Annotated in this window: 44 protein-coding genes and 1 pseudogene (2 of these 45 only partly in view); 30 read left to right on the top strand and 15 right to left on the bottom strand. The window is 32.5% G+C overall.

What is annotated here, in order from left to right:
• From tilS to AMD28_RS06600, 10 genes and pseudogenes are all read left to right on the top strand, one after another.
• Window positions 1–372: the end of a tRNA lysidine(34) synthetase TilS gene (tilS, locus tag AMD28_RS06645; RefSeq protein WP_055443374.1), read on the top strand. It extends 960 nt beyond the left edge of the window; 372 of the gene's 1,332 nt are visible here — the last part of the coding sequence; the start codon falls outside the window, past its left edge; the stop codon is at window positions 370–372.
• A pseudogene (locus tag AMD28_RS06640) lies at window positions 372–2,338 on the top strand (protein-disulfide reductase DsbD family protein). Before tilS ends, AMD28_RS06640 begins: the two are co-directional and overlap by 1 nt.
• A gap of 148 nt (window positions 2,339–2,486) precedes the next feature.
• Entirely contained in the window at window positions 2,487–5,999 is a 3,513-nt protein-coding gene (locus AMD28_RS06635) for a T9SS type A sorting domain-containing protein (RefSeq protein ID WP_055443373.1), read from the top strand.
• Window positions 6,000–6,153: 154 nt separating this feature from the next.
• Entirely contained in the window at window positions 6,154–7,776 is a 1,623-nt protein-coding gene (gene ade, locus AMD28_RS06630; protein ID WP_055443372.1) for an adenine deaminase, read from the top strand.
• A 65-nt stretch (window positions 7,777–7,841) separates the two neighbouring features.
• Complete coding sequence (locus tag AMD28_RS06625) at window positions 7,842–11,453, top strand: T9SS type A sorting domain-containing protein (protein WP_055443371.1); 3,612 nt, start codon at window positions 7,842–7,844, stop codon at window positions 11,451–11,453.
• 71 nt (window positions 11,454–11,524) lie between these two features.
• Window positions 11,525–12,481, top strand: a complete 957-nt coding sequence (locus AMD28_RS06620) for a YheT family hydrolase (protein ID WP_055443370.1) — start codon at window positions 11,525–11,527, stop codon at window positions 12,479–12,481.
• Between the two features lie 101 nt (window positions 12,482–12,582).
• The gene (locus tag AMD28_RS06615) at window positions 12,583–14,121 is read left to right on the top strand and encodes a YifB family Mg chelatase-like AAA ATPase (protein ID WP_055443369.1); all 1,539 of its coding nucleotides are present in this window, start codon (window positions 12,583–12,585) and stop codon (window positions 14,119–14,121) included.
• 43 nt (window positions 14,122–14,164) lie between these two features.
• Entirely contained in the window at window positions 14,165–14,656 is a 492-nt protein-coding gene (locus AMD28_RS06610) for a hypothetical protein (RefSeq protein ID WP_055443368.1), read from the top strand.
• Window position 14,657: 1 nt separating this feature from the next.
• Entirely contained in the window at window positions 14,658–15,362 is a 705-nt protein-coding gene (locus tag AMD28_RS06605; protein WP_055443367.1) for a hypothetical protein, read from the top strand.
• Window positions 15,355–16,176, top strand: coding sequence for a sensor histidine kinase (locus AMD28_RS06600; RefSeq protein ID WP_083478253.1), 822 nt, complete (start codon window positions 15,355–15,357; stop codon window positions 16,174–16,176). The genes AMD28_RS06605 and AMD28_RS06600 overlap by 8 nt, the downstream gene beginning before the upstream one ends.
• A gap of 3 nt (window positions 16,177–16,179) precedes the next feature.
• On the opposite strand, the gene AMD28_RS06595 is transcribed toward AMD28_RS06600, so the two are convergent.
• Complete coding sequence (locus tag AMD28_RS06595; RefSeq protein ID WP_055443366.1) at window positions 16,180–16,887, bottom strand: RluA family pseudouridine synthase; 708 nt, start codon at window positions 16,885–16,887, stop codon at window positions 16,180–16,182.
• Window positions 16,888–16,921: 34 nt separating this feature from the next.
• On the bottom strand, window positions 16,922–17,740 hold the full coding sequence (gene panB, locus AMD28_RS06590; protein WP_055443365.1) for a 3-methyl-2-oxobutanoate hydroxymethyltransferase: 819 nt from the start codon (window positions 17,738–17,740) through the stop codon (window positions 16,922–16,924).
• 120 nt (window positions 17,741–17,860) lie between these two features.
• Here panB and AMD28_RS06585 point away from each other — a divergent pair, with 120 nt between their 5' ends.
• Window positions 17,861–18,322: a nuclear transport factor 2 family protein gene (locus AMD28_RS06585; protein ID WP_055443364.1), complete on the top strand. Its 462-nt coding sequence runs from the start codon at window positions 17,861–17,863 to the stop codon at window positions 18,320–18,322.
• Between the two features lies 1 nt (window position 18,323).
• Here AMD28_RS06585 and AMD28_RS06580 read toward each other — a convergent pair whose 3' ends face one another.
• Complete coding sequence (locus AMD28_RS06580) at window positions 18,324–19,745, bottom strand: L-serine ammonia-lyase (RefSeq protein WP_055443363.1); 1,422 nt, start codon at window positions 19,743–19,745, stop codon at window positions 18,324–18,326.
• A gap of 136 nt (window positions 19,746–19,881) precedes the next feature.
• Entirely contained in the window at window positions 19,882–20,358 is a 477-nt protein-coding gene (locus AMD28_RS06575) for a hypothetical protein (RefSeq protein WP_055443362.1), read from the bottom strand.
• 173 nt (window positions 20,359–20,531) lie between these two features.
• Between AMD28_RS06575 and dnaK the strand changes: the two genes are divergently transcribed.
• Both dnaK and AMD28_RS06565 read left to right on the top strand, forming a co-directional pair.
• On the top strand, window positions 20,532–22,436 hold the full coding sequence (gene dnaK, locus AMD28_RS06570; protein ID WP_055443361.1) for a molecular chaperone DnaK: 1,905 nt from the start codon (window positions 20,532–20,534) through the stop codon (window positions 22,434–22,436).
• 277 nt (window positions 22,437–22,713) lie between these two features.
• Window positions 22,714–25,101 (top strand): BspA family leucine-rich repeat surface protein, encoded by a 2,388-nt coding sequence (locus tag AMD28_RS06565; protein ID WP_161804624.1) that lies wholly within the window; start codon window positions 22,714–22,716, stop codon window positions 25,099–25,101.
• A gap of 440 nt (window positions 25,102–25,541) precedes the next feature.
• Here AMD28_RS06565 and AMD28_RS06560 read toward each other — a convergent pair whose 3' ends face one another.
• Entirely contained in the window at window positions 25,542–28,433 is a 2,892-nt protein-coding gene (locus tag AMD28_RS06560) for a fibronectin type III domain-containing protein (RefSeq protein WP_055443359.1), read from the bottom strand.
• Between the two features lie 113 nt (window positions 28,434–28,546).
• Here AMD28_RS06560 and AMD28_RS06555 point away from each other — a divergent pair, with 113 nt between their 5' ends.
• From AMD28_RS06555 to AMD28_RS06515, 9 genes are all read left to right on the top strand, one after another.
• On the top strand, window positions 28,547–29,281 hold the full coding sequence (locus tag AMD28_RS06555; RefSeq protein WP_055443358.1) for a class I SAM-dependent methyltransferase: 735 nt from the start codon (window positions 28,547–28,549) through the stop codon (window positions 29,279–29,281).
• Between the two features lie 172 nt (window positions 29,282–29,453).
• A complete protein-coding gene (locus tag AMD28_RS06550; RefSeq protein ID WP_055443357.1) occupies window positions 29,454–31,211 on the top strand; it encodes a serine hydrolase in 1,758 nt (585 codons plus the stop codon).
• Window positions 31,212–31,475: 264 nt separating this feature from the next.
• Window positions 31,476–31,931 (top strand): GNAT family N-acetyltransferase, encoded by a 456-nt coding sequence (locus AMD28_RS06545; RefSeq protein WP_055443356.1) that lies wholly within the window; start codon window positions 31,476–31,478, stop codon window positions 31,929–31,931.
• Window positions 31,932–31,955: 24 nt separating this feature from the next.
• Complete coding sequence (locus tag AMD28_RS06540) at window positions 31,956–33,119, top strand: metallophosphoesterase (RefSeq protein WP_055443355.1); 1,164 nt, start codon at window positions 31,956–31,958, stop codon at window positions 33,117–33,119.
• A gap of 127 nt (window positions 33,120–33,246) precedes the next feature.
• On the top strand, window positions 33,247–34,170 hold the full coding sequence (locus AMD28_RS06535) for a hypothetical protein (RefSeq protein ID WP_055443354.1): 924 nt from the start codon (window positions 33,247–33,249) through the stop codon (window positions 34,168–34,170).
• A 52-nt stretch (window positions 34,171–34,222) separates the two neighbouring features.
• On the top strand, window positions 34,223–35,107 hold the full coding sequence (locus AMD28_RS06530; RefSeq protein WP_055443353.1) for a helix-turn-helix domain-containing protein: 885 nt from the start codon (window positions 34,223–34,225) through the stop codon (window positions 35,105–35,107).
• A gap of 84 nt (window positions 35,108–35,191) precedes the next feature.
• Window positions 35,192–36,364, top strand: coding sequence for an MFS transporter (locus AMD28_RS06525; protein WP_055443352.1), 1,173 nt, complete (start codon window positions 35,192–35,194; stop codon window positions 36,362–36,364).
• Between the two features lie 19 nt (window positions 36,365–36,383).
• Window positions 36,384–37,043: a peroxiredoxin-like family protein gene (locus AMD28_RS06520; protein ID WP_055443351.1), complete on the top strand. Its 660-nt coding sequence runs from the start codon at window positions 36,384–36,386 to the stop codon at window positions 37,041–37,043.
• A 184-nt stretch (window positions 37,044–37,227) separates the two neighbouring features.
• On the top strand, window positions 37,228–37,980 hold the full coding sequence (locus tag AMD28_RS06515) for a YoaK family protein (RefSeq protein WP_055443350.1): 753 nt from the start codon (window positions 37,228–37,230) through the stop codon (window positions 37,978–37,980).
• Window positions 37,981–37,995: 15 nt separating this feature from the next.
• Here the strand turns inward: AMD28_RS06515 and AMD28_RS06510 are convergent, their stop codons facing one another.
• Entirely contained in the window at window positions 37,996–38,571 is a 576-nt protein-coding gene (locus AMD28_RS06510; protein ID WP_055443349.1) for a GNAT family N-acetyltransferase, read from the bottom strand.
• A 297-nt stretch (window positions 38,572–38,868) separates the two neighbouring features.
• The gene (locus AMD28_RS06505; protein WP_055443348.1) at window positions 38,869–39,504 is read right to left on the bottom strand and encodes an alpha/beta hydrolase; all 636 of its coding nucleotides are present in this window, start codon (window positions 39,502–39,504) and stop codon (window positions 38,869–38,871) included.
• Window positions 39,505–39,545: 41 nt separating this feature from the next.
• On the opposite strand from AMD28_RS06505, the gene AMD28_RS06500 reads away from it, so the two are divergent.
• From AMD28_RS06500 to AMD28_RS06480, 5 genes are all read left to right on the top strand, one after another.
• Window positions 39,546–39,971 carry a PaaI family thioesterase gene (locus AMD28_RS06500; protein WP_055443347.1) on the top strand — a complete coding sequence of 142 codons (426 nt, stop codon included), beginning with the start codon at window positions 39,546–39,548 and terminating at the stop codon, window positions 39,969–39,971.
• Between the two features lie 36 nt (window positions 39,972–40,007).
• The gene (locus AMD28_RS06495) at window positions 40,008–41,141 is read left to right on the top strand and encodes a chorismate-binding protein (protein ID WP_055443346.1); all 1,134 of its coding nucleotides are present in this window, start codon (window positions 40,008–40,010) and stop codon (window positions 41,139–41,141) included.
• A 144-nt stretch (window positions 41,142–41,285) separates the two neighbouring features.
• On the top strand, window positions 41,286–43,046 hold the full coding sequence (menD, locus tag AMD28_RS06490) for a 2-succinyl-5-enolpyruvyl-6-hydroxy-3-cyclohexene-1-carboxylic-acid synthase (RefSeq protein WP_055443345.1): 1,761 nt from the start codon (window positions 41,286–41,288) through the stop codon (window positions 43,044–43,046).
• 128 nt (window positions 43,047–43,174) lie between these two features.
• Window positions 43,175–43,516, top strand: coding sequence for a DUF2853 family protein (locus AMD28_RS06485; RefSeq protein WP_055443344.1), 342 nt, complete (start codon window positions 43,175–43,177; stop codon window positions 43,514–43,516).
• 115 nt (window positions 43,517–43,631) lie between these two features.
• Window positions 43,632–44,465 carry a CvfB family protein gene (locus AMD28_RS06480; RefSeq protein ID WP_055443343.1) on the top strand — a complete coding sequence of 278 codons (834 nt, stop codon included), beginning with the start codon at window positions 43,632–43,634 and terminating at the stop codon, window positions 44,463–44,465.
• Between the two features lie 17 nt (window positions 44,466–44,482).
• Here AMD28_RS06480 and AMD28_RS06475 read toward each other — a convergent pair whose 3' ends face one another.
• Window positions 44,483–44,935 carry a hypothetical protein gene (locus AMD28_RS06475; protein ID WP_055443342.1) on the bottom strand — a complete coding sequence of 151 codons (453 nt, stop codon included), beginning with the start codon at window positions 44,933–44,935 and terminating at the stop codon, window positions 44,483–44,485.
• 199 nt (window positions 44,936–45,134) lie between these two features.
• Window positions 45,135–45,566, bottom strand: a complete 432-nt coding sequence (locus tag AMD28_RS06470) for a hypothetical protein (protein WP_055443341.1) — start codon at window positions 45,564–45,566, stop codon at window positions 45,135–45,137.
• Window positions 45,567–45,834: 268 nt separating this feature from the next.
• On the opposite strand from AMD28_RS06470, the gene AMD28_RS06465 reads away from it, so the two are divergent.
• The 3 genes from AMD28_RS06465 (at window position 45,835) to AMD28_RS06455 (ending at window position 48,465) form a co-directional block, all read left to right on the top strand.
• The gene (locus tag AMD28_RS06465) at window positions 45,835–46,674 is read left to right on the top strand and encodes a 1,4-dihydroxy-2-naphthoyl-CoA synthase (protein ID WP_055443340.1); all 840 of its coding nucleotides are present in this window, start codon (window positions 45,835–45,837) and stop codon (window positions 46,672–46,674) included.
• Between the two features lie 3 nt (window positions 46,675–46,677).
• The gene (locus tag AMD28_RS06460; RefSeq protein ID WP_055443339.1) at window positions 46,678–47,580 is read left to right on the top strand and encodes a 1,4-dihydroxy-2-naphthoate polyprenyltransferase; all 903 of its coding nucleotides are present in this window, start codon (window positions 46,678–46,680) and stop codon (window positions 47,578–47,580) included.
• 207 nt (window positions 47,581–47,787) lie between these two features.
• Entirely contained in the window at window positions 47,788–48,465 is a 678-nt protein-coding gene (locus AMD28_RS06455; RefSeq protein ID WP_055443338.1) for a metal-dependent hydrolase, read from the top strand.
• Window positions 48,466–48,723: 258 nt separating this feature from the next.
• Here the strand turns inward: AMD28_RS06455 and AMD28_RS06445 are convergent, their stop codons facing one another.
• From AMD28_RS06445 to AMD28_RS06420, 6 genes are all read right to left on the bottom strand, one after another.
• Window positions 48,724–49,203: a hypothetical protein gene (locus tag AMD28_RS06445; protein ID WP_055443336.1), complete on the bottom strand. Its 480-nt coding sequence runs from the start codon at window positions 49,201–49,203 to the stop codon at window positions 48,724–48,726.
• 31 nt (window positions 49,204–49,234) lie between these two features.
• Window positions 49,235–50,668, bottom strand: a complete 1,434-nt coding sequence (locus AMD28_RS06440) for a hypothetical protein (RefSeq protein WP_055443335.1) — start codon at window positions 50,666–50,668, stop codon at window positions 49,235–49,237.
• Between the two features lie 105 nt (window positions 50,669–50,773).
• On the bottom strand, window positions 50,774–51,040 hold the full coding sequence (locus AMD28_RS06435; RefSeq protein ID WP_055443334.1) for a DUF202 domain-containing protein: 267 nt from the start codon (window positions 51,038–51,040) through the stop codon (window positions 50,774–50,776).
• Window positions 51,041–51,047: 7 nt separating this feature from the next.
• The gene (locus tag AMD28_RS06430) at window positions 51,048–52,643 is read right to left on the bottom strand and encodes a class I SAM-dependent methyltransferase (RefSeq protein ID WP_055443333.1); all 1,596 of its coding nucleotides are present in this window, start codon (window positions 52,641–52,643) and stop codon (window positions 51,048–51,050) included.
• Between the two features lie 86 nt (window positions 52,644–52,729).
• Window positions 52,730–55,141, bottom strand: coding sequence for an alpha-ketoacid dehydrogenase subunit alpha/beta (locus AMD28_RS06425; RefSeq protein WP_055443332.1), 2,412 nt, complete (start codon window positions 55,139–55,141; stop codon window positions 52,730–52,732).
• Between the two features lie 418 nt (window positions 55,142–55,559).
• On the bottom strand, window positions 55,560–57,671 hold the 3' portion of the coding sequence (locus tag AMD28_RS06420) for a gluzincin family metallopeptidase (RefSeq protein ID WP_055443331.1). The gene runs 723 nt beyond the window's last position; the window shows 2,112 of its 2,835 coding nt (coding positions 724–2,835); its start codon lies beyond the right edge, outside the window; it ends in the stop codon at window positions 55,560–55,562.

Here is a 57,671-nt window from a genome sequence, read left to right as displayed (position 1 = left end):
GTCGATACATCTATTTCAATTTCAGAAAACGATACCGAAATAGAAACACCCTTAGGCGTTTTATCTTTGGAATCCACAGAACAACTTACCGAACGAAACAAAGCAATAGTTTATATAGATAAAGATTTGTTAAAATTTCCGCTAACCGTAAGAAAATGGGAAAAAGGCGACTATTTTTACCCTTTAGGCATGCAAGGCAAAAAGAAGCTGAGTAAGTTTTTTAAAGACGAAAAGCTTTCGTTACTAGAAAAAGAAAAAGCCTTAGTTTTGTGTGCTAATGAAGATGTCGTTTGGATAATAAACAAACGTACCGACAATCGTTATAAAGTCACAGAAAAAACAAAAAACATATTAAAAATCACATTACAATAATGAAGCATTTTTTATTAGTAGTACTTACTTTTTTTTCACTTAGTCAATCTTTCGCACAACTAGAACCAGTAAAATGGTCTACTGCTGTCGAGAAAATTTCAGAAACAGAATACAATCTTATTTTCAATACAGAAATAGAAGATCATTGGCATTTGTATTCACAACATTTACCAGAAGGTGGCGCTTTGCCAACAGAATTTGAATTTGATTCTATTGCGCAAACACAAGACTATAAATTGGTTGGTAAAGTTTTAGAAAGTGAGAGTATCACGAAGTTTGATAAGGTGTTTCAAATGGATTTAACCTATTTTGATGGTGCTGCTACTTTTACACAGAAGATTGAACTTCTAAATCCAGAAGTAACTTCTATTTCTTCCGAAGTATTTTTTCAAGCTTGTGATGATGAAAAATGTATTTTTGAAAGTGAAGTACTAACTTTTAATCTATCTAAAGATTCAGCAACAGCTATAACTACAACAACTTCTATAGATGCAAGAAGTAAAGAACTATCCGATAAATTACAACTTAACGTTACCGGTTGGGAAAAATATGAAAAAGAAGAAGTTAAAGAAAAATCCAACTTCGGTATTTTTATTCTTGGTTTTCTTGGCGGATTAATAGCCTTATTAACACCTTGTGTGTTTCCTATGATTCCGTTAACGGTTTCCTTTTTTACAAAAAGTGCAAGCAATTCGCAAAAAGGATTAGCAAATGCCATGCTTTATGGTTTGTTTATTTTAGTGATTTATGTGCTTTTAAGTTTACCATTTCACTTTTTAGATTCGTTAAATCCAGAGATACTAAACACCATTTCTACTAATGTATGGTTAAATATTATCTTCTTTATCATACTCGCATTTTTTGCATTCTCGTTCTTTGGTTTTTATGAAATCACATTACCAGCATCTTGGGGAAATAAAATGGATTCCGCTTCTAACGTTGGTGGAATAATCGGTATTTTCTTTATGGCATTAACGTTAGCTATTGTTTCGTTTTCTTGTACAGGACCAATTTTAGGTTCGCTATTGGCAGGATCCTTAACTAGCGATGGTGGCGCAATGCAACTGACTATGGGAATGACTGGTTTCGGACTAGCATTAGCATTACCGTTTACTTTATTTGCGATGTTCCCAAAATGGTTAAACGCATTACCAAAATCTGGTGGTTGGTTAAATACCGTTAAAGTGGTTCTAGGATTTTTAGAATTAGGAATGGCTTTTAAATTCTTATCTAATGCCGATTTAGTAAAACATTGGGGACTTTTAAAACGGGAAGTATTTATTGGTATCTGGATTGTTCTAGGAATTGGTTTATTATTGTATTTATTAGGAAAAATTAAGTTTCCACATGATAGTCCGCTTAAAAAATTAAGCTTCGGTAGAATTTCTTTCGCTGTTTTAGTAGGTGCATTTGTAGTGTATTTAATTCCGGGTTTAACCAATACCGAACACGCAAACTTAAAGCTGTTAAGTGGTTTTCCGCCACCTTTACCGTATAGTTTATATGAAAAAGAATCCGATTGTCCTTTAGGCTTAAACTGTTATAAAGATTTAGAAGAAGGCGTTGCTGCAGCTAAAGCGGAAAACAAACCAATCATGTTAGATTTTACAGGTTGGGCTTGTGTGAATTGCCGTAAAATGGAAGAACAAGTTTGGAGTAAAGACAAGATTTATAGTGTGTTAAATGAAGAATATGTTATTATCTCTTTATATGTAGATGATAGAAAAGAATTGGAAGAAAATGAACAATTTCAGTTTTTGAGCATAACGGAAGCATTAAAAATATTAAGACTATTGGCGATAAATGGGCAACCTTACAAACGCTAAATTTCCAAAATAACTCACAACCATTTTATGTGTTATTAAACCATGATATGGAACTCTTAAATCATACTACGGCGTATACTCCAAATGCGGATGAGTACTATGATTGGTTGGTTAAAGGAGTGGAGAATTTTAAGGAGTAACTAATTCCTGAAGAAGCAGGAGTCTTATGATTAGAAATATGAATTTTATATATTAGATTTTGAACCTTCCAATTTTGGAAGGTTTTTTTTGTATCTGTTAGTTTTTTAGAAATTTATGTGTATTTTCAACTCTCAAAATTAAAAAAGCATGAAAATAAAATACATTTCTTTACTATTTCTATTCTTTATCCAATTTACTTTTGCACAAATAGGGTTTCAAGATAATATTCTTAATTCGGAAAATGTATATCCCGGCTATACCAATGGTTTTGTTCATTCTAATGATATCGATGGGGATGGAGATATGGATTTAGTCGTGATTTTGGGTAATGGTAAGGAAGTTGCTTGGCTAGAAAACTTGGATGGACAAGGAGATTTTGGAACACCGGAAACGATAAGTTTAGCGTCTTCTGGTTTTAGAACAGCCTATGCTCTAGATGTGGATGGTGATGGTGATACAGATGTTATTTCTAGTAGTGATGAATACATTACTTGGTATGAAAATACAGATGGATTAGGGACTTTTATTAGTCAGCAATCTATACCATTTGATGCATTTAGTATTAGTTATGCCGATTTAGATAATGATATGGATTTAGATATTGTAGCTTCTAATTATCAGGATAGCAAGTTGGTTTGGTTTGAAAATACAAATGGATTAGGAATGTTTGGTTCGGAACAAATTATTAACGATGGTTTTACAATATTATCATTACACATTACAGATGTGGATAACGACAACGATATGGATATTATTGCTGGTCGTGATAATGAAAATTTATACCTATATGAAAATACCGATGCTTTAGGAGATTTTGGACCTTCTCAACTCATTGGGGCCACACAATATAATGCAGATTCTATTTCTTCTATAGATTTTGATAATGATGGAGATTTGGATCTAATTACAGTAGATGGCTCTGTTTCTGGTACTATAATTTGGTATGAAAACCAGAATGGCCTTGGAGATTTTGCAGATGGAATAAATTTTGGAACCGGAGGAGTGTTTATGGACGTTTCAGATATAAATAATGACGGGTTTATGGATATAATTGTAAGTGGAGGTTACAACCATTCTTCCATCTACCACATAAATAATGGCACAGGAGGTTTTTCTAGTTTTGTAAACTTCTTAAATACGTATTCGGAAGGAACCACGAACATATATGCAACCGATTTAGATGGAGATGGAGATTTGGACGTCGTTAAATACTCGGAACAATACGAAACAATTTCATGGCATGTGTATTTAGATGGACAACCAGATTATGGTTCAGAGAAAGTTATATTAACGAATGTAGATACACCAAAAGAGGTGATAGCTTTTGATATAGATGGAGACGGTGATGAAGATATACTTTCTAGGTCTTTAAATAATTTGGCCTGGTTTGAAAATACAGATGGGAATGGTCTTTTTGGTAATATAAGGTTTATTTCAAGTGATTATTGTTTTTTTATGTTTCCTACAGATGTAGACAATGATGGAGATAAAGACCTGCTTTGTTCGTATGGTTCTAGGTTCTTTTGGATTGAATATACAGGTAGCCAAAATTTTAGTATACAACATGAAATTGATGATAATACAGTCGTGAGATTTATAGATGTAAATGATATAGACGGTGATAATGATTTAGATATTATTGCGTACAAAACAAATCAAATCTTATTATATGAAAATCTAGATAGTCAAGGTTCTTATAGTGCACCTCAAGTTCTAATTGATAATGTAAATGTAATTGGCAATGGATTAAAGATAGCAGATATAGATGGTGATACGGACATGGATATTGTTTATGGAGAATATAATCTTATTTCTTGGAGTGAAAATACGGATGGAAATGGAGCTTTTGGAATTCCGCAGGGGATCGCTTCAGGTGTTGAGGATTTGCATTCTATTTATGTTATAGATATAGATGGTGATAATGATTTAGATATGGTATTCGGTTCCGATGATCGTAAAATAGCATGGTATGAGAATTTAGATGGTTTAGGTGCATTTGGTAGCCAAATAATAATAGCTTCAGATACCAATACTTCAGCTGTAGTAAGTTCTATTTTTCCAGGTGATGTAGATGGTGATGGGGATATCGATATTTTATCTACCTATAGTGTTTCTAATTATTCCGGAGAAGTACGTTGGCACGAGAACATAGACGGTCAAGGAACTTTTAATAGCGAACAATTGGTGTCTACAAGTATTGGGCGACCAGTATCACTTTTTTCTAGCGATATAGATAACGATGGAGATATGGATGTGGTATCTGCAGGAAAAAACTTTGATAATATTACGTGGTATAAAAACCTAAACCTTTTAGGTAATGAAATAAACGGTTCAGTTCGTTTCGATATAAACAATGATGGTTGTAATACTAGTAATATGGAATTGCCAAATGTAATGATTCAAAGTAGTAATGGAACAGATGATTTTGCAACATTCACCAAAGAAAATGGGAGTTATCAAATTGCTGTAAATGAAGGTGATTTTGTAACTGCTATTTCAGGCTTGCCAAATTATTTTTCTTCTAATCCGGTTTCAAATTCTTCTAGTTTTTCTGGACTGGGAAATACAGATATATCCAATTTCTGTTTATCATCTAATCAAACAATTAGTGATTTAGAAATTGCTATCTATTCCCCTTTTAACGATCCAAGACCAGGTTTTGATATTACATACAGAATAGTGTATAAGAATTTAGGAACTACACAATTAAGTGGGGATATAACCTATACGTTTAATGCTAGTAAAATGCAGTTTTTAGGTGCTAACGAAACAGTCGTTGCACAAACGGCAAATAGTTTAACTTTTAATTATGCAGATTTAAATCTATTGGAAACAAGGAACATAGATTTACAATTTAATGTGTTTGGTTCTCCTACAACTAATATAAATAATACATTAGTTACCACGGCCACTATAAATCCAGTTTCTGGAGATAATATGCCAGACGATAATGTGTTTACATTAAACCAAACCGTAATTGGTTCTTACGACCCTAACGATATTCGAGTTTTAGAAGGGGAAGAAATTCTAATAGAAGATGCCGATAAATATTTACATTATATCATTCGTTTTCAAAATACAGGTACTGCAAGTGCGATTAATGTAAATGTTGAAAATATTTTAGATGATAAATTAGATTGGTCAACCATGCAATTAGAAAGTTTGAGTCATGCTGGTCGTGTAGAAATAAAAAACGGGAGTGAGGTAAACTTTGTTTTTAATAATATCAACTTAGCAGATAGCACCAATGATGAACCAAACTCGCATGGATTTATTGCCTACAAAATAAAACCGAAAAGCGATGTAGCTATTGGAGATATTTTTTATAATACTGCCGATATTTTCTTCGATTTTAATCCTGCAATTGTAACAAATACAGTTAGCACAGAAATTGTAGAAAATTTATCTGTTGGAGAATTTAATAGGAATACTTTTTCAATTTACCCAAATCCAACAGAAAATCAATTAACTATTAAGAGCAAATACCCTCTAAATAATATTACGGTTTTTGATATTAATGGTAGAAAAATTAAAGCTATAAAACTATCAAATCATACATTACAATACCAATTAGATGTCGCTAGTTTATCTAACGGAATGTATTTTATAGAACTAGTTTCTGGAAACGCTAAACAAACTCAGAAGTTTATTAAAAAGTAGTTTTGCTAAAACATAATAAAAAAAGCTTCCGTTTTTAAGGGAAGCTTTTTTTTTAATTTAAATCTGTAGTTTTATAATTATAAGTAACTTGTCATGCTGAGCTTGTCGAAGCATCTTTTTTCCATTCTTAAATTTAATTTTGAAAACCATTTTCATGAAACTACAAGGCCAAATAGTAGACATACAAAACAAACGCATATATAAAGGAGAAGTTACCATTATAGCTGGTAAAATTGAATCTATTGTAGAAAAAGAACATGACGCTAATCATTTCATTCTTCCAGGTTTTGTAGATGCACACATTCATATAGAAAGCTCTATGTTGGTGCCAAGCGAGTTTGCTAAACTAGCAGTACAACATGGTACAGTTTCTACGGTTTCCGATCCACATGAAATAGCAAATGTATTAGGTGTTGCAGGCGTGGAGTTTATGATTGAAAACGGAAAACAAGTGCCGTTAAAATTTAATTTTGGAGCACCAAGTTGCGTACCAGCAACAAGCTTTGAATCTGCAGGAGCGATTATCGATTCGGAAGACATTAAGAAATTAATGGAAAATCCAGATATTAAATATCTCGCTGAAATGATGAATTATCCGGGCGTTTTATTTGATGATGAAGAAGTCCTGAAAAAAATAGCACACGCAAAACAAAACAACAAACCTGTAGATGGTCATGCTCCTGGCGTTCGAGGAGAAGATATTACCAAATATATAGCAGCAGGAATTTCTACCGATCATGAGTGTTTCACCCTTGAGGAAGGTTTAGAGAAACTGCAAAAAGGCATGAAAATTCTAATTCGTGAAGGAAGCGCAGCAAAAAACTTTGAAGCCTTAATTGATTTAATGCCAGAACATTTTGAAAACATGATGTTTTGTAGTGATGATAAACATCCAGACGATTTAATTGTTTCCCATATCAACGCTTTATGTGCAAGAGCAATTGCCAAAAATATAGATGTGTTTCAAGTATTGCAAGCAGCATGTATCAATCCGGTAAAACATTATAATCTAGATGTAGGTTTACTACAAGTTGGTGATGCTGCAGATTGTATTGTAGTTGAAGATTTAAAGGAGTTTAAAACCCTTCAGACTTATATTGATGGTGCATTGGTGTATGACTTCGGAAAAGTACATATTAAAGATGTCGCTTTTAAAAACCTTAATAATTTCAATACGGAAAAGAAAACCGTTTCCGATTTTAAATTCGATTCTTCCGCAGAAAAAATTAGAGTGATTGAAGCTTTAGAAGGACAGTTAGTAACTAACGAACTTATTGAAGAAGCAACTATAGAAAACGGAAACTTAGTTTCTAATACCACAACAGATATCCTAAAAATGACGGTTGTAAATCGCTATAACAACGATAAGCCAGCAATTGCGTTTATAAAGAATTTCGGATTAAAAGAAGGAGCAATTGCAAGTTCTGTTGGTCACGATTCCCATAATATTATTGCTGTTGGCGTTTCTGACGAAGCGATCTGCAAAGCAGTAAATCTAATCATTGAAAACAAAGGAGGAATTTGTGCAATAAGCGATTCTGAAGAGAAAATAGTAGCACTTCCAGTGGCAGGAATTATGAGCGATCAAGATGGCGCAACTATTGGTAAAGATTATGCAGCGCTGGATAAAATGGCAAAACAATTAGGGAGCACATTACATGCGCCTTATATGACTTTATCTTTTATGGCTTTACTTGTGATTCCGGATTTAAAACTAAGCGACAAAGGACTATTTAGTGGTACCGATTTTAAATTTACTAGTTTAGAAGTGGACTGATTGGTTTATTTATTTATTTATTTATTTATTGTAAGTTAGTAACCTAAATCTATTAAAACCTAATTATGAATAAAAATCTACTAGTATTACTTTTTACACTTTGTTTCACTTTTTATTGTCATGGGCAGATTGGGTTTGAAGAAAATGTTGTTATTGACTCTTCTTACAATCCGGATGGAATAGAATCGACTATTTTTGAAGATTTAGATAATGATGGAGATGTAGATCTTATTATAGGTTCATCTCACAATGGTGAAAAAGTTGTTTGGTATGAAAATACAGACGGTCAAGGAAATTTTAGTAATCAAAGAATCATAACAACAGATATTTCTGGTTTAACTCAAGTTTATGTAAGTGATATTAATGGAGATGGATATTTAGATATTATGTCTGCTTCTTCAGTAGATGGTAAGATTTCTTGGTACGAAAACTTAAATGGTACCGGAACCTTTAGTGTACAACAAGTTATTGCGTTAGGTGGTTTGGTAGAATCTATTTCTAGTAGTGATATAGATGGTGATGGTGATCTAGATGTACTTGCAATGCAATCCTCTGGAGCAGTATGGTATGAAAACTTAGATGGTTTAGCAAATTTTGGAGAAGAACAGCTAATTACTACTACGATTTTTCCTAATTATTCTTATGGAAACATAAGCTCTAGTGATTTAGATGGGGATGGAGACATGGATATTTTTATTCCGGAGACCTTTAATAATTCGGAGTTTAACTGGTACCAAAATACAGATGGTCAAGGAAGCTTTATTCCTGTTTTAACTAACATGGCAACATCAACTCCTGATAATAATATAGACGTAACTGTAAATACTTTTATTATTGATTTTGACCAGGATGGAGATATTGATATTGTTACTCCTGAAACAAAATATTGGTTTGAGAACGATGGATCTGGAGTTTTTGGAGATAGACAAGCTATGCTTCAAGAAGCAAGTGGAACTAACAACGGTTATATAATATTAACATTAGGTGATATAGATGGTGATGGTGATTTAGATGCGGTAACAAGAAGAGAGACTCCGACTTGGCTTAGTTTTCATGAAAACCCTGGTGACGGTCAACCACTTGTTTATAACAGTGTAATAGATGATTATTTTTATACTCCTGATGCAGTTTTAGCAGATATTAATACAGATGGAGGTATGGATGTCGTTACAATTGCTGCTGATAGGGATATAGTTGCTTGGCATGAAAATTTAGATGGCTTGGGAAATTATGGACAGGATCAAATTATAGCACCACATGTAGATGTTCCTAAGTCTGTTTTTAGTGCAGATTTTGATGGTGATGGAGATATGGATTTTGTATCTATATTTTATGGGGATAATGAAATAGCATGGTTTCAAAACACTAATGGTCAAGGCGATTTTAGCGAACCAATTAGCGTAACAAAAAATATTTCTGCTGGAACTTCTGTGTCTGCCGCCGATTTAGATGGAGATGGTGATTTTGATATCATAGCATCTGGAGGAGAACTCTTCAGTAGTATAACTAGAAAACTAGTTTGGTATGAAAATTTAGATGGTTTAGGTAATTTTGGAACAGAGCAAATAATTCTTGCAGATGGTACTTATACAGAAGCAATTCATGTTGCTGATTTAGATAACGACAATGATATTGATATACTAGTTGTTTCAGCCGTATCTGATAAGGTAATATGGTTTGAAAATATAAATGGTAATGGTATTTTTAGTACAGAGCAAATTATTACAACTGAAACAGATAGCCCACAATCTGTTTCTACAGCTGATTTAGATAGTGATGGTGATTTAGATGTATTAACTACCTCATTAATTGATGATAAATTAGCATGGTATGAAAATACAAATGGTACAGGTGATTTTGGAGTACAGCAAGTAATTTCTATATCCGGTAATGGAGCAATTGATGCTAAAGCGGCAGATTTTGATAATGATGGGGATTTAGATATCGTACTTGCATCTAGACTAGATGATACAGTTGCTTGGTATGAAAACCTTGATGGTAATGGTGTATTCGGTGCCGAAAATATTATTTATACTGATGATAATCCAGGTCAGGCTATTAAAGTTATAGCGGTAGATGTTGATAATGATGGTGATTTGGATGTTTTATCTGCTTCCGTAGAATATGCAGGTGTAGTCGTTTGGTTTGAAAATGTGGATGGCTATGGAGCCTTTGGTGAACCACAACCTATTATCACAGGAGATGCAGATTTAGCTACTGGAATATATATGGACATTGATGTTGCTGATGTTAATCAAGATGGAATGATAGATATATTATCCGCTTTTGAAGAGAGTAATACTTTGGTATGGTCCATAAACCAAGGGGTAGTTTTGAATGAAATATATGGAATCATATCTACAGATTTAAATAATGATGGCTGTTCTTCAGGAAATGTTCCAACGAATGGAATCATGGTTTTAACAGATAACACTTCAGGAAATTTGGCAACGTTTTCTACTAATAGTGGTGTTTATCAGTTTTTTGTTGGAGAAGGAAGTTATACAACGAATGCTACTTCTAATCTTCCAGCATATTTTGAAGTGTCTCCAAGTTCGTTCGATTCTGATTTTGTAGGTATTGGTAATACCGAAATGCAAGATTTTTGTATAATACCTACAGCAAGTATTAACGATTTAAATATTAGTATTTACCCATCCATAAACGACCCAAGACCAGGTTTTAACACAACCTATCAAATTGTTTATAAAAATGTAGGTACCACACAATTAGGTGGAGATGTAACTTTTGAATTTGATGATGCAAAACTTGATTTTTTAAATGCAAATGAAACAGTTGCTTCACAAACAGCAAATACACTAACGTTTAATTTTACAGATTTAAACCCATTTGAAACCAGAACAATAGATGTAGTTTTTAATCTATTTGCACCACCAACAACTAATATTGGAGAGGTTTTAATTACAACAGCTACAATTAATCCTGTAACAGGAGACAACACACCAGAAGATAATGTATTTACGCTTAATCAAACCGTAATTGGCTCTTACGATCCAAATGATATTCGCGTTTTAGAAGGCGAACAGATTTTATTAGAAGATGCCGACAAGTACTTACATTATATCATTCGTTTTCAAAACACAGGAACGGCAAGTGCTATTAATGTACATGTAGAAAATGTTTTAGATCATAAATTAGATTGGACAACCATGCAGCTAGAAAGTTTAAGTCATACCGGAAGCGTAGAGATTAAAGATGGCGTAAATGTTTCCTTTATTTTTGATGACATAAATTTAGCAGATAGTACAAGCGATGAACCAAATTCTCATGGTTTTATAGCCTATAAAATCAAACCTAAAAGTGATGTTGTAGTTGGAAATGTAATTCATAATACAGCAGATATCTTTTTCGATTTTAATCCAGCAATTGTAACCAATACCGTTAGTACAGAAATAGTGGATGCTTTATCTATTGCAGAATTTCAAGCAGCATCCTTTATAATGTATCCAAATCCTGCAAATAACCATTTAACCATCTCTGGTAATTCTGTTATTGACACCATTACTATTTATGATGTAAATGGTAGAGCATTAAAGGCAATTAACTATGATGCTAATGTTGTTGAAATGAATATTACGGATTTATCTTCGGGAATTTATTTTATACAAATTCAGGCAGGAGAAGAAAAAGAAGTTAAAAAATTCATTAAAAAATAAACTTCTATTTTAAATAATTACATGAAATTGCATCTTTAAACGGATGCAATTTTTTTTTGAATATATATATTATGCCCATACTTAACACCACATACAAACCATCCATATTTTTTAGAAACGGAAATATAGCAACCATATATTCTGGTATTTTACGTAAAGTGAAACTCACTCAAGAGCGAGAACGCTTAACGCTTAGTGATGGCGATTTTTTAGATTTAGATTGGAGTTATGCCAAAGAGAAATCAGAAAAGCTAATTATTGTTTTGCATGGTTTAGAAGGAAATGCGCAACGCCCTTATGTTACTGGTCCTGCAAAACTATTTAATGAAAATGGCGTAGATGCTGTTTGTGTTAATTTTAGAGGTTGTAGTGGTGAACCGAACTTAAAATATAGAAGTTACCATTCTGGCGCAACGGAAGATTTACATGAGGTAATTCTTCATATTTTGAAAAGTAAAAGTTATTCTGAAATCTATATCAATGGCTTCAGTCTTGGAGGCAATATTACCTTAAAATATTTAGGAGAAGCACGCAGTATTCCTAAGGAAATAAAAGGAGCTATTGCTATTTCTGTTCCTTGTTATTTAGAAGGTTCGGCTAACGAATTACACAAACTAAAAAATAAACCCTATGCTAACCGATTTAAAAAACATTTGGTAGACAAATTAAAACCGAAGGTGCTACAGTTTCCTGAAAATATTTCTGAAGAAGAAATTGATTCTATTAAATTATTAAGAGATGTAGACGCGGTTTACACTTCTAAAGCACATGGTTTTAAAGACGCAATAGACTACTATACTAAGTCTAGCTGTTTGCAATTTCTTTCAAATATAAAAGTACCAACCTTGCTAATTAATGCCAAAAATGATTCGTTTTTATCTCCAGAATGCTATCCTGTAAAAGAAGCAAAAAAAAACGAAAATCTACATTTAGAAATGCCGAATTATGGCGGGCATGTTGGTTTTATTCTAAAAGGCGAATACTACTATAATGAGCTTCGTGCTTTAGCATTTGTGGAGCAATTATAGGCTCGTTGGTTTAGTATTCTTTTTATAAAACGTACAAGTAGATTTACCATTCCCTTTTTATTACAAACTATTTTCTCTACATTTATAGAAAATAGTCTATAATGTTGAAAAAAGTCTATGCAAGTTCTGTATTTGGTGTGGAAGCTTCTACAGTGACCGTCGAAGTAAATGTCGATTCCGGAATTGGTTATCATTTAGTTGGTTTGCCAGACAATGCTATAAAAGAAAGTAATTTTAGAATTGCTGCGGCATTGCAAAATAATGGGTATAAGATTCCGGGGAAAAAGATAATTATTAATATGTCTCCTGCAGATTTACGCAAGGAGGGAAGTGCTTACGATTTAACACTAGCCATAGGAATTCTTGTTGCTACTAAACAAATTCAAGCTGAAAATTTAGATGACTTCCTCATCATGGGAGAATTATCTTTAGACGGAAACTTGCAACCCATACGCGGTGCTTTACCCATTGCTATTAAAGCCAAAGAGGAAGGTTTTAAAGGTTTTATACTCCCTGTTCAAAATGCAAAAGAAGCTGCCATAGTCGATGACTTGGAAGTTTTTGGAGTAGAGAATATTAAACAAGTCATTGACTATTTTGATACAGGCGAAGCACTAGAGCAAACCATCATAGATACTAAAAAAGAATTTGAGAAAAATTTAGATTTCCCAGAGTTTGATTTTAGTGATGTAAAAGGACAAGAATCTATAAAACGCTGTATGGAAATTGCAGCTGCAGGAGGACACAATATTATTTTAATTGGTCCGCCAGGAGCAGGAAAAACTATGTTAGCCAAGCGATTGCCTAGTATTTTGCCTCCAATGACTATTCATGAAGCATTAGAAACCACCAAAATACACAGTGTGGTTGGAAGAGTAAAAGCGAATGCAGGTATTATGGCGCAAAGGCCTTTTCGTAGCCCACATCACACCATATCGAACGTCGCTTTAGTCGGCGGCGGAAGTTATCCACAACCAGGTGAAATTTCATTATCCCATAATGGTGTTTTGTTTTTAGACGAATTACCAGAATTTAAACGGGAAGTTTTAGAAGTAATGCGACAACCATTGGAAGACAGAGAAGTTACTATCTCTAGAGCAAAGTTTACTGTGACCTATCCATCTTCTTTTATGTTGGTTGCGAGTATGAATCCTAGTCCGAGTGGTTATTTTAACGACCCAGGAGCTCCAGTAACTTCTAGTCCGGCAGAAATGCAACGCTATTTAAGTAAAGTTTCTGGTCCGTTATTGGATAGAATAGATATACATATTGAAGTAACACCTGTTCCTTTCGAAAAACTTTCCGAAGAACGAAAAGGAGAAAGTTCTGTAGAAATAAGAAAACGGGTTACTAAAGCTAGAGACCTTCAAACCAAACGATTTGAAGATTCGGAGGTGGTACATTATAATGCACAAATGAACACGAAACAAATACGTAAACATTGTGTTTTAGACGAAGCTTCCAAAGGATTACTAAAAACAGCGATGGAACGTTTAAATCTTTCCGCAAGAGCGTATGACAGAATTTTAAAAGTGTCAAGAACCATCGCAGACCTTGAAAATCATGAAGAAATTAGTGGTTCGCATATTAGTGAAGCCATTCAGTATAGAAGTTTAGATAGAGAAGGTTGGCTAGGATAATATTTTTCTTACCTTTATAGAGCTATAAATTAATATATAACTTATGAAAAAACTACTATTACTATTATTAGGCTTTGCTATTGGCTTTTTGATTTGTTATTTTTATTTGAATAAACCACAAAACGAAATAAATATGACAACACCAAAGGGAATTATTACACCAAAAGAAGCAATGGCTTTAGACGAAGCTTTTAACTCGAGACATGAATTAATTAGTGACTCTATTGTTAAACGACCAGACAATCGCTCTTCTTGGTGGTCTATAGAAGATATAGAAGCTTTTATTAGCCTAGCTAAAGAACAAAGTAAAGAATTAGGGTACGACATGAATGGTATTCGTGTGTATTTAGGAGCATATCCAAGTGATGAAAAAGAAGTAGGTTACACCACCATGTTTATGGTACCAACGGGTAATCCATCGCTATCTGAAGGTAAAGTGATTTCTGTACCTTCTGGTAATGGAGATATTCCTGGTGGAGACGGGTTGAATGAAGGTACTATTGGTGATCCTCCTGCAGCTACTTATCCACAATAATATGATTGATTTATTAATAAATAACAGAGGTAATATCATGTTGTTTGTTGAGATTTTAGCAGCTGTAACTGGTTTACTACTTTATAACAAGTATAAACATACAGCTGCTAAATATTTTATTTACTTTTTAGTTTACACCGTAATTATTGTGGTTCTAGGGAGATATACATTTTACATTAAAAATGATGGAATTCTTAGTTTTTTGGACGGAACAGTATTGGAACGTAATTATTGGTGGTATACACTTTTTTGGAAAATAGCTGCATCTACATTTTTTGGGTTTTATTATTCTAAAATTTTAGTAAATAAAGTACTTAAGAAAATATTAAAGTTTTCTGTTTTCTTTTTTTTATTCATTTCCATAGTTATCATCTTATTCAATTTACCATTATATTTTACTAATATCATTCCTTCAGTTTCTATTTTAAGTGCATTAATTATTTTTCAATGTGTATTTTTTTACTTTCTAGAAATTTTACAAAGTGATAAAATTTTGAGCTTCTATACTTCTTTAAATTTTTATATAAGTGTTGCTATTCTTCTGTTTTGGTTGATTAAAACACCTCTCTCTTTTTTTGAACCTTATTATACTAAAATAGATGAAGATTATGTTCATTTAAGAAGTTGTATTAATTTGGTAATAATTTCATTTATGTATATTACATACATTATTGGATTAATAGTGTCTAAACCCGAATATGATTAATAGCGTATTAGTATTATTACAAGAGGAAAGTCCTGTGTCTACTGCAGCAGAAAGATATTTATTGATCTATATGATTGGTGTACTTCTTGTTGTTTGTACTTTAATTATTCTGTTTTTTATTGTTTTTCAGAAAAGGAAAAATAAATTATTGCTAGATAAGATTAAACTACAAAAAGCATTTGATGAAGAAATCTCTAGAACACAAACCGAAATACAAGAGCAGACTTTAAAAAGTATTGGTTGGGAATTACACGATAATGTTGGGCAGCTTTTATCGGTTGCTAGTATGCAATTAAGTATTTTGGGTACACAGGTTTCTCCAGAAATTAAGGATAGTGTAAGAGAGACTACAAATATTGTGAGAGATAGTCTAAAGGAAGTACGCTCCTTATCAAAATCATTAAACAATGAAGTGGTTTTAAATATTGGTTTTGAGAAATCTATTTCCAACGAGTTAGATAGATTAAAACGAATGAAATTTACAAGTGCAGAACTTATAATAAAAGGGAATACAGCACCTATTGCAAATAAGAAGCACGAAATAATTATGTTTCGAATTCTTCAGGAGTTTTTATCCAATGCTGTTAAATACTCTGAAGCAAAAAACTTAAAGGTTATTTTAGATTACCAAAAAACAAACTTATTAATTCAGGCTAGTGATGATGGTAAAGGTTTTGATGTAGAGACTGTTGCAAAAGGGGCTGGGCTATTAAATATGAAAAGTAGAGCAGCGTTGATTAACGCACAGTTCAACCTAACTTCAAAAATTGGTGAAGGCGTTACTTTAACAATAGATTATCCATTAAACGCATAACTTTTATAAGCAAGCATCCCAAATAGCGTCTTTTGGTAAAGGAGCGATTATATCTATGTCTTCGTTAGAAACAGGATGTGTAAACTGTATTTGTCTTGCATGTAAACTAATACTAGCATCTTTATTACTTCTGTCGAAACCGTATTTTAAATCGCCTTTTATAGAACAACCAATACTCGATAATTGCGATCGTATTTGATGGTGTCTACCAGTTTCCAAATTTACTTCTAATAAGAAATAGTTATCTAAAGCCTTCTTTATTTTATAATGAAGTATCGCCTTTTTACTTTCAGGAATTTCTTTAATATATGCAGTCGATTTATTGTTTTTCGGATTCTTTTTTAACCAATGAACAAGTGTGTCTTCGATTTTTGGAGGTTCGTTTTTAACAATTGCCCAATACGTTTTACTAATATCTTTAGAAACAAAAAGTTTATTTAGTCTCGGTAATGCTTTACTGGTCTTAGCAAAAATCACTAATCCAGTGGTTGGTCTGTCTAATCGATGTACGGTTCCTAAATATACATTACCAGGTTTGTTGTATTTATCTTTAATGTATTCTTTAACAACATCGCTTAATGGTTTGTCCCCAGTTTTATCGCCTTGTACAATATCTCCAGCACGTTTGTTTACTATGAGGATATGATTGTCTTCGAAAAGTACTTGAAGGTTGTTTTTGTTGGATACTATTTTTTCTGAAAGTCTTGCCACGAATAATTAATTATTATTTACTGAACACGGTACACTAGTACTGTTCATTATCATTAGGAAAATCACCACGCTTTACATCTGCACCATATTGTGTAAACGCATTAGTCATTTCTTCGTATAAATTCATATATCGTCTTAAAAAACGCGGATTAAATTCATGGGTCATACCAATCATATCATGTGTAACCAAAACTTGACCATCCACACCATTTCCTGCTCCAATACCAATTACAGGAATAGAAACACTCGCTGCAACTTCTTGTGCTAATTTAGCGGGTATTTTTTCTAATACAATAGCAAAACACCCTGCTTTTTCAAGCATTAAAGCATCATCTTTAAGTTGTTGTGCTTCTTGCTCTTCTTTAGCACGTACGGTATACGTACCAAATTTATATATAGATTGTGGTGTTAATCCTAAATGTCCCATAACAGGAATTCCTGCGTGTAAAATACGTTTTATAGAATCTTTTACTTCTTTACCACCTTCCATTTTTACAGCATGTCCTCCAGATTCTTTCATGATTCTAATGGCAGAACGTAAAGCTTCTTTTGGATCACTTTGGTAACTACCAAAAGGTAAATCTACAACTACTAAAGCTCTATGTATTGCTCTAACTACAGAAGACGCATGATAAATCATTTGATCTAAAGTGATAGGTAATGTGGTTTCGTGACCAGCCATTACGTTACTGGCAGAATCACCAACTAAAATAACATCTATTCCTGCGCCATCCACAATTTTAGCCATGGTATAATCGTATGCAGTTAACATAGAGATTTTCTCTCCATGTTTCTTCATGTCAACTAATGATTTTACAGTTACTCTTTTATATTCCTTTTTTGCTACAGACATCTGTTTATGTATAATTTGATAGAATGTAAAAGTACTAAATTAAGTGTATAATGTTAAACTTTTCTTTATAGAGCTCTTAAAATATTAATCTTCAATTATTTTAGACTAAAATTTAAGAATATGGCAAGAGTGATACTCTTTTTAGTAATGATAATTTCAGGAAGTATTGTAGCGCAACAAAACAATGCGCAAGAGGAAGTAAAGACTACCATTGAAACTTTTTTTGAAGGCTTCCATAAAGGAGATACTACTTTAATGAAATCTGTAATGACCGATAAACTCATCACGCAAACAGCATTTAAAAATAAGGAAGGAAAAGATATTTTAGTAACCGAAGAGGCTTCCAAACTAATTAAAGCAGTTGCAACAAGACTAGCAGACCAGAAATGGGAGGAACGTTTATTAGATTTTAAAATTCAAGTAGATGGTAATATGGCTAATGCTTGGGTGCCTTATGCGTTTTGGTTTAATGATGCTTTTAGCCATTGTGGTGTTAATTCTTTTCAGTTGTTTCATGATAACGGACAATGGAAAATCACCTATTTAATAGACACAAGAAGAAAAGAAGACTGTCAGGATTAGTTTAACAATCTGACATATTTACGCTAACCGCTAAGCCACCTTCGCTAGTTTCTTTATACTTTGTATTCATATCTTTGGCAGTTTCCCACATGGTAGCTACTACTTTGTCAAAAGGAACTTTTACATTGTTAGGATCGGTATCTAAGGCTAATTCTGCTGCATTAATAGCTTTAATTGCTCCCATTGCATTACGTTCTATACAAGGTATTTGTACTAATCCACCAATAGGATCACAAGTAAGACCTAAATGATGCTCCATAGCAATTTCTGAAGCTACTAAAACCTGTTCTGGTGTTCCGCCAAGTAATTCGGTTAAAGCGCCAGCTGCCATTGCAGAACTCACTCCAATTTCTGCTTGACATCCTCCCATTGCTGCACTAATAGTCGCTCCTTTTTTAAAGATGCTTCCTATTTCTCCAGCAACTAATAGAAAACGTTTTATGTCTTCAAAATTACCATCGTGGTTTTCAATAACTAGATAGTACATTAATACGGCAGGAATTACACCAGCACTTCCGTTGGTAGGTGCAGTAACTACACGACCTAAAGACGCATTTACTTCGTTTACAGCTAGTGCAAAACAGCTTACCCATTTTAATATTTGTCGGAACTTAACTTCCGTATTTCTTATAGAATAAAGCCACTCTACATGTGTGGTATATGGTTTTTCGCCTTTTAACTTTTGATGCATGTCATACGCACGACGTCTTACATTTAAACCACCAGGAAGATTCCCTTCGGTATGACAACCAAGATACATACATTCTAACATGGTGTCCCAAATACGTTGTAGTTCTTTGTCAATATCTTCCGTAGAACGAATAGATTTTTCGTTTTCTAAAACGACTTGCGAGATGGGTAAATTTAAATCTTTACAAAACTGTAAAAGTTCTGTTCCTTTATCTATAGGATAGGGAAACGAGCATTTTATTTCAAAATTCTTTTTAGCATTTTTACGTTCTTCTTTAACTACAAAACCGCCACCAATAGAGTAGAAGGTAGACTTCTTTTTCTTGCCATCTATACTTGCAGTAAATGTCATTCCGTTAGAATGAAAGGGTAAAAACTTTCTGTTAAAAGTGATGTCTTCCGAAGGATTAAAAGAAACGGTTTTTTCGGCATTAAAAGATAAGGTGTTCGTTTCTTTAATAGCAGAAATTATTTCTGGAATGTTTTCCGTTGGAATCGTTTCTGGATCCAATCCACATAAACCTAACATTACAGCATAATCTGTAGCATGTCCTTTTCCGGTTAAAGACAAAGAACCATAGAGATCTACTTGTATGTCTGCTATTTTGTCAAAAGTATTATTTGCTTTTAATTCAAGAATCCAACGTTCTGCTGCTCGCCAAGGACCCAAAGTGTGGGAACTAGAAGGACCAACACCTATTTTTAACATATCAAAAACCGAAATACATTCCATTTACTATAACCTTTTAAAGTTGGGGTAAATATACATTTTGTTATAGAAGTTACTTATAGAATATGGCTTATATTTATTAAAAGAAAGGTATAAATATAGTTTTAGAGCAATATCAAATTATCTATTATGGCAGATTTTATTTTGTATATTTTATAACGTCATAATAATTAGTAACATCGATGTTTTTACTGTTTACAAAATCGACAGGCAATACAACTATTCTAAAAGTTTGGTCTAAAGTGTCACCAGAAAGTAAATTGTTATAATTAAATGTGGAAGGTGCATCTATAAAAATGGTTACAAAATCAAAATTGTGTTCAAAGTTATATTGAAATTCGTCACCAAAATTAGTATAAACAGTTTCAGGAAGGGGTTTCCAGATATCATATCCACCAGATTGCCCTAAAAGACGATAAACTAAAACCATATCTGTATCATACAAGTCAATATTCAAAGGGATTTCTACGGTTTGTTGATAATTGTTTGTAGCGACTAAGTCTATCTCTCTTTCAAAAGATTGGCCTAGAAAAATACCACCATCTTCTCCATCTTCTCCTTGACAAGAAGTTAATAATAATGCAAACACAAATAATACCGATACAATTTTTTTCATAATTTAATTTTTGCTTAAAGTTACAAATAGCTTTTAATATTACTTGTTAAAAAATTATAAATAATAGGATTTAATAATTTTATGACATCGTGTCAGTCATATTGTATTGGCATAATCATTGACTATTACATTATGATTTAAAAAATAAATTTCAACACACAAAAAATATAATTATGAGTAAGATTATTGGAATCGATTTAGGAACAACAAATTCCTGCGTTTCTGTAATGGAAGGTAACGAACCAGTTGTAATTCCAAATGCAGAAGGTAAAAGAACAACACCATCCGTTATCGCTTTTGTAGAAGGCGGTGAAATTAAAGTTGGTGATCCAGCAAAACGTCAAGCAGTTACAAACCCAACTAAAACGGTTTATTCTATTAAACGTTTTATGGGGAACAAATATTCTGAATCTAAAAAAGAAGCAGAACGTGTACCATATAAAGTGGTAAAAGGAGACAATGACACACCACGTGTAGATATTGATGGTCGTTTATATACACCTCAAGAATTATCTGCAATGGTTCTTCAAAAAATGAAGAAAACAGCTGAAGATTACTTAGGTACTACAGTAACAGAAGCAGTAATTACTGTTCCTGCTTATTTTAACGATGCACAACGTCAAGCAACTAAAGAAGCTGGTGAGATTGCAGGTTTAAAAGTACGTCGTATTATCAACGAGCCAACAGCAGCAGCTTTAGCTTATGGTATGGACAAAAAAGGAACAGACCAAAAAATAGTAGTATTTGATTTTGGTGGAGGAACACATGATGTATCTATCCTTGAATTAGGAGATGGTGTATTTGAAGTACTTTCTACAGATGGAGATACGCATTTAGGAGGAGATGATGTAGATCAAAAAATTATCGACTGGTTAGCAGATGAGTTTAATGCTGAAGAAGGTATCGATTTACGTAAAGACCCAATGGCTTTACAACGTATTAAAGAGGCTTCAGAAAAAGCGAAGATTGAATTATCATCTTCTGCACAAACGGAGATTAACTTACCTTACGTTACTGCAACTGCAAGTGGACCAAAACACTTAGTACGTACTTTAACAAGAGCTAAATTTGAGCAATTAATTGACGATTTAGTAAAACGTACTATCGAGCCTTGTCAAACAGCATTAAAAGCAGCAGGTTTATCTAAATCTGATATTGATGAAGTTATTCTTGTTGGTGGATCAACACGTATTCCAGCAGTAGTAGAAGCAGTAGAGAAATTCTTCGGAAAAGCACCAAGTAAAGGTGTAAATCCAGATGAGGTTGTTTCTTTAGGAGCAGGTATTCAAGGTGGAGTTTTATCTGGAGATGTTAAAGATGTATTACTTTTAGATGTAACACCTTTATCTCTTGGTATTGAAACAATGGGTAATGTAATGACAAAACTTATTGAAGCTAATACAACGATTCCAACAAAAAAGAGTCAAGTATTCTCTACAGCAGCAGACAACCAACCATCAGTAGAAATTCATGTTCTACAAGGGGAACGTTCTATGGCAGCAGATAATAAAACAATTGGACGTTTTCATTTAGATGGAATTCCACCAGCACAACGTGGTACTCCTCAAATTGAAGTAACTTTCGATATTGATGCAAACGGAATTATCAAAGTTTCTGCAGGAGATAAAGCTACTGGTAAGACACAAGATATTCGTATTGAAGCATCTTCAGGATTAACAGAAGAAGAAATCAAAAAAATGAAAGCGGATGCAGAAGAAAATGCAGAAGCGGATGCTAAAGCAGCAGAAAACGCTCAAAAATTAAATGAAGCGGATTCAATGATTTTCCAAACGGAAAAGCAATTAGCTGAATTTGGTGATAAAATATCAGATGATAAAAAAGCACCAGTGGAAGCAGCTTTAGAAGAGCTTAAAAAAGCATACGAAACTAAAGATGTAGCGGTAATTTCTCCAGCTTTAGATACTTTAAACGAAGCTTGGAAAGTAGCTAGCGAAGAAATGTATAAAGCACAAGCAGATGCTCAAGGTGGAGCAGATGCTGGATCGGATGCAAACGCTGGAACAGATTCAAAAGAAGAAAGCGACGTTGAAGACGTAGATTTCGAAGAAGTTAAGTAAGCAGAGAGCCAATTTTTATAAATAAAAATTGTGCGAATCGCTTATGCTCACGAAGGTGAGTATCTCAGAGAGTCGAGCTTCTTTTTCTAGAAACTCATGCGAATCGCTTATGCTCAGCTTGACTGAGTATCTTTTTAAAGCTTCTAAATTTGTTTAGGGTCTTTTTAAAACTTTTTAAATATATTAAAAACGCAACTATTCATTTGGTTGCGTTTTTTTTAATATATATATTTAATCGATTTTTTATTAACAATAAATGACTACAAAACAATTATATATGAAAAAACATTACATACTATTTTGCTTTCTTTTTATAACTGCAATTTCCTTTGCCCAAGAACCTTTTATTACAACTTGGGAAGTGACTAGCAATAATTCACAAATTAAAATTCCTACAAGGGGAAGTAATTATACTATAGATTTTGGAGATGGCACAGTAGAGACTTATCCAGTAGGTTATACTATAACACATGTATATGTAGTAGCAGGAACATATACTGTAACTATTTCTGGAGGTCTAACCAGTATGAATTTTCAAACTATTTCCTCTTATGACAGAAGTAGATTAAAGAGTATAGAACAATGGGGAGATATAGAATGGACTTCTATGCAAGCGGCATATTATGGATGTGAAAATCTTGTGGTAAATGCTATGGACATACCAGATTTAAGCCAAGTGACAAATATGAGTAAAATGTTTTATGAGTGTTCTAGTTTTAACCAATCTTTTGATAATTGGGATGTTTCTAATGTAACAAATATGAGTTATATGTTTCAAGATGCTAGTAGCTTTAATTTACCTATTAATAGTTGGAATGTTGTTAACGTGACAGATATGAGTTTTATGTTTCGTAATGCAACTAGTTTTAATCAACCACTTAATAGTTGGAATGTTTTTAATGTAACAGATATGGAGTCTATGTTTCAAGATGCTACTAGCTTTAACCAACCTATTAATAGTTGGGATGTTGGTAGCGTGACAAATATGCGTTTTATGTTTCGTGATGCAGAAAGTTTTAATCAAGAAATTGATAATTGGGATGTATCAAATGTAAGAGATATGAGAAATATGTTTTATAATGCTAACAGTTTTAATCAGTCTCTTTACTCTTGGAATTTTAATAGTATTACATTCTTCGATTATTTTGTAATGTATTCAGGGTTAGACGTTACCAATTATGATTTATTGTTATCTAATTTAGCAGGATTTACTCTTCAAAATGTAACTTTTATATCTGCAGGTCTTAGATACTGTAATGTGAGTGCTAGAGACTATTTAATTAATAATTTAGGATGGAGTATTACTGCCGATACTTTATCTAATGAATGTAAGTCTATTTTTGGAACAGTAGTTTATGATCAAGATAATAATGGTTGTTCAACGACAGATATACAAGTTGAAAGTTTATTTGTAGAGGTTAATAATGGAACATATATTTCTTCTGGATTAGTGAATAATGGCGAATATTCAACTTCTGTTATTGGCAGTACATTTACAGTATCTTTGTCAAACGTTCCAGATTATTTCACAGCCTCACCACAATCTGCAACAGTAGACTTTACAACTTCTTCAACAGAGCAAGTAGATTTCTGTCTCTCAGCAAACCAAACAGTAAATGATTTAAACATTATACTTTTACCAATAAATGAAGCAAGACTAGGTTTTGAAGCAGCATATAAATTAGTGGTTGAAAATATTGGAACACAAACAATAAATAATATCACTGCTAGTTTAGTTTTTGATGATATAAAACAATCATTTGTTTCTGCAACACCAATAGAAACAAGTAGTACAGCAAATAGTTTAGATTTTGCAATAGCAAGTTTAAATCCATTTCAAAAACAAGAAATAGATATTATAATGCAAACCTTTGCTCCACCTACCTTAAATGGAGATGATATTTTAAATTTTACAGCTTCCGTTTTACCAAACACCAATGATTATACTCCAAATGATAATACTTTCAATTTAGAACAAATTGTAGTGAATGCTTACGATCCTAATGACAAACATGTACTTCAAGGAGATTATATTACTATAGATGAAACAGATAATTATTTAGATTATATTATTAGATTCCAAAATACAGGGACTGCAAATGCAACTTTTGTTAGAATTGAAGATGATTTGGATGCGGATTTAGATTGGAGTACATTAAAAATGGTTAGTGCTAGCCATGATTATGATGTAAAAATCACAAATGGTAATGAAGTTGAATTTTTATTTGATAATATTAATTTACCATACGAAGTAGCAGACGAGCTTAATAGTCATGGATATATTGCTTATAAAATTAAACCAAAAAACACATTAGAACTAGGAGGTATAATGAGCGGAAATGCAAGTATATATTTCGATTATAATCTACCAATTGTTACAAATACAGTGTCCACAGAAGTAGTCAATAATTTAAGCGTTGATGATTTTGGCATAAAGAACCTAATCTCAATTTATCCAAATCCAACGAGTTTAGGTGTTTTTATTAAGACTAAAGATGGAATTACGGTAAGTTCTGTTACACTTTATAACATACAAGGCACTCAATTGTTTAATGTTGATAGAAACCTTGAATTTATTAACACTAAAGAGATAGCTTCAGGAATTTATATTTTATCTATAGATACAAATAAAGGCAAAGTAATTAAAAAACTAATTATTGAGTAAAAATGATACAGAGTTTTAAACGCAACCATTCATTTGGTTGCGTTTTTTTATTGTAAAAATTTTAAATGTTTTAAGGATATGTTTTTTTCTTTTTTTGAATAATTTAAACCTGGATGCTAAAAAACAAAGGTCAAGAATTTCTGTAATGTAATAGGAAAATAAGTATTAAATAGTACTCCTAATACTTTAGATACAACAGTAGATTTATCTAGCGTTAGTCCAGGGTATTGTATTATTAAGTGAAACGTAAATACAAATTCTGAAGTTATTAAAGTATTAAAAAAATAATTTAGAATTAAATATAAAGAAAAACGCAACCAAATGAATGGTTGCGTTTTTTTTTTTTTTGTCTTTTAATGACCAAAATATAGCTATATAATTTTGCATAAAAAAGACTGTCTTTTTAAGGACAGCCTTTTTTTACGTACTATAAATAAGGATTATTTTTTAATAACTCTTATTGTTTCTGTAGCGTTACCAATAGTTACTTTAACAAAATAAGCTCCAGTTTGTAAAGAAGACATATTTACATCTGCATTAATACTATTAGGAGTAGAACGTTGTAGTTCTTGACCTAACATATTATAAACAGATATACTTTCAATATCTTTTTGTGCTTTAAGAACTAAGTTATCATTTACTGGGTTTGGATAGTAAGTAAAAGCTAAACCATTATCAAAATCTGCAGTAGATAATGTTGCACAAGTTACTATAGCTTCCCATCCTTCTCTAGTTACAGATGTATCTGAAGTAAATACAAATGTTAAGGCTCCTGAAGCATCCGTAGAGGTAATAGTCATACCTTCTAAGTCACCTGTACCAGCTGGTACAGTATCATCTTCATCCCAACACCAAATAGTTCCTCCTCCTGGAGGGTCCATTGTTGGAGCAGAAGCATCCGCACCATTATGAATTGTTAACCCGTCATAACATCCACCAGAAAAACTATTATCTTCAGAACTAAAGGCCGTAAAGTTTACAGAAACAGCATTTCCTGGCATATCTGGCATTATGGTATAAGTAATAGTTTCGCTAGACGAATAATCAGCACTCATTCCACCAGAATCTAGGAATATTCCGTTAGAACAATCTGGAGCAACAGCTACATAAGGTGTAGCAAAGCTAAAAGGTCCTGTCCAATCTGAAGTTCCATCTACACCACAATCTGTCTGTACATAGAATTCATAATTGTTATCAGCAATTAAACCAGTTTGACTGTATGGATTTGTAATTCCTGTAGCAGTTGCAGTTCCCGTAACAGTTCCTCCAGCAGTTACATCTACTAATTCCACGTTCCATAGTGCAGAAGCTCCATTTTCAGTCCAAGCTAAGTCTGCAGAGGTCATTGTAATGTTTGTTGCGCTTAATGCAGAAGGTGCTGGACATACAACTGGTGTTGTAAATGCGAAAGGTCCAACCCATGCAGAAGTTCCATTTGCTCCACAATCTGCTTGCACATAATATTCGTAATCATTCGTTGCTACTAATCCTGTTTGATCGTATGGATTTGTAACTCCGGAAGCTGTTGGTGTTCCTGTAGGAGCTCCAGCAGCAGTAATATCTACTAATTCAATATTCCATAGTGTAGCACTTCCATTTTCAGACCACCCTAATTCAGCAGAGTATGCTAAAACATTTGAAGCAGTTAGCGTTGATGGATCAAAACATGGAGGCGCTTCTTCAAAAGAAACGTCATCAATAGCGATGTCATCGTAGAAACTTCCGGAATCCGCAATAGAGAATCTAGCTTTTGCTGGACCAGTAAATGTTAAACCGCTTAGGTCAATTATTTTTTTCTCCCATCCAATAGTGTTTGTGTTATACGTTCCTACTACATTCCATGCAGCACCATCCCAAACACTTACTGTTAAAGTAGCACTAGCTTGTCCTTGATTATCACTAATTTCATAGAAAGATAAAGCAGGTGCAGTTAATGGAGTTAGATCTACAAATGGTGACTCTAATTGTGCATTTGTTGCATCTGGAGTAGAATCGTCTACTACTGCGTAATAACCTCCTGAAATTGTGCTTCCAGATAGTGTTCCAGAGTTACCAACATAGTTAGGTCCTGTAGTATTAAATAACCAATTTTCATCTCCACCAAGTGTCCAACAATCTGGTACTTGTCCTCCATTTTCGAAGTCTTGCGTATAAGGAGCCATTAATGTATTACATGCTGTTGTAAATGTGAATGGTCCAACCCAAGCAGAAGTTCCATTAACAGCACAATCTGCTCTTACATAAAACTCATAATCATTAGCATCTACTAAAGTAGTAGCCATGTATGGGTTTGCAACTCCAGAAGCTGTAGGTGTTCCTGTTGGAGTTCCTGTAGCAGTAATATCTACGATCTCAACATCCCAAAGTGTTTCTGATGCACCTGCAGTCCAACCTAAGTTTGCTGAAGAACTTGTTATGTTTGTTACGTTTAGTGCAGAAGGTTCTGGACAAGCAACTGTAGTTGAAAATGCAAATGGTCCAACCCAAGTAGAAGTTCCATCTACTGCACAATCAGATTGTACATAATATTCGTAATCATTAGAAGCTGTCAATCCTGTTATATTGTATGGGTTTGCAACTCCAGAAGCTGTTGGTGTTCCAGTAGGAGTACCAGCAGCAGTAATATCTACTAATTCAATATTCCATAATGTAGCGCTTCCTGTTTCTGTCCATGCTAAATCTGCTGAAAAACCGTCTATATTAGATGCTGTTAATGTTACAGGATCTGGACAAGAAGGTGGTGTTTCAGAAGTAATTGTTGGTGATTGAAAACAGAATCCCCATTCATAACCAGCACCACCTAATGTATCATCAAAATAGATTCTATATCTAAATCCTGATAATTGTGTTGCAGTAAAAGATACAATATTTAGCACATCTGTTGTATATGTTTCTGCTGTTCCTGAACAGAAATTGTCAAGAGGAGCTGCTGCTGTATCGGCATTAATTGGAGTACCAATTATGTTCCATGATGCTGCATCTGCATCCCAATATTCAAATTGCAAGATATCGTCATTATTAAAATTGTAAACAAAGTCAGCAGAAATAGTAACCCATGTTTCTCCTGCTCCATGAGCAGCGGTTAAATCGATGATAGGAGATTCTGCAGCGATAATATCATCACTTCCATTTCCAGCATCGTCATCATCGAAAGCAAAATTAGCATCCACAGTAGGATTTGCTTCAAATGCTGAAGGATCAGTATTGTACGTTCCAGTTACAGACCAAGTCCCGTTAGGCCACATGGCATTTTGGTTTAATGTTTGTGCATAACCTGTATAGGTAAGAGCAAAACACATTATAGCCAAAACTTTAAAAGTAGTTTTTTTCATATTTTAATGTTTGAATTATTTAAGTCATAAATATAAGAATAAATTTTGTTTTTTTTTTTGTTTTTATAATTAAGCCTTAAAAGTTACCTTCGCACCAATAATAAAATCAGTTAATGTATCAATCCCTCAAGAAAATAATTAAAGGCTTTATACCAAGTAGGTTTCTAAATAAAAACGAAACTTTACTTAGAAGCAGTATTGCCTTCTTTTATAAAGGGAATACCTATCAATGTAATCTTTGTGGTTTTAAGCTTTCTAAATTTGTTGTCACAGAAAACTTTGGAAGTATTTGTCCTAAATGCGGAAGCATCTCTAGAAATAGAAGACTCTGGACCTTAATTAAAGATACTTTAGAGAATAAGAAAGTACTGCATTTTTCACCTTCACATAGTTTAAAGGAGCAAATACAAAAAGCAAATACAAAAGAATATATAACTACCGATTATTTAGGCGAATTTCAAGCAATGAAAAAGCTTAATATTGAAGCAATTGATGAACCAGATAATTATTATGATGTTATTATTTGTTATCATGTTTTAGAGCATGTTGTTCAAGACAGAAAAGCAATGCAAGAGTTATATAGAATACTAAAACCTAATGGTATTTGTTATGTACAAACACCTTTTAAAGAAGGTGAAAACTACGAAGACGCTACTATTGTAACAGAAGCGGATCGTTTAAAATATTTCGGACAAGAAGATCATTTAAGAATCTATTCGGTATCTGGTTTATCTAATCGTTTGCAAGAAGCAGGTTTTAAAATCGATGTTTTTGATTATGAAGAAGATGCGAAAAATGTCCTAGGATTTTTAAAAAAAGAAAGCGTAATTATTGCTTCTAAAAACTAATTTAAAACTTTATTAGTAAATTATTAATCTTTTAACTACTTGACTTTTAATGGGCTAATCTTGTTCTTTTAAAAGAAGTTTCCTTTTTATTGTAACTAATGGACACGTGAAGTCGTCTTATATGAAATCTATTTCGTGGAATAGTATTCATTAATCAATCAAAAACAATATTATGGAACAACAATCAAAAGGGCATGTGAGCAAAACCCATGCTTTAATCTTATTTGCATGCTTATTTTTTATCAACCTAACTTTTGGACAAGTAAGAGAAGCGCAAATCACCAAACTCATTGACACATATACCGCATACAAAACCTTTAATGGTTCTGTTTTAATCGCCGAAAACGGTAAAATTATTTATAAAAAAGGCTTTGGATTTGCTAATATGGAATGGGATATTCCTAATGCGCCAAATACAAAACACCGATTAGGTTCTATATCCAAACAATTTACGGGAATGCTAATTCTTCAATTGGCAGAACAAGGTAAAATAGACTTACAAGCTCCAATAACAACGTATCTTCCAGACTATCCTAAAGCCACTGGAGATATTATTACAACACATCATTTATTAACGCATACTTCGGGAATTCCTAATTACACATCCTTTCCAAATTTCTTTAAAGATACAAGTAGAAATCCGTATACACCAACAGCATTTGTAAATGAATTTTCAGAGATGGAATTAGATTTTACTCCTGGTGAAAAATTTAGTTATAGTAATTCTGGCTATTTTCTTTTAGGTGTTCTAATTGAAAAGATTTCAGGAAAAACCTATGAACAAATGTTGCATGAAAATATATTCACGCCTTTAAATATGAAGGATTCTGGGTTTGATCATCATGAAACTATTTTAAAAAATAGAGCAACCGGATACGAAAAACAAGGAGGTAGTTTTGTAAACGCTAGTTATATAGACATGTCTATTCCTTATGCCGCGGGATCTTTATATGCTACAGCAGAAGATTTATACCTTTGGGATCAAGCTTTATATACCAACAAATTACTTTCTAAAGAATCTATGAAATTGTTTTTTGGCGAACATATAAAAGCATGGAGTGGTCATTATGGGTATGGCTGGGCTATTGGTAGCGAAACTATTGGAGATACCGAAACTAAAATAGAAACTATAAGTCATGGTGGCGGAATTAACGGTTTTAATACCTTAATTACTAGAGCTCCAAAAGACAAATCATTAATCGTATTATTAAATAATACAGGAGGTGCTCCACTTAATGAAATGGCAAAAGCGATTCGTGGTATTATGTATAACGAGTCTTACAGCTTTCCTAAAAAATCGGTTGCGAATGCGGTATACGAAAAAATAGAATCTAACGGCATTGAAGCAGCTTTAACGCATTATAATAGCATTAAATCGTTAAGTGATTATGAGGTAAAAGAAAGCGATATGAACAGTATTGGGTATAAATTATTACAAGCGGAAAAAGTAGACGAAGCAGTAAGCGTTTTTAAACTTATTGTAGATACTTTTCCAAAATCATCCAATGCGTATGATAGTTATGCCGAAGGTTTAATGACACAAGGAAACAACGAACAAGCAATTGTAAATTATAAAAAGTCTGTAGAGCTAAACCCGAATAACCAAAACGGAATTGATTTTTTAAAGAAACTAGGAGAAGACGTTTCTGGTTTAGTTAAAGAAGTTATTGTAGCAGACGAAATTTTACAAAGCTATGTTGGTAAATACCAATTAATGCCAGAATTTATAATCGAAATTTTTAAGGAAGGAAGCCAACTAAAAACACAAGCAACCGGACAACCAGTATTTGATATTTTTGCAAAATCGGATAACGTATTTTATTTAAAAGTAGTTGCAGCACAATTAACCTTTAATAAAAACGCTTCAGGAGAAATAGAAAGCGTCACTCTTTTACAAGGAGGAAGAGAAATGATAGGAAAGAAAATGTAATACGAAAGCGAAACGCTAAGATAAAACAAGAGACTATCTAAAAAGGAATTGTTTTGTCATTTCGACCAAAGAGGGAAATCTAAATATATAATGACAAGATTTTTCGGCTAGTTCAAAATGACATGGCAAACTAACTTTTTAGGTAGTTTTTTTGTTTGATAGCAACTTGATATTATCAAGTTTTTCAGCTAACTTCGTTTAACTTCTAGATAGGAATCCTTAAAACAAAATCCTATCGTCCAAATAAAATAAACGATAAAAAATATGATTGAAAGACTCCAAAATAAGGACATAAAAGTTTCTGAAAAAATACGTTCCGTTTTTCATGCATCCTATAAAATAGAGGCGGAGTTATTAAAAGCTGTAGATTTTCCTCCTTTAAAAAGACCTCTTGAAAGTTATGTAAATAGTGAAACAGCATTTTTCGGATATATAAAAAATGAAGAACTTGCTGGCGTTGTAGAAATAACGCATAACAATAATTTTACACATATTAATAGTTTGGTTGTGTCACCATTTTTTTTCAGACAAGGAGTAGCAAGAAAATTAATGGAATTCGTTTTTAATAATTACGATTCGGAACTTTTTGTTGTGGAAACAGGATTAGATAACGGACCAGCGACTGCATTGTATAAGAAATTTGATTTCAAAGAAGTTAAACAATGGGACACCAATCATGGCGTTAGAAAAATTAAATTCGAACGAAGAATAAATAATTAAGCAGAACCATCCATTAAACACATCATGAAAAATAATATTTTAATTTTCTACCTTATTATATTTTCGTTTTATTCCTGTTCCAAAGGAAATAAAAACACTTCCAATTTAAATGAAATGGAATCCGAAGAAGTAATAACGATAGCTGTTGGAGGAGATTGGGATGATAAATGGGGAAACGATGGAGCAACAGAATTAAGCCTTAAAAAAGGAGCTACTCATGATTTAATTTTAATGCTTGGCGATTTGTCTTATGATGGTATAGATAATGATTTTAATTACAACATTCAAAATGCCAAAAATTGGGCAACCAAAGCAAATAAAGTAGTAGGTAATACACCAATGCTTTTTGTTGCTGGAGATCATGATAGTAAAAGTCAAGATGGCGATATACTGACTTATGCCAAAACGCTCAATTTCCCAAGTGGAAAGAAAGCGGTTCGGCCACCAACAGGAAAACTTTTAGGGTATCCTTACCAAGGGAAATATCCATATCTCTGGTTTAATGATATTATTAAAGGGGGAGCTAAAGTAAGAATAGTTGCTACATCTGTCGCATTTCAAGAAAGCGAGTCCGAGTCCCCAGAAATGCAAAAATACCTGAAGTTTCAATATGCTGTTGGGAGTGAAAATTATAATTGGGTAGAAGCCGTTTATGCAGATGCTCAAAAAAAAGGGTATTGGATTATTCATATCAATCACCTTCCTTGGATTGATATGGGGAAAAATCAATCCTTTGTGGATAGTCAAGGGATGATTGATTTGGCAGCAAAATATAATGTAAATGTTTTGTTGACTGCAAGTTCGCATAATATCTGGAGAACAAAACCTCTTAAACTAAATGAAACTACTTGTACTTCTATAGCGTTAACCACTTCGGCATCCGGAGCAAATCCAAATTGTGTTGGAAGCCAAAATAATAAAATGTACAAAAAGAGCGATGGTTTAATTCAAGCGCATGTTGGTGTTGCTGGTAAAACTTCGGCTTTAAATCTAGAGAAATATCCAGATGCTTGTGATCCAAATGCAGATGGTGAAGTCAAATATTATTTAGCAGAGGACACTTGTGTAACCGACGCTATTACAGGAATTGTAAGTTTAACGATTAAGAAAGAATCCCTTAGTGGAGACTTTTTAAAGATAGATGGTAGTTTGTTTGAACCGTATGCTTTCGTTATAGAAAACGACTAAAATGCATTTCTCTTCAGGGTTTTATGTAACTTTGAATAATCTAGAACTAAAAAGGAATAGATGAAGTTTTTATTGCATTTTTCCAATAGTAACTATTGTTTTACAAATCCATATAACCCATTTAAAAATGATGCAACCATTAAAAATATTTTGCTTTCTAGGTATCTTCTTTTTTCTTTCTTGTAAAAAGGATTCTAATATTTCTAACGACAAAACCTCTTCTGAAAAGGAAAAAAGTGTAGTCGATTTAGGAGATGCATTTAATGATTATTGGTACTCGGGTACAGCAGAATTGAATAGCTATGCATTGAAACAATCTCGTTACGGTGAAATTCGTGAAGGCGAAGTGGTACTCGTATTTGTAACAGAACCATTTTCATTAAGCAAACAAGTAAAGTTAGATAATCCGCAAGATGCAGGAAAAGATAATGTCTCTGTTTTAAAATTGAATCAGGTAAGAAAGTTCACAACAGGTATCTATGATTACTCGATAGTAACTTCTAGTTTTACTCCGGTGGACGCTGAAAATCATCCACATACTTTAAAATTAAATACGAGTATTCAAGAATGGTGCGGACATACATTCACACAACTAAATCTTAAAGAGGATGTATATGATTTTAAACAGTTCTCTTACTTTGAAGCGGATGGAGATACGGATAAAAATATACCTGTAGCACTTTTAGAGGATGAGCTTCTGACGCGTATTCGTATAAATAAAGGACAATTACCTTTAGGAGAAGTTGATATGATTTTTTCTACCATATACAGTCGTTTTGCTTATCAGGAATTAAAACCTGCCAAAGCAGAAATTAGTAAGACAGAGTCTGACTCCATAATTCACTATAATATTGCCTATTTAAATTATGACAGGAAGTTATCTATTGATGTAGAAAATAAATTTCCTTACAAAATACTATCCTGGACAGAAGGGGATGGAGATGGGCTAATAACCGAAGCGCGATTGAAAGTAAGTTTGAAAGAACCATATTGGAATCAAAAAAAACGTACCGATGAAAGGAAACGAGAGGAATTACAGTTGCTAAAGTAAAAACGAAAATAGTCCATCAACTTTACGCTCTTAGAGATTGGCATTTGAAATTATGAAAACCTACCAACAGATCACAGACTTACTTAAAGACTTAAACGTAGAAAGCAGGTCTATAGATTCAAATTTTCATATTTTCAAGTTTCATGAAACCAATAACATTGCTGAAGAAGCGTTGCATCCACATTTTAAAACGTTTTTCACCATCGACTTTTATGCAGATAATCAATCGGAAAGACAAATAGGAGCCACTAAAATTGACGATTTAACGAATGCTATTGCTTTCAATTCGCCATTACAATTATTTTCGGTACAACCTTTTGATGGCAAACCAGGAGGAGATGGCTATTCCTTACTTTTTAGTTCTGCATTCTTCCAACCTAAAAAACACCAATATGAAATCCAGCACGAGTTTCCTTTCTTTAAGCTAAACTCCAGTCCGTCATATAAATTAATCCCAATCGATTTATCTTTAATTAAAAACCTGTTTGATACTATATATGAAGAATTTCATAAAAGCGATACACATAGAGTAGCGTTAGTGCGTTCTTATCTGATGGTATTACTGCTTCAAATAAAACGCGTAGTTGGAAATGCTAGTGACATGGTACCATTAAAACGTTACCAAGAAATTACAGCAGATTTTGAAGCGTTAATTCTACAAGAGACTTCTAAATATAAGACTGTAGCCGCTTATGCAGAAGCGTTAAATATCACACCTATTTACTTGTCGGAATGTGTAAAAAAAACAACAGGACTAACATCTAAAAAAGTGTTATCTAATTATATGACCTTACGTGCTAAGGCGCTATTACAACAAACCACCAAGTCGGTTGCCGAAATTGGCTATGCTATGGGTTTTGAAGAACCTACCAATTTTATTAAGTTTTTTAAAAATAACGAAGGCATTACCCCAGCGGTTTTTAGAAAACTACCTTAAAAAGTATCATTTTCTACAAAATATACACCGCATACAGCTTGTTCTTCTTTTCTAATTTTGTGCTATAAAAATTAGAAATCCGCAATGGACAACATACAAACAAAACCTTTAAGTAACAAACTACTGTTTATTATGGCAACAGCCATAGCAGCAACAGCAGCCAATTTATATTACAACCAACCTTTAATTCCTTCGATAGGAAAATCTTTAGGATTAAAGGATAATGTATTAGGTTTTATTCCTTCCGCATCACAAATTGGATATGCCATGGCAATCTTTTTTATTTCTCCTTTAGGGGATGTCATGAATCGAAAAGTAGTGATAAGAAATTTATCTATTACTTTAGTTATAGCATTATTAGGGGTGTATTTCGCGCCAAACTTTGCTGTTTTAATAGTTGCCACTTTTGTGGTTGGCTTAGGAGCAAACATTACACAACAATTATTGCCACTTGGTGCTGCATTGGCTACTCCAGAAAATAAAGGTAAAGTAGTCGCAACGTTGATGACAGGATTAACTACTGGTATTTTATTATCTAGAACGCTTAGTGGTTTTATTGCCGAACATTTTGGATGGCGTATGGTCTTTTTAAGTGCAGCGATTATTGCCGCTATTATTGGTGTGGTTTTGCATTTAGTATTACCATCTAACAAACCTACAGCCAATTTAAAATACACAAAACTGTTAGGTTCTATGTTTACTTTATTGAAAACAAAACCGCAGTTGCGAGAAGCTGCTTTTGTAGGAGCATTATGGTTTGCAGCTTTTAATGCCATGTGGGCAACTATTGCTATTCATGTAATGGACGAACCTTTTTCTTTTTCGGTACAACAAGTTGGATTATTAGGTTTTGTAGGTGCTGCTGGTATTTTTGGAGCGAAAATAGCTGGTAAATGGGTCGATAAAATTGGTGTTAGAAAAGTAATGACCATTTCTATCTCTTTAGTGTTATTGAGCTTTGTGGTATTAGCAATCGGACAAAATAACATCGTAGTACTTTGTATTGGTATTGTACTTTTAGATTTAGGAGTTTTTGGATCTCAAATACCAAACCAGGTTCGTGTGTTTGCTATAGATGTGAATGCTAGAAGTAGAACCAACGCAGTTTATATGTTGTTTTATTATATAGGAGCTTCCTTAGGATCTGCACTTGGTGTAACGGTGATTAGTAAGTTTGGTTGGACGGGTTTAAGTCTTTTCGGATTTACTTTAGCTGCGATCGCCTTAACTTTTCATCTTACACGAAAATCAAAATAAGAATTTAATATTATAGATTATGAATACTCTAGATTATACAGAATTACAAGATGTATTAAGTGCGAAACAAGCAGGTTGGGAAGCAAAGGCAACAGATGCTCAAAAAGCAATGACTACGGAAAATCTTCAGGCTATTATAGAAACACATTTTAAGGATAACGCTATAAACGTTGGAGATAAAGGGATTGGTTTTACCTTAAAAAATGCTTTAGGTGCATGTACTAATCTACAAGAAATAGTAGATAAAGGTCCCGTAATTCTAACGTGGTACAGAGGAGGTTGGTGTCCGTACTGCAATATAACGTTACAGTATTTACAAAATAGCTTACCAGAGTTTAAAAAGTATGGTGCTAATCTATTGGCATTAACACCGGAATTACCAGATAAGTCCCTTTCTACAATTGAAAAACATAGTTTACAATTTGAAGTGTTAAGTGATGTTGGAAACAAAGTTGCCAAACAATACGGGTTATCATTTAAGCTTACCGATGCTTTGGCTGAGGTATATAAAAACGGTGTTGGTCTACAAAACTACAATGGTGACGATAGTAGCGAATTGCCTATTACAGCAACCTACATTATAGATACTAAAGGCATTATACAATATGCGTTTTTAGATGCCGATTATAGAAAAAGAGCCTCTATTTCAGAAATTATAGAGGTATTAAAAACACTTTAAGTTAAATAATACGAAACAAAGCACCTTGGATATTTTCAAGGTGTTTTTGTTGGATAGCAACTTGGCATTATCAATTATTTCTTCTAACTTCGTTTAACTTCTAATATAAGTCATTAATACGGACTCAAATCTTCTTATTTGTTCGTTAGATGCAATTTGAAAAATCGAAATAAATGAAAATAAAATGTTTAGACATCAAGGTAGAAGCAGAACAATAAAGCATAATTTGCGAATTGCCACAATTTTGTCTTTGGTAGCAGGAATTGTGAATGTTACTGGGTTTTTAGCTTTTAACCAATTGACTACAAATGTGACGGGGCATTTTGCTCTTTTTATTAGTGATGTTGCCAATTTTGAAGTTTGGAAAGGAACCGTTTATTTCCTTTATATTTTTTCCTTTCTCTTTGGTTCTTTTCTGTCCAGTTTCCTAATTGAAAAATTCAAGGGAAATAAAAAACTGAATGTTTTTGTTTTACCAACAATAATGGAAAGCTTCATTTTATTATCGATTGCTCTAATTAGTAATACAGGAGGAATAAAATTCCCAAATTTAATTGTTTGTATGCTACTCTTTGCAATGGGACTTCAAAATTCTTTTGTTACAAAAATTTCAAATGCAGTAGTAAGAACAACCCACCTTACAGGATTGTTCACCGATTTAGGTATTGAATTATCACAACTGTTTTTTCCTAAAACGCATCGGCAAAAAGAAAAAATTAAAGAGACAATAAAATTACGGGTATATATTATTTGCTTCTTTTTTCTTGGCGGATTAGTTGGCGGATTTTTTTATTCCAAACTAAACTTAAAATTAAATACACTGGTTTTAGGAGCATTTATTTTATTAACAAGCTTGTTTTATGACGATTTGAGATACCGATTAATTATGGCGAAAAGAAAATATAAACAAAGAAAAAAAGTTGTGAATCACTTTTGATTTAAGTCTTTAGCATTAAACAAACCCTTCAAAAACACCAACCTTTATTCCTGACCATTCTTCTTTTAAAATACCATAACAACAGGTGCTACGTTTAAAACCATCTAACATTAAAGTGTCTTTTCGTAAAATACCTTCTAGCGTTCCACCAATTTTTTCTACCGCTTTTCTAGATTTGATGTTTCGTTCATCGATTCGAAATTCTACTTTATCAAATTGTAATACTTCAAAAGCATATTGAAGCATTAAAAATTTCATTTGTTTGTTTAATCCAGAACCTTGAAAATCTTTTCCAATCCAAGTCCAACCAATATGTACTACTTTGTTTTTGTAGTTTATTAAGCCAAACCTTGTACATCCTGCATAGGCTTGTTTTTTCTTATCGTAAATAATAAAAGGAATTGCCGTTTGGTTAGTATAGCTATCTACTGCATGTTGCACATATTCTTTTAGTTTTTCAGGAGGAGAAATAGCGCTAGGAGAGTAGAAGACTAAATCTTTCTCTTCTGCAATTTCAGAAAGATACTCGTAGTTACTACCATCTAAAAGCGTGAGTTTTACGTATTCGTTTTCTAGTTGCAGTGTTTTCATGTTTCTCATTCCTGCGAAGGCAGGAACCTTTTTAAATTTAACGGTATTATTTATTTTTAAAATTGTCCCCTCGAGGGGACTTTAGGTTTTTTTTTTACAAATCATTATCCATATCCACCTCCTTGAAAAGAAGCAGAATTATTCCTTTTATGCTATTTCTTTTTTTTTGTCATTCTGAACTTGATTCAGAATCCATGTTTATAGAAATCGGGAACCTCTTTATTATTTGTTCTATTTAACAGCTTCTCTTTTTTTTAATTTTAGAATTGTCCCCTCGAGGGGACTTTAGGGGTGTTTTTAAACCAATCCATTTATCAACGCTACATTCACCACATGTTTCCCTTCAAAAGGAATAATATGCAAACGGTCACCAAATAATTCTTTTGCTCTAGTAGTTTCGTGAGTAATGCGTTCTTCGTTTAAATACTCGTCTTCGGTACCATAAATCATCGATACTTTTGCGTTTGAAAATGCAAAGTCTTCCGCTTTCAATTCTTTTGGTAATCCTCCAGAATGTAAAACCAATTGTGTGCAGACTAGTTTTCGTCTGGCAACAAATCGGGAAGCAATACTAACACCTTGTGAGTATCCTAAAACGATGAGGTTTATGTTTTTTGGTAACGCTTCCGCAGTTAAAACAGCATCCAGATTACGCATCACGTTTTCGGTTTCCTTATCTGTGTTTTCTTTGGTTAACCAACTTGCTCCAACATGTTTAAATTTTGGCGAACTATAATATTTACTCTGTGCTTGTGGCGCAATAATATAGTTTTCGTCTTTATTTAATCCGTCAAAATACCTTAAAAAATATCTACTTAAATACCCCATTCCGTGACAAACAAACCAAACATTCTTAGTTTTGTCGGTTAGTGTATTTAAAGTAGCATAACTGTTGGTAGTTGTGTATGAAATTTCTTTTTCTTCTAAATTCATTTTGTACTTTTACAATCCGACAATAAAAATACATTATTTATATGCAAATATCTAAAGAAAGCATGTTAGCAAAAGCAAATGCTGCTAGCAAAAACACCTTAATGGAAACGCTAAACATAGAAATGGTAGACTATGGCGAAGATTTTTTAGTAGCCAGAATGCCTGTGAATTCTAGAGTATACCAGCCAGACGGCGTTTTGCATGGTGGTGCAACTGCAGCTTTAGCAGAAAGCGTAGGTAGTTTTGCTTCGCATTTATTTATAGATACCGAAAACAAATTTGTTCGTGGTTTAGAGATTACCGCAAACCATTTAAAAAGTGTTACCGAAGGTTTTGTATACGCAAAAGCTACTTTTTTACACAAAGGAAGAACGACACAATTATTAGATATTAGAATTACAGATGACCACGATAATTTGGTGTCTATTTGTAGATTATCTACCATCTCCTTACCTAAAAAGAAATAGGTTTCCGTTTTCACGGAAATCAAATAGATCTTATTCATGCAAACCTCCGAATTTTTAGAAATTGCCCAGAATCATTTTGACGATGCTTTGCCTTTTGTGTTGTATCGTAAACCGAATGCTTCCGTTATAAAAGGAGTTTTTCAAGATGACGATATCGTTTATACTTCTAAAGATCTAACCGAAAGTGGTTTTGTTTTTGCTCCTTTTAACGCAGAAAAACAAACGGTATTGATGCCTTTTTCAGTATCGGAAACCTTAGAATATTCCTTTGTTATTTCCGAAGTTACAGAACAAAATACACGAGACAAAAAAGAAGTGCAACAGGAAAGTGAAAACGTATTAAACGATGCGAAGGACTTTCATATTAATCTAGTAGCCAAAGCTATAAAAGGAATAGTTGAAGGGGGATTGAAAAAAGTAGTCGTATCCAGAAAAGAAGAAGTAAGGCTTACCGAAAGTAATCCTATGGCACTTTTTGAACGCTTATTAGCAAAATACCCAACCGCTTTTGTGTATTGTTGGTACCATCCAAAAATTGGTTTATGGCTTGGTGCAACTCCGGAAACTTTATTAAGTGTTACCGGAAATCGATTTACAACCATGGCTTTGGCGGGAACGCAAGCATATCAAGGAGATGCTAATCCGGATTGGAAAGCTAAAGAAACCGAAGAACAACAATTAGTAACCGATTATTTAATTGCTAGTTTAGAATCTTCAGTAAGTAATATTATAGTTGCAGCTACTAAAACCATAAAGGCAGGAAGTTTACTGCATTTAAGCACTAAAGTTTCGGGTGTTTTAAATTCGGATTTAATGGAAGTTGTAAAAGCATTACACCCAACGCCAGCTGTTTGCGGATTGCCAAAAACGATCGCAAAACAATTTATTCTGGAAAACGAAAACTATGACCGTGAGTTTTATACTGGTTTTTTAGGCGAAATTAATAGTAAAGAAAAAACATCAAGAAATACCAACCGCCGTAATGTAGAAAATAACGCTTATGCAGCCATTAAAACGGTATCTAACTTGTATGTAAATTTGCGTTGTATGCAGTTAACAGACGTGAAAGCTAGTCTTTATGTTGGTGGCGGAATTACTAAAGATTCTATTGCTGAAAAGGAATGGGAGGAAACCGTTAATAAAACAGAAACGATGAAAGCCGTTTTGTAAACAAATCAAGAATTTACAATAGCTTTTTGGCTGTTATTATAAAATTTAAAACCAAAATATTATCGGGTATTAGTAGCAAAAACTTACATTTGTATATCGCTTTTTCGTAATTTAAAAAGATTCCCATTTTCATGGGAAGTACGCATGAAACACCCAAAAATTCCTTTAGCACAAACTATTATTCAGCTTTGTAAAGCAAAGCATATAAACCATATTGTTATTTCTCCAGGAAGTAGAAATGCACCTTTAACCATTGGTTTTACAAATGATGACTATTTTACTTGCTACAGTATTGTAGACGAGCGTTGTGCTGCATTTTTCGCCTTAGGTATTGCCCAGCAAATACAAAAACCGGTTGCCGTAGTTTGCTCTTCGGGTAGTGCATTATTAAATTATTATCCCGCTGTGGCAGAAGCTTTTTATAGCAATATTCCGCTGGTTGTTTTATCTGCAGATAGACCAAAATACTTAATAGGTATTGGTGACGGACAAACCATTAATCAAGAAAATGTATATGAAAACCACATCGTATATTCTGCAAATTTAAAACAAGATATAAAGGAAGAAAATAGCTTTGTGCAAAATGAAGAATTGCCAATATTTAAGAATATTGAAAATAAGCTAGAAAAGCTATTAGGTCTGCAACAAAATATTCAATCGCAAAACGAAGCAGAAATCAATGAAGCTTTAAATATTGCAATACATAAAAATGGTCCTGTTCATATTAATATTCCTTTTGATGAGCCTTTGTATGAAACCGTGGATACTTTAACCGTAAACCCTAAAGTAGTAGAGGTAACTAAGAAAATTCATAAAATAGAAGAACTGCAATTATCTAATTTAGTTTCCGATTGGTATACTGCTAAAAAGAAAATGGTTGTTGTTGGTGTCAATAAACCTAATAGCATCGATCAAAAATGGTTGGATGAACTTGCTGAAGATGAAAGCGTGGTTGTTTTTACCGAAACGACTTCTAATATACATCATCCTCATTTTTTTAATAGTATTGATAAAATAATAGCTCCTTTAAATGAAGAAGAATTTAAAGCCTTACAACCAGATATTCTTGTAACCTTTGGCGGATTAATTGTATCTAAAAAAATTAAAGCTTTTTTGCGAAAATACAAACCGAAACAACATTGGCATATTGGAACAGAAAAAGCTAATGATACTTTTTTCTGTTTAGAGCAGCATATAAAAACAACACCAAATCAGTTTTTTACGCTGTTTTTTGAAGAAGTAACCCATCTTACTAAAAGCGATTACCAAGACTTTTGGACTGCTATAAAGAAAGACCGAAAAAAGAAGCATACTGCTTATTTTGAGAATATATCGTTTTCCGATTTAAAAGCGTTTAAATCGATCTTAAAATCGATTCCTGATCACGCTGTTTTGCAATTGAGTAATAGTTCTACCATTAGATACGCGCAACTGTTTCGTATAAATAAAACGCTAGAAGTTTTTTGTAATCGAGGTACTAGCGGAATAGATGGTAGTACAAGTACAGCAGTTGGTTGTGCTGTTGCAAATACAAAACAAACTGTATTTATTACTGGAGATCTAAGTTTCTTTTATGATAGTAATGCCCTTTGGAATAATTACATTCCTAATCATTTTAGAATTATTGTCATTAATAATCAAGGCGGTGGGATTTTTAGAATTCTTCCAGGAGATAAAAATTCTGAAAATTTTGATACTTTTTTTGAAACCAAGCACCAATTATCTGCAAAGCATTTAAGCGATATGTATGGCTTTAGTTATGAAAGTGCTACTAATGAAGTAGAATTACAAGACGTTCTATCTTCATTTTATGAAGAAACAAATACACCTAAAATTTTAGAAGTATTTACTCCAAGTACAGTTAATGATACTACATTATTAAATTATTTTAAAGCTTTAAGGTAGTTAGTCGGTTTATTTTGATGTTTTGTCGGTAAACTGAAGTATTTAGGAATTTATTAATGTTAAAAAATGCGTAAATTCCTTATCTTTAAGATACTTAAAACAATCAATAACTAAAAAAATAGAATAAGATGAGTAAAAGAGATGATTTAATAGTAAAGTACGCAGCAGATTTAAAAGATAAAATTGGTGTAACTCCAGATATGGATTTGTTAACTAAAGTGACTATTGGTTGTGGACCATCTATTTACAATGCAGATGCAGCAACAGTTTCTGGATCTGATGCATCGGAACTTGCAACCGTTAAAAATAATTTTTTAATTAAAAAATTAGGTTTAGCAGATACTGCAGATTTAGACAAAGCCATTGACTCTGTAATGGAAAAATATGGTAAATCGAATAGAAGTAAATACAGAGCAGTTGTATATTACTTATTAACACAGCATTTTAAAAAAGAGTCTGTTTACAAATAGATTTTTTTTACTAAATAAATCGAAGCGCTACTTTAATGTAGCGCTTTTTTGATTTCTAGTAATTTCGTTTTTAAAAAATAACATTTTTAAATTTTAATATCCTTACTTTTGCAGCATGATACATTTAGGAGAATACAATACGCTTACTATTATACGTGAAACAGAACCAGGATTATTCTTGAGTGATGAAGATGACAATGAAGTTTTACTACCAAATAGATATGTGCCAAATGAATTTAAAATTTGGGATAAGCTAGAAGTATTCATCTATTTAGATAATCAAGAACGCTTAGTTGCCGTTACAGATAAACCATATATTCAACGTGATGAATTTGCTTTATTACGCTGTAATGAAACAACAAAACATGGTGCTTTTTTAGATTGGGGAATGGTAAAAGAATTATTCTGCCCTTTTAAAGAACAAGCCTATGATATGATAAAAGGAGGTTGGTATTTGGTGTATTGTTATTTAGACGAAGAAACCAATAGATTAGTAGCATCTAGTAAAACCAATCAGTTTTTAGATAATAAAGACTTGACTGTTGCAGAATATGATGAAGTAGATTTAATAGCTTCTCATAAAAGTGATATTGGTTGGAATGTTATTATCAATAAAATACACTCTGGTTTAATTTATACCGATAATATTTTTCAAGATATTAGTGTTGGAGATAAACTAAAAGGAATTGTAAAGAAAATTCGTCCAGGAAACAAAATAGATATTATTTTAGGGCAAGTTGGTTATAGAAATATTGAGCCAAATGCAGAAATAATAATGGGGTATTTACAAGATAATAATGGTTTTTTAAATCTTACAGATAAATCAAAACCGGAAGTAATTAAAGACGTGCTTCAAATGAGTAAAAAGAGCTTTAAAAAAGCGGTAGGAACTTTATACAAACAAAAACTTATAGAAATTAAAGAAGATGGTATTCATCTTGTAAACTAGTTTCGTTTTAGTTTATTTTACAAGTAAGCAAGAAGATTATGGTTTAAACACTTATTGTTTTTTAAGTCTAAATTCACATTTTTGGCCCAATCAATGGCATGCTCTAGATTTTTGAAACGTTCCATTTTCGAAGTAAAGAAGAATTTTTCAATCATGGCATTGACCCACCCGTTATCGGAATAAGAAACAATAGCATATCCATTTAAATTCCTTTCTGATTTAAAGAATTTAAACCAATCAATTGGATTTACAGAATATTTATTTATGCGATTAGATATGTAGCAAATAGGCAAATCTTCACCATAATAATATGCTGCTGCTTCAATGATATCTTGTGAGGATTCCCAATTATATATAACTTCTTCATTTATTTCAGAAATAATAAAATCTTTAAAAAAGTAATATTTTCCATATTCAGAAACATGGGTGTACTCTATGTGGTTTTTTAAATCTGTATCGGTAATTCTCATAAAAATAGCGTTTTATAGTACAAAAGTAGGTGTATTCCAATTGTTATAATCAATTAAAACGTTGATAATAAAACACTTCGATGAAGTGTTTATATTATCGGTAATGTAGGTAAGATGATGTGAGGCAAAAAAGTAAAGGATGCTAAAAGTAGATTAAATTAGTTTTTAGGTGCTACTAATTCGTTTAGGGAATTTTAATCTACTTTATACAAGCGGTCCTCTTATTCTGAGTTTTTGAAATATGATCTATTGCATCATGCAAGTTTTTAAAGCATTCTGAATCACATTGAATAAAGGTTTGTTCTAATTTTGCATTAGAATAAGCCAGTTCATTATAGTAAACAAAAGAAACACTTTTCAAGGCATCTGCATGTTCGTTTTTATAAAAATCAAACCAATACGTAGGTTCTACAGAATAATTATTTATCCTATTAGATATTACATGAATATTGGTTTTTGTGGCATACTGTTCAAAAATTAATTTTGTTAATTCTACAGAAGTTTCCAATCCATATACCTCACCTTCATTAATTTCGGTGACGACAAAGTCTTTGAAAAAATAAATAACACCAAATTTGGTTACATTTATGCCTTCTACAGAGGGAGCAAATTTTGAATCAATTAATTTCATAGCGGTTATTAATGTGAGACAAAATTATATTCTACACGTCTTATTATCAGTGCTTTAAAAATATATTCTAATAAACACGATGAAATACTTGTAAATCTGTCAAAACACGTTTTCTTTGTAAGAAATTACAACTCGAAAAAAAATCATTAAAATATAATCTATTGTTTTACAGCTGTTTGTGTGTGGTATTAAAATTATTGAAATGCATGTTTTCATGCAGTGACATAAATAATAAAAAAAATGTATTTTTACAGTCTAATTAGAGAACATGAGTGAAATAGATTGGAAAACCGCTAAAGAGTATGAAGACATTACTTACAAAAAATGTAATGGTGTTGCAAGAATAGCTTTTAACAGACCAGATATAAGAAACGCATTTAGACCAAAAACTACAAAAGAATTGTATGATGCATTTTACGATGCAGGAGAAGATACAAGTATTGGTGTGGTTTTATTATCTGCTGAAGGTCCTTCAACCAAAGATGGTATCTGGAGCTTTTGCTCAGGAGGAGACCAAAAAGCAAGAGGACATCAAGGTTATGTTGGTGAAGATGGTTACCACAGATTAAATATTTTAGAAGTACAACGATTAATTCGCTTTATGCCAAAAGCTGTAATAGCAGTAGTTCCTGGTTGGGCTGTTGGTGGCGGACATAGTCTACATGTGGTTTGCGATTTAACGCTTGCTAGTAAAGAACATGCTATTTTTAAACAAACAGATGCAGATGTAACTAGTTTTGATGGTGGTTATGGTTCGGCTTATTTGGCTAAAATGGTTGGTCAGAAAAGAGCACGTGAAATCTTTTTCTTAGGAAGAAATTATTCTGCACAAGAAGCGTATGATATGGGAATGGTTAACGCCGTTATTCCACATGACGATTTAGAAGATACTGCTTTTGAATGGGCACAAGAAATTTTGGAAAAATCGCCAACATCTATTAAAATGTTAAAGTTCGCGATGAATTTAACAGACGATGGTATGGTTGGTCAGCAAGTATTTGCTGGTGAAGCTACACGTCTAGCATATATGACAGACGAAGCTAAAGAAGGTCGTGATGCTTTTCTAGAAAAACGCAAACCAAACTTTCCAAAAAAATGGATTCCATAATTTATGAGTAAACTTAAATATTGGGTACAAGCAGCAAGATTAAGAACCTTACCGCTTTCTGTTTCTGGAATTATTGTTGGTTCCTCTTTAGCTGCATATAATGGTTTTTTTGATTGGCAAATTTTTATTTTGGCTATATTAACAACCATTAGCCTTCAAGTGCTTTCTAATTTTGCTAATGATTATGGTGATGGCGTAAAAGGAACCGATAATGAAGATCGAATTGGTCCGGAGCGTGCTTTACAAAGCGGAAAGATCTCTGCAGAGGAAATGCTTGAGGTTATAAAAATAAATATTCTTGTTTGTATTGTTTTATCTTTTGGTTTAATTTATTCTGCCTTTGGATCGAAACACTTATTATATGCCCTAATCTTTTTTGTTATGGGATTGCTTTCTATTTATGCTGCAATCAAATATACCATGGGAAGTAATGCATATGGTTATAGAGGTTTAGGAGATGTTTTTGTTTTTCTGTTTTTTGGTTTAGTAAGTGTAATAGGTAGTTATGTTTTATATAGCAAGCAAATAGATCATGTTGCTTTTTTACCAGCTTGTACTTTAGGTTTGTTAAGTGCTGCGGTGCTTAACCTTAACAATATGAGGGATATTGAATCGGATAGGAAGGCAGAAAAAAACACACTGGTTGTTAAACTAGGTAGTGTTAAAGCGAAGAAGTATCATTACTTTTTAATCCTTTCTGCTATAGTTTTATCTACCTTATATGGAATTCTATATTATAATTCGGTGTTTAATTTCTTATTCTTTATCGCGTATATTCCGTTATTCGTGCATTTGAAAACGGTGAAAAACAATACAGAGCCAGTTGCTTTAGATCCTGAATTGAAAAAATTAGCACTAACCACATTCTTTTTAGCAGTTCTTTTAGCTGTCGGACATTTATTGTAAGCTATTTCTTATTTAATTACTGAAAAATTTATATCCACGACTCTATATACTTGTAAATCAAATAATTATACGTATATTTAATATGTTGAATACCAAAGTACTATAAAATACGAAGGTATTAACTTCAATTTTGGGGATTGAAAAACTCAGACAAATTCTACAATATGTCTGAGTTTTTTTTGTATTTTTCTTTTCTAAAAAATTATTATGAAAATCACATTTTATGGTCATGCTAGTTTAGGTATTCAAATGGAAGATGTACATATTCTTGTCGATCCATTTATAACCGGAAACCCGAAAGCTTCGCATATTGATATTGATACACTGAAAGCAGATTATATATTATTAACACATGCGCATCAAGATCATATTTTAGATGTAGAAGCTATTGCGAAACGTACAGACGCTGTAATTGTTTCAAATTTTGAAATTGTTACGCATTTTCAAAACTTAGGTTTAGAAGGGCATCCAATGAATCTTGGTGGTACTTGGGATTTTGAATTTGGAAGTCTTAAATATGTAAATGCTATTCATACTTCGTCTTTTCCAGATGGGAGCTATGGCGGACAACCAGGTGGTTTTGTGCTAGAAGGCGAACATAAAAATATTTATATCGCTGGAGATACTGCTTTAACCATGGATATGAAATTGATTCCGCTACAAACCAAATTAGATTTAGCCATTTTACCTATTGGTGATAATTTTACTATGGGAATTACAGACGCTATTCTTGCTAGTGATTTTGTGGAATGTGATAAAATTTTAGGCTATCATTATGATACTTTTGGTTATATAGAAATTGACCATGAAGTTGCAAAAAAAATGTTTTTTAATAAAGATAAAGATTTGATGCTGTTGGAAATTGGGGATAGTATTGAACTTTAAGTTCTAAATACATGGAGGAAGTAATTAAATGTATATTAGGAGCTTTACTAATAATTCTCAGTATCGATTTATTTATAAAATTTAGGAATAGATTTCTTATCGAAAGAAATAAAGAAGATTATATAAATATGTCTTTTACCATTAAATTTATTGGAGGAGCATTTGTATTACTTATTGTTGGTATTAGCTTAATTTATGATTCTCTTTAATTCTAACTGTTTTTTTTAATTATTAAAATATAGTATAATCTGATTTCGTTTAGCTCATTTCCAAATCCTCTAAAGCCATCGTGTAATCATATTGCAAATCTTCATGCAAGCCATAAATAATCTTTTTTATGGCTGCGATTTGTCGGTCGTAAATATTAGTAAGGGTAACGTTTCTTTTTATAGATGGTTTAAAATCTTTAAGCTTTTGACAAAAGTAGAGTAGTAGTTCTACTTCGGTTTCCTTTTTTAAAGAATAGCGGCTAAACTTTTTAATGAGTCTTAATATTTTACGAACACTCTTTTTAATGTAAAAATAGCTATCTGTATTTATCGTTTCAAACTGCGTATCTATTTCCTGTTTTACGTTTTCAATATAACTAGTTTCATCATGCGCTTCAAAAAGTAAATAGGTAAGTAGTTCCTTGTTTTCCTTTTTAAAGCGCGATAGACGCAAACAAAGATCCATTAACTCTTCGGAAGAGTTATGTTTCAATTCGTCTTTTAGTTGTTTTACAGTAGCTGTTTTCATCTTTACTTACCACGAAAGTGGAAATCTATTTTTAGTTAGCACAATCTTTATACTCTTCTAATATTTGTTTTAAATTTTCCTTTTCGGAAAGATCAAACTCTTTGTTTTTAATGTCTTCCGATAGACTAGAACAGTTAGAAATATATTCCGCTAAAGCGTTAGATAGTTTATCATTATTTCTATTATCAATCATGAATCCATCTTCCTTATCTGAGAATTTTAAAACATAGGTTCCGTTTTCTCCAGGTTTGCTTAGTAGCATATTGCCATCTACCGTTTCTTCCACTTGATAGAAATACGAATTGTTGAATCCGAAATTAGTAGCATTAGCAATTTTCTTCATGGTATTTCCTTTTGTTTTTAATCCGTAAAAACACTTTTCTACACCATTATCCATAGCACAAAAAGAAACGTTGTCTTTTGCTGTGAATTTTTTTATACGAGATCTTCCTTTGTCGTTTAGGTATTTTACGCTCACATTTTTTCCGTAATTATCTATAGAAGTAGCATCATAAACATTAGGTTCTTCTTGGTTGGGGTTTAATTCTAGTTGTTCAAAAACGGCATAAATAGTTCCTTCATATTTTACACCTTCATCATCAATTACATATCCAGAAACACCATAAAGATTCACGCTATTCTCTTTAGCAACTTTTACTTTTTCTTTGTGTAAAGCTGCATTATTTGCTTTTGCTTGTCGACCAAAGGTATAGCCTTTCAGTAATAATTCTTCCACTAATAATTGGGAAAAACTTCTTGAAAATTTACCCGTTATCATGGTTCTTGAACCATAATCGTAAGAGAAAGTATCTCCAGAATAGGTTACTACATGAACGGAAGTATCTGTATTCGATGTTTTTTTAGTTTGTGCAACAGAAATTCTATCTAGATCTGTAATGGTATATACATTATCATGAAATGACGCATGACCAACAATGTTTGTACTTTGAAAACCTCCAAATAAAATAGTACCATCGTCTTTTACAAAAGGATTGTACTTGCGCATTAAGCTCTTTTTAAGTGCTTCTTTATTTTCTAAATCGGCAATATCACCAGCGTATTTTTCGCTTAAAGATTCTCTTTCTTCTGCAAAGAAATTCGCTACGTTTTCTGTATTAATTCCGTTAGTATCAATTAGATTGTATTTTTCGGAAAGTAAACGCACCATTATTTTTTTAGCACTAAAGGATACTTTTAAAATTTCGAAAGGAATTTCGGTTTTCACACCTTCGTTACTAATGACTTCTACCCATTGAAAACCTTCAATTTTAAATTCTTCTTCGCCATGAAAAATAGCATCAAAAGCTTTGTCTCCATTTAAATAGGAGAAATGGTATGTTTTATCTTTAGAATCAAAATTGGCAACAGCAGTATCATCAAATAGAAGTTTGCCTTTTTTTATTTTTATTTTCTGTCCGAAAGTTACTAATGGTAAAAGGAGCAGGATACATAATATGTTTTTCATAAACGGTTTTTGTTTTTCTATATAGAAGTTGCAAAAATACAAAAACTAAGCCAAGAAGGTTTTTATATTATCTAATAGCGTGCTTATAATGAAAGCACAGGATTCCTATTGTAATTTATAATGATTTTTAATCGTTTTTTTTACTCTAAATAATCGGTAAATACCAATTAAAAGTATCACAGGAGAAATAACAAGTAGCGCAATACCAAAGGTTTTTAGTTCGCTAAAAAGATCTAGTTTTAAAATGGCTATTCCTGTTCCCAAAATAACTAGAAAGGTTCTAAAATAGGCTAAAAATGTACGTTCATTAGCAAGTTTGGTTCTTTCAATTGCTAGCCAATCTCTAGTGGTTAGTGTATTTTCTTCTTTCATTTAAATATTATCCTTTTAATAAATTAACGCTAACCGTAGCTAGCTCGTTATCTGGAAATCTTGAAAAATAATTTTTATCTGGTTGCAACCCGACTTCGGTAGCTATTTTATTAAAAACATCTACCTCTAAAATAAATTGATCACTATAACCATGTGTAGCATCATAAGCCGTTGCAGCTGTTTTACCAATATTGCTAGCTGTAAATTTTGGATCTATAGTATGTAATTCTATAATTAATAAACCAAATTGCTCGACATACGGTTTCCATTTTTGTAAATGGTCACGCAAAGAATCTTCTACCAAATTATTGCTAATACGTTTTCCTTGACTTGCATAAGCTCCTGTAGAAGAACTTATTTTATTGGTAATCTCTTTTGGCGCTTCCCAAATTCTATTATGATCTAAAAAGGTGCGTACATTGAGTAAATCTTTAAGTTCAATATTATAATCTTCTTTAAGATCGTTTGCTAATAAATCGGGTCTACCAATATCTCCCCAAATTACTTTTGCCCAAATATCTGCTTTAATTAAATTGGCTCTAGTAACTTTTAATGCGGCTTGATTAAAATCTGCTCCAACCAATAATAGGGGATGTTCTTCCAGTATTTTACCACGTAAAGTTTGGTGCTCGATAACATCAAAAATATGATTTATAAAAGCACCATTACCACAACCCATATCTAGAATCCCTTTAGGTTGTTCGTCAATAGGTTTGTTAAAGAGTTTTATAATTACTTGATCTATTACCTTAAAATAGGTAGAATGTGCGCCACCACTTCCCCAAACATTCATTTCTCGGTGTACGTGTTTTTCTGTTTCGTCTGGTGAGTTTGTTTGTAATACTAACGGATTACCAAATAGTAATTCGTCTAATTGTAAAAAGGTTGGTAGATAAGAAACGGTTACACCATAAGCACTTGCTCGTTTAGCGAAGAACAATCCTTGATCTGTAAATTGATAGGTGTTTTTCTTTTTGGTAAACCATCCTAAATGTGAAAAGAAATCGAGGATTTTTTTAAAGCTTTCTGGATCTTTATGATATTCTTCTGCTGTAAAAGAGGCTTCCATAAAGTATTTATGAAACAAACCATTTACACCTAACATGACAATGATAGGAGCAACGATACAACCTTCAATATGTTTTAAAACTTGTTGTTCTATTTCGCTTTCAGTTTGTAAATCGAAGTTGTTTTGATACTTTTTAAAAACACGCTCTAAAGCGATAAAAGCATCGGTACCAATATGTTTTTCTGGAAATTTTACCGAATAGGAGAGTAGCTTTACAGCATCTTCATACAAAGGAGCTAATGTAAAAGCTTCCTCGCTATTTTCATTTACTTGATAGCTAACGGTATTGGAAACATTATCTATATGTTGCACTAGCCAACCTTGTGAAGCTAAAATGCGTAATGCAATGTTTAAATAGCCTTCGTTTGCTTCAAAATGCGCAGCAACTTCATCAATAGTGACCTTTTTATTTTTCAGTAAAAAATCTAAAACACCTTTTTTATAAAGAGCAAAAGTGGTTGTAGCAGTTGCAATGCCATCTAAATGTCTAAAAATAGTACCGCGAAGTTGTTCTTTATCGTTTTTGGTTAGCATATTGTTTTAAGATTGATTTTATAAATATAAAAAAAACCTTTCAAGTATTTCTTGAAAGGCTTCTTAAATGGTTTGTAATTATAAAATTATCTCAATTTTGGAAAATCACTAGGATTTGCCTCATGCATTACTTTATATACCGCTTCAAAAATATCTTCTAGAGATGGTTTAGAAAAATAATCTCCATCGGTTCCATAAGCAGGACGATGGCTTTTTGCGGTTAAGGTTTGTGGTTTACTATCTAAATGTTCGTATGCGTTTTGTGTGTTTAATATTTCGTTTAAAATATAAGCAGAAGCTCCTCCAGGAACATCTTCATCTATTACCATTAGACGATTTGTTTTTGCTATACTTTTTACAATGTCATGATTCAAATCAAAAGGTAATAAGGATTGAATATCAATAACTTCGGCATTAATACCAACTTCTATCAACTCTTTAGCGGCTTGATTCACAATATTTAGTGTAGAACCATAAGAAACTAAAGTGATATCACTTCCTTCTTTTACGGTTTCTACAACACCTAAAGGAGTTCTAAATTCGCCAATATTGTTTGGCATTTTTTCTTTTAATCTGTATCCATTTAAACATTCTACAATTAATGCAGGCTCATCACTTTCTAATAATGTATTGTAAAAACCAGCAGCTTTAGTCATATTTCTTGGAACTAAAACATGAATACCACGAACTAGGTTAATAACACCTCCCATTTGCGAACCAGAATGCCAAATACCTTCTAGTCTATGTCCACGAGTACGAATAATTAATGGTGCTTTTTGACGTCCATGCGTTCTATAATGTAGTGTTGCTAAATCATCACTCATTATTTGTAAAGCGTATAAAATATAGTCTAGGTATTGTATTTCGGCAATTGGTCTAAGACCACGCATTGCCATTCCAATTCCTTGTCCTAAAATGGTTGCTTCACGAATACCTACATCGGAAACACGTAAATCCCCATACTTTTCTTGCATACCTTCTAGACCTTGGTTTACATCACCAATATGACCAGCATCTTCTCCGAAGATTAATACTTCAGGATGGTTTGTAAAAAGAGCATCGAAATTATCTCTAATTACTAATCGTCCATCTACCAATTTAGCATCATCGTCATAGCTTGGTTTTACTTCTTTTACATGTAAAGCCGACAGTTTAGATTCACTATGTAAATGGGAACTGTATTTAGGTTGTATAGTATCTATATAGGTATTTATCCAATTTATAATTTGTGTTTTCTCGGCAGAAGTTTCACTAAGTACATAACGTAATGCTTTTCTAGCTGTAGAAAGATTATCTTTTCTAATAGGCTCAATAATAGCAATTAGATCGTTTGTGAGTTTTGTGATAAATGCTTTGTTAGCACTAGAATTCGCTAAGTTTTGTAAAAGCGAAACAAGTTCATTTCTCTCTTGTATGATTGGATTATTATAAGCAGACCAAGCGGCTTTTTTACCTTCACGGACTTGCTTTTTAATGTCTTTTTCGATGACTCTAAGTTCATCTTTAGTTGCAATATTATTTGCAATTAACCATTCACGCATTTTAAGATTACAATCGTGTTCTGCTTCCCAATTAAGGCGTTCGGTATCTTTATAACGTTCGTGTGAACCAGAAGTAGAATGTCCTTGAGGTTGCGTTAATTCATTCACATGAATTAAAACAGGAACATGTTGTGTTCTTGCAATTTTAGAAGCTTTTTGGTAAGTATCTACTAATGTAGGATAATCCCAACCTTTAACTCTTAAAATTTCGTAACCGTTAGTGCCTTTTTCTCTTTGAAATCCTTTTAAAATTTCAGAGATGTTTTCTTTTGTAGTTTGGTGTCTTGCGTGTACTGAGATTCCGTATTCATCATCCCAAACACTCATTACCATTGGTACTTGTAAAACTCCGGCTGCATTTATAGTTTCAAAAAACAAACCTTCACTAGTACTTGCGTTACCAATAGTTCCCCAAGCTACTTCATTTCCTTCCTCAGAAAAATTAGTAGTATCTATTCCTTTTACATTTCTATAAATTTTAGATGCTTGCGCTAAACCTAGTAAACGAGGCATTTGTCCTGCAGTAGGAGAGATGTCTGCACTTGAGTTTTTTTGTTTTGTAAGATTGTTCCAATTTCCATTTTCATCTAAACTATGGGTTGCAAAATGCCCTCCCATTTGTCTTCCTGCAGACATTGGATCGTGATTAATATCTGTATGTGCGTATAAACCTGCAAAAAATTGCTCGATAGTTAATTCCCCAATTGCCATCATGAAAGTTTGATCGCGGTAATAACCGGATCTAAAATCTCCATTTTTAAAGGCTTTTGCCCAAGCAAGTTGTGGTATTTCTTTACCATCTCCAAAAATACCAAATTTCGCTTTTCCTGTAAGTACTTCACGACGACCTAATAAACTGCATTCTCTCGAGGTTACAGCTATGGTGTAATCTTTTAAAACTTCTGTTTTAAAATCGTTAAAAGAAATGTCTTCTAATACCTCTGGGTTTTTTGTCATTTTTGATGCTTTCATATTGTTACAAATTTAAGAATAATAAAGCATTTTTGCAATATCGAAAAGTCTTAAAAAATTGTGAAATTATTAGTTTATAGTGATTTTATTTATAGAATACTGAAAATAACGCAATTATAAACGTTTTGGTTGAATATATTTTAAAGTGATTTTGTTTCCCTTTCGGTTTTTAAAATATTTTTTATTCTCTATAAAAAAGTTATATTTTTATAGTACTTAACATACAAAATATTATGGAAGTATTCAATAAATATTGAAAAATTGTATTAATAAGTTTACTTGTTAGTCCGATAGTTTCAAAAATGATTAAAAGTATATCTAATGCGCATGTAGAAATAAGCTTTGTCCTTATTGCACCGATATTATTTTGGACTTTACTAAGTTTTCAGAAAAAGAAAAGCAATTAATACCAACGTCTTCTAAACAATCCTAGTAGCGATTGAATATCTGCAGTAAATTTAAAACGTATTTTCTCACTGTATTGTGGTTGTGCTATTTCCCAACCAAGATTAGAGTATACCGGAAAGTATATTTCAAAATAATCTTCCACTAGATTCACGCGTACACCAGAATCATAAACAAATTTAGCGTATTCGTGTTTGTTTTTTACAGCACCTAAATCTCCGTAAGCATGTATATATTGCCAAATAGAAGTGCTTATGTTGGTACTTGCCATCCATTGATTAGCGAAAGAAGGTTTTATTTTAGATTTAAATCCACCTTCGGCAATAATTAACTCTTGACTAAAAAGCCCTGTGCTTTCCGATCGTCCTAAATAACTATAATCAAATAAATAGTCGGTTGGTCTATCTAAAGCAAAACTAAAATAGTTGTTATTTGCTTCGTTTTTATTTTTTAAGAATGCACCTGCAAAGAAACGTACATTAAGTTGTCTATTATTTTGGTATAGTTTTCTGTATTCGTAATTAAAAGAAACTTTACTAAATGTTTGCGATGCTTGAAAATCTGCAAACCAACTAGAAAATTCTATTAATCCCGGATTTTTATGTATATATCTAACGTTTAATATATTGTAGTTAGGTTCTGCTTCGTCTAATAAAATATTATTTATATCTTCATCTCTACGTATACTTATGTATCTAAAATTTAAATACTCCCTTTTATTGGCACGTAAGTTTTCCATGTCTCTTAAATGAAGTGTTATAGATGGTTTTATGGAAGTTACAAATAGGCCAGGAGCATAACTATCATAGCTACCTGTAAGTACATATTGTATTTTAAATAAGTTACTGTGATTTGTATTGTACTGGTTATATACTAGATTTCCAGATCCAGTTATAGACTTCGATTTTAAACCGTATTGTGGTGCGATTTTATATGTTAAGTCTTTTTTAAGCATGGTTTTGTTATATGCTTTTGTACCTACAACAATACCATCATAGATGTTATTAAACTCCAAAATAGGCATAATTAACACTTGGTTATATCTCGTGTCTTCTACATCTTTTAAAAGCCTTATCTGTAAAGGTTTATTTAATAAAGAAGCCGTTAGCGATTTTGTGTTGTTTCTATTATTTATTTCAGGGGTTATTTTATCTTGATTAATTACAAGTTTTGTCGCCTTGTTTTTTGCTAGTGTTATGGTGTCGAAATGCTTTTTGTTTTCTATCCATGTTTTAGATACAATACTATCTTTTTGTAAAGCAAATAAAGAGGAAGGCATACTTGACTTGCTTATGTTTTTTACGATTACTTTGATAGAATCTTTACCTTTTTTTACGGTTTTAATTTTGTAATCTATCTTTTTGGAAGTTTTTAAATATTCATCAAAAAACCAATTAATGTCTTTTGAAGCTTTTGGTTTTATAAAGTTTTCAAAATCTTTCGTAGAAGTAGCTTTTAGTTTTTGATTGGTTAAAAAATCAAGAATAGAGGTATCCATATCTATACTGTCATCATAACTATCTAAATACTCTAAACCAATGGCTGCTTTGTTAGGATTTGCTATGTTTTTATTAAACTTTAATAAAGAATCTTTTTGCATGGTTAGCGGTTGATCCTGGTAACCTTTAGCCATATTCATATACAAAAGGTTGTACTGATCATTAAAATTTAATTGTGCGGCATAAAAGGATTTTATTCCCCAAATATTAGAAAGACTTCCAAAGAATTTCATTTCAGGGTAATAGGTTTCTACGTATTTTTTTAAATAATATATTTGAATACCGTCTATTAACCATTGGTCTTTTCTTGGGTTTATAAGAAGGGTGTTTTCTAAATAATTATATAATACCGTTTTTAATAACTTTAATTCGTATTGAAAACTATCTGGAAAGGGGCGAAAGAAATCTGGTAGTAAATTAAGTCCGTAAATAGGTTTTTGTTTATAGTCCGTTTTTGAAACTAATAAGCGTTCATGCGGATAATCGCCTAGATTCTGAGTAATAAAACCAGCTACTTTATCGGTAATAAGAACTCTTTCTATTTGGTCTAAATTTTCATCATCAATACTAGATACGACGCTAAAGAAATCGGTTTCAACAGTATTAAATTG

This window comes from Lacinutrix himadriensis (assembly GCF_001418105.1).
In the GTDB taxonomy this organism is placed as follows: Bacteria; Bacteroidota; Bacteroidia; order Flavobacteriales; family Flavobacteriaceae; genus Oceanihabitans; species Oceanihabitans himadriense.
The sequence above is the reverse complement of the archived record's forward strand: the minus strand, read 5'-3'. Positions and strand labels throughout refer to the sequence as shown.

Excerpts from the sequence above, each read along its gene's own strand:
- AMD28_RS06540 (WP_055443355.1), top strand. The coding sequence starts at position 31,956 with ATGAAAAATAATATTTTAATTTTCTACCTTATTATATTTTCGTTTTAT.
- AMD28_RS06615 (WP_055443369.1), top strand. The coding sequence starts at position 12,583 with ATGTTGAAAAAAGTCTATGCAAGTTCTGTATTTGGTGTGGAAGCTTCT.
- AMD28_RS06600 (WP_083478253.1), top strand. The coding sequence starts at position 15,355 with ATGATTAATAGCGTATTAGTATTATTACAAGAGGAAAGTCCTGTGTCT.
- AMD28_RS06460 (WP_055443339.1), top strand. The coding sequence starts at position 46,678 with ATGAGTAAACTTAAATATTGGGTACAAGCAGCAAGATTAAGAACCTTA.
- AMD28_RS06430 (WP_055443333.1), bottom strand. The coding sequence starts at position 52,643 with ATGCTAACCAAAAACGATAAAGAACAACTTCGCGGTACTATTTTTAGA.
- AMD28_RS06440 (WP_055443335.1), bottom strand. The coding sequence starts at position 50,668 with ATGAAAAACATATTATGTATCCTGCTCCTTTTACCATTAGTAACTTTC.
- AMD28_RS06445 (WP_055443336.1), bottom strand. The coding sequence starts at position 49,203 with ATGAAAACAGCTACTGTAAAACAACTAAAAGACGAATTGAAACATAAC.
- AMD28_RS06475 (WP_055443342.1), bottom strand. The coding sequence starts at position 44,935 with ATGAGAATTACCGATACAGATTTAAAAAACCACATAGAGTACACCCAT.
- AMD28_RS06580 (WP_055443363.1), bottom strand. The coding sequence starts at position 19,745 with ATGGAATGTATTTCGGTTTTTGATATGTTAAAAATAGGTGTTGGTCCT.
- AMD28_RS06510 (WP_055443349.1), bottom strand. The coding sequence starts at position 38,571 with ATGAAAACACTGCAACTAGAAAACGAATACGTAAAACTCACGCTTTTA.
- AMD28_RS06425 (WP_055443332.1), bottom strand. The coding sequence starts at position 55,141 with ATGACAAAAAACCCAGAGGTATTAGAAGACATTTCTTTTAACGATTTT.
- AMD28_RS06575 (WP_055443362.1), bottom strand. The coding sequence starts at position 20,358 with ATGAAAAAAATTGTATCGGTATTATTTGTGTTTGCATTATTATTAACT.
- AMD28_RS06465 (WP_055443340.1), top strand. The coding sequence starts at position 45,835 with ATGAGTGAAATAGATTGGAAAACCGCTAAAGAGTATGAAGACATTACT.
- AMD28_RS06500 (WP_055443347.1), top strand. The coding sequence starts at position 39,546 with ATGCAAATATCTAAAGAAAGCATGTTAGCAAAAGCAAATGCTGCTAGC.
- AMD28_RS06435 (WP_055443334.1), bottom strand. The coding sequence starts at position 51,040 with ATGAAAGAAGAAAATACACTAACCACTAGAGATTGGCTAGCAATTGAA.
- AMD28_RS06505 (WP_055443348.1), bottom strand. The coding sequence starts at position 39,504 with ATGAATTTAGAAGAAAAAGAAATTTCATACACAACTACCAACAGTTAT.
- AMD28_RS06520 (WP_055443351.1), top strand. The coding sequence starts at position 36,384 with ATGAATACTCTAGATTATACAGAATTACAAGATGTATTAAGTGCGAAA.
- AMD28_RS06625 (WP_055443371.1), top strand. The coding sequence starts at position 7,842 with ATGAATAAAAATCTACTAGTATTACTTTTTACACTTTGTTTCACTTTT.
- menD (WP_055443345.1), top strand. The coding sequence starts at position 41,286 with ATGAAACACCCAAAAATTCCTTTAGCACAAACTATTATTCAGCTTTGT.
- panB (WP_055443365.1), bottom strand. The coding sequence starts at position 17,740 with ATGTCTGTAGCAAAAAAGGAATATAAAAGAGTAACTGTAAAATCATTA.
- dnaK (WP_055443361.1), top strand. The coding sequence starts at position 20,532 with ATGAGTAAGATTATTGGAATCGATTTAGGAACAACAAATTCCTGCGTT.
- AMD28_RS06480 (WP_055443343.1), top strand. The coding sequence starts at position 43,632 with ATGATACATTTAGGAGAATACAATACGCTTACTATTATACGTGAAACA.
- AMD28_RS06555 (WP_055443358.1), top strand. The coding sequence starts at position 28,547 with ATGTATCAATCCCTCAAGAAAATAATTAAAGGCTTTATACCAAGTAGG.
- AMD28_RS06635 (WP_055443373.1), top strand. The coding sequence starts at position 2,487 with ATGAAAATAAAATACATTTCTTTACTATTTCTATTCTTTATCCAATTT.
- AMD28_RS06455 (WP_055443338.1), top strand. The coding sequence starts at position 47,788 with ATGAAAATCACATTTTATGGTCATGCTAGTTTAGGTATTCAAATGGAA.
- AMD28_RS06585 (WP_055443364.1), top strand. The coding sequence starts at position 17,861 with ATGGCAAGAGTGATACTCTTTTTAGTAATGATAATTTCAGGAAGTATT.
- AMD28_RS06560 (WP_055443359.1), bottom strand. The coding sequence starts at position 28,433 with ATGAAAAAAACTACTTTTAAAGTTTTGGCTATAATGTGTTTTGCTCTT.
- AMD28_RS06545 (WP_055443356.1), top strand. The coding sequence starts at position 31,476 with ATGATTGAAAGACTCCAAAATAAGGACATAAAAGTTTCTGAAAAAATA.
- ade (WP_055443372.1), top strand. The coding sequence starts at position 6,154 with ATGAAACTACAAGGCCAAATAGTAGACATACAAAACAAACGCATATAT.
- AMD28_RS06515 (WP_055443350.1), top strand. The coding sequence starts at position 37,228 with ATGTTTAGACATCAAGGTAGAAGCAGAACAATAAAGCATAATTTGCGA.
- AMD28_RS06535 (WP_055443354.1), top strand. The coding sequence starts at position 33,247 with ATGATGCAACCATTAAAAATATTTTGCTTTCTAGGTATCTTCTTTTTT.
- AMD28_RS06525 (WP_055443352.1), top strand. The coding sequence starts at position 35,192 with ATGGACAACATACAAACAAAACCTTTAAGTAACAAACTACTGTTTATT.
- AMD28_RS06605 (WP_055443367.1), top strand. The coding sequence starts at position 14,658 with ATGATTGATTTATTAATAAATAACAGAGGTAATATCATGTTGTTTGTT.
- AMD28_RS06470 (WP_055443341.1), bottom strand. The coding sequence starts at position 45,566 with ATGAAATTAATTGATTCAAAATTTGCTCCCTCTGTAGAAGGCATAAAT.
- AMD28_RS06530 (WP_055443353.1), top strand. The coding sequence starts at position 34,223 with ATGAAAACCTACCAACAGATCACAGACTTACTTAAAGACTTAAACGTA.
- AMD28_RS06565 (WP_161804624.1), top strand. The coding sequence starts at position 22,714 with ATGAAAAAACATTACATACTATTTTGCTTTCTTTTTATAACTGCAATT.
- AMD28_RS06610 (WP_055443368.1), top strand. The coding sequence starts at position 14,165 with ATGAAAAAACTACTATTACTATTATTAGGCTTTGCTATTGGCTTTTTG.
- AMD28_RS06620 (WP_055443370.1), top strand. The coding sequence starts at position 11,525 with ATGCCCATACTTAACACCACATACAAACCATCCATATTTTTTAGAAAC.
- AMD28_RS06485 (WP_055443344.1), top strand. The coding sequence starts at position 43,175 with ATGAGTAAAAGAGATGATTTAATAGTAAAGTACGCAGCAGATTTAAAA.
- AMD28_RS06495 (WP_055443346.1), top strand. The coding sequence starts at position 40,008 with ATGCAAACCTCCGAATTTTTAGAAATTGCCCAGAATCATTTTGACGAT.
- AMD28_RS06550 (WP_055443357.1), top strand. The coding sequence starts at position 29,454 with ATGGAACAACAATCAAAAGGGCATGTGAGCAAAACCCATGCTTTAATC.